Source organism: Geodermatophilus sp. SYSU D00867, assembly GCF_054050315.1.
Genome location: NZ_JBJGZC010000025.1, coordinates 1 through 55,622, shown reverse-complemented (window position 1 = coordinate 55,622; position 55,622 = coordinate 1). Strand labels below are relative to the sequence as shown.

Annotated in this window: 54 protein-coding genes, 1 tRNA gene, 1 other RNA gene, 1 pseudogene and 1 riboswitch (1 of these 58 running past the window's edge); of the genes and pseudogenes, 33 read left to right on the top strand and 24 right to left on the bottom strand. The window is 75.7% G+C overall.

Translation table 11 applies throughout. The features are described 5' to 3' along the window. A protein-coding gene (locus ACI8AK_RS20105) for a pirin family protein (RefSeq protein WP_456902681.1) crosses the window boundary here: on the top strand, positions 1-54 show its final stretch. Its footprint begins 432 nt before the window's first position; the window shows 54 of its 486 coding nt (coding positions 433-486); the start codon falls outside the window, past its left edge; the stop codon is at positions 52-54. Between the two features lie 539 nt (positions 55-593). Beyond that, a complete protein-coding gene (locus ACI8AK_RS20100; protein ID WP_456957702.1) occupies positions 594-1,994 on the top strand; it encodes a GH1 family beta-glucosidase in 1,401 nt (466 codons plus the stop codon). 188 nt (positions 1,995-2,182) lie between these two features. Here the strand turns inward: ACI8AK_RS20100 and ACI8AK_RS20095 are convergent, their stop codons facing one another. Both ACI8AK_RS20095 and aceE read right to left on the bottom strand, forming a co-directional pair. After that, positions 2,183-3,103, bottom strand: coding sequence for an FAD-dependent oxidoreductase (locus ACI8AK_RS20095; RefSeq protein WP_456957700.1), 921 nt, complete (start codon positions 3,101-3,103; stop codon positions 2,183-2,185). 93 nt (positions 3,104-3,196) lie between these two features. Further along, positions 3,197-5,995 (bottom strand): pyruvate dehydrogenase (acetyl-transferring), homodimeric type, encoded by a 2,799-nt coding sequence (gene aceE, locus ACI8AK_RS20090; protein ID WP_387984825.1) that lies wholly within the window; start codon positions 5,993-5,995, stop codon positions 3,197-3,199. Positions 5,996-6,311: 316 nt separating this feature from the next. Here aceE and ACI8AK_RS20085 point away from each other — a divergent pair, with 316 nt between their 5' ends. The 3 genes from ACI8AK_RS20085 (at position 6,312) to ACI8AK_RS20075 (ending at position 7,369) form a co-directional block, all read left to right on the top strand. Continuing rightward, complete coding sequence (locus ACI8AK_RS20085; protein ID WP_387984824.1) at positions 6,312-6,737, top strand: DUF3052 domain-containing protein; 426 nt, start codon at positions 6,312-6,314, stop codon at positions 6,735-6,737. Between the two features lie 49 nt (positions 6,738-6,786). Next, positions 6,787-7,248 carry a peroxiredoxin gene (locus ACI8AK_RS20080; protein ID WP_456902684.1) on the top strand — a complete coding sequence of 154 codons (462 nt, stop codon included), beginning with the start codon at positions 6,787-6,789 and terminating at the stop codon, positions 7,246-7,248. A gap of 49 nt (positions 7,249-7,297) precedes the next feature. After that, a tRNA-Val gene (locus ACI8AK_RS20075) sits at positions 7,298-7,369 on the top strand. A 193-nt stretch (positions 7,370-7,562) separates the two neighbouring features. On the opposite strand, the gene ACI8AK_RS20070 is transcribed toward ACI8AK_RS20075, so the two are convergent. Beyond that, the gene (locus ACI8AK_RS20070) at positions 7,563-8,363 is read right to left on the bottom strand and encodes an esterase/lipase family protein (RefSeq protein WP_387984819.1); all 801 of its coding nucleotides are present in this window, start codon (positions 8,361-8,363) and stop codon (positions 7,563-7,565) included. A 224-nt stretch (positions 8,364-8,587) separates the two neighbouring features. Between ACI8AK_RS20070 and ACI8AK_RS20065 the strand changes: the two genes are divergently transcribed. Next, positions 8,588-9,496, top strand: a complete 909-nt coding sequence (locus ACI8AK_RS20065) for an alpha/beta fold hydrolase (protein ID WP_456957698.1) — start codon at positions 8,588-8,590, stop codon at positions 9,494-9,496. On the opposite strand, the gene ACI8AK_RS20060 is transcribed toward ACI8AK_RS20065, so the two are convergent. From ACI8AK_RS20060 to ACI8AK_RS20030, 7 genes are all read right to left on the bottom strand, one after another. After that, positions 9,471-11,003 (bottom strand): long-chain-fatty-acid--CoA ligase, encoded by a 1,533-nt coding sequence (locus tag ACI8AK_RS20060; RefSeq protein WP_387984814.1) that lies wholly within the window; start codon positions 11,001-11,003, stop codon positions 9,471-9,473. The genes ACI8AK_RS20065 and ACI8AK_RS20060 overlap by 26 nt on opposite strands. 60 nt (positions 11,004-11,063) lie before the next feature. Then, on the bottom strand, positions 11,064-14,018 hold the full coding sequence (locus ACI8AK_RS20055; protein ID WP_387984812.1) for a wax ester/triacylglycerol synthase family O-acyltransferase: 2,955 nt from the start codon (positions 14,016-14,018) through the stop codon (positions 11,064-11,066). Next, positions 14,015-16,255, bottom strand: a complete 2,241-nt coding sequence (locus ACI8AK_RS20050; RefSeq protein WP_456957696.1) for a glycerol-3-phosphate 1-O-acyltransferase — start codon at positions 16,253-16,255, stop codon at positions 14,015-14,017. The genes ACI8AK_RS20055 and ACI8AK_RS20050 overlap by 4 nt, the downstream gene beginning before the upstream one ends. Before the next feature lie 131 nt (positions 16,256-16,386). Next, positions 16,387-17,394, bottom strand: a complete 1,008-nt coding sequence (locus tag ACI8AK_RS20045) for an NAD-dependent epimerase/dehydratase family protein (RefSeq protein ID WP_387984808.1) — start codon at positions 17,392-17,394, stop codon at positions 16,387-16,389. Between the two features lie 59 nt (positions 17,395-17,453). Further along, a complete protein-coding gene (locus ACI8AK_RS20040; RefSeq protein ID WP_456957694.1) occupies positions 17,454-18,860 on the bottom strand; it encodes a WS/DGAT/MGAT family O-acyltransferase in 1,407 nt (468 codons plus the stop codon). Between the two features lie 105 nt (positions 18,861-18,965). Beyond that, entirely contained in the window at positions 18,966-19,859 is an 894-nt protein-coding gene (locus tag ACI8AK_RS20035; RefSeq protein ID WP_387984804.1) for an alpha/beta fold hydrolase, read from the bottom strand. Between the two features lie 188 nt (positions 19,860-20,047). After that, positions 20,048-22,000 carry an FUSC family protein gene (locus ACI8AK_RS20030; protein WP_456957692.1) on the bottom strand — a complete coding sequence of 651 codons (1,953 nt, stop codon included), beginning with the start codon at positions 21,998-22,000 and terminating at the stop codon, positions 20,048-20,050. Positions 22,001-22,063: 63 nt separating this feature from the next. Between ACI8AK_RS20030 and ACI8AK_RS20025 the strand changes: the two genes are divergently transcribed. The 7 genes from ACI8AK_RS20025 (at position 22,064) to nadA (ending at position 28,544) form a co-directional block, all read left to right on the top strand. Then, positions 22,064-22,912 carry a Nif3-like dinuclear metal center hexameric protein gene (locus ACI8AK_RS20025; RefSeq protein ID WP_387984800.1) on the top strand — a complete coding sequence of 283 codons (849 nt, stop codon included), beginning with the start codon at positions 22,064-22,066 and terminating at the stop codon, positions 22,910-22,912. Between the two features lie 15 nt (positions 22,913-22,927). Further along, complete coding sequence (locus ACI8AK_RS20020) at positions 22,928-23,212, top strand: DUF3311 domain-containing protein (protein WP_387984799.1); 285 nt, start codon at positions 22,928-22,930, stop codon at positions 23,210-23,212. Between the two features lie 3 nt (positions 23,213-23,215). Next, on the top strand, positions 23,216-24,871 hold the full coding sequence (mctP, locus tag ACI8AK_RS20015; RefSeq protein WP_456902695.1) for a monocarboxylate uptake permease MctP: 1,656 nt from the start codon (positions 23,216-23,218) through the stop codon (positions 24,869-24,871). A gap of 9 nt (positions 24,872-24,880) precedes the next feature. After that, positions 24,881-25,621: a zinc ribbon domain-containing protein gene (locus ACI8AK_RS20010; RefSeq protein WP_387984795.1), complete on the top strand. Its 741-nt coding sequence runs from the start codon at positions 24,881-24,883 to the stop codon at positions 25,619-25,621. Continuing rightward, positions 25,618-26,724 (top strand): bifunctional RNase H/acid phosphatase, encoded by a 1,107-nt coding sequence (locus ACI8AK_RS20005; RefSeq protein ID WP_456957690.1) that lies wholly within the window; start codon positions 25,618-25,620, stop codon positions 26,722-26,724. Before ACI8AK_RS20010 ends, ACI8AK_RS20005 begins: the two co-directional genes overlap by 4 nt. Positions 26,725-26,810: 86 nt before the next feature. Then, positions 26,811-27,401: a dihydrofolate reductase family protein gene (locus ACI8AK_RS20000; protein ID WP_456902697.1), complete on the top strand. Its 591-nt coding sequence runs from the start codon at positions 26,811-26,813 to the stop codon at positions 27,399-27,401. 111 nt (positions 27,402-27,512) lie between these two features. Further along, complete coding sequence (gene nadA, locus ACI8AK_RS19995; protein ID WP_387984788.1) at positions 27,513-28,544, top strand: quinolinate synthase NadA; 1,032 nt, start codon at positions 27,513-27,515, stop codon at positions 28,542-28,544. Between the two features lie 69 nt (positions 28,545-28,613). On the opposite strand, the gene ACI8AK_RS19990 is transcribed toward nadA, so the two are convergent. Then, positions 28,614-29,363 carry a sulfite exporter TauE/SafE family protein gene (locus ACI8AK_RS19990; RefSeq protein ID WP_456957689.1) on the bottom strand — a complete coding sequence of 250 codons (750 nt, stop codon included), beginning with the start codon at positions 29,361-29,363 and terminating at the stop codon, positions 28,614-28,616. Positions 29,364-29,387: 24 nt separating this feature from the next. Here ACI8AK_RS19990 and ACI8AK_RS19985 point away from each other — a divergent pair, with 24 nt between their 5' ends. Then, positions 29,388-29,747, top strand: a complete 360-nt coding sequence (locus ACI8AK_RS19985) for a DoxX family protein (protein ID WP_387984783.1) — start codon at positions 29,388-29,390, stop codon at positions 29,745-29,747. A 29-nt stretch (positions 29,748-29,776) separates the two neighbouring features. After that, entirely contained in the window at positions 29,777-30,496 is a 720-nt protein-coding gene (locus ACI8AK_RS19980; RefSeq protein ID WP_456957687.1) for a PIG-L deacetylase family protein, read from the top strand. Positions 30,497-30,542: 46 nt separating this feature from the next. On the opposite strand, the gene ACI8AK_RS19975 is transcribed toward ACI8AK_RS19980, so the two are convergent. Then, complete coding sequence (locus ACI8AK_RS19975) at positions 30,543-31,133, bottom strand: hypothetical protein (RefSeq protein WP_456957686.1); 591 nt, start codon at positions 31,131-31,133, stop codon at positions 30,543-30,545. Positions 31,134-31,391: 258 nt separating this feature from the next. Then, positions 31,392-31,549, bottom strand: a riboswitch (cyclic di-AMP (ydaO/yuaA leader). Between the two features lie 125 nt (positions 31,550-31,674). Here ACI8AK_RS19975 and rnpB point away from each other — a divergent pair. From rnpB to ACI8AK_RS19950, 5 genes are all read left to right on the top strand, one after another. Further along, positions 31,675-32,086, top strand: an RNA gene (rnpB, locus tag ACI8AK_RS19970) — RNase P RNA component class A. Positions 32,087-32,527: 441 nt separating this feature from the next. Beyond that, positions 32,528-33,091 (top strand): dihydrofolate reductase family protein, encoded by a 564-nt coding sequence (locus ACI8AK_RS19965; protein ID WP_456957685.1) that lies wholly within the window; start codon positions 32,528-32,530, stop codon positions 33,089-33,091. A gap of 227 nt (positions 33,092-33,318) precedes the next feature. Continuing rightward, a complete protein-coding gene (locus ACI8AK_RS19960; RefSeq protein ID WP_387984761.1) occupies positions 33,319-33,699 on the top strand; it encodes a YciI family protein in 381 nt (126 codons plus the stop codon). Between the two features lie 108 nt (positions 33,700-33,807). Continuing rightward, positions 33,808-34,407, top strand: a complete 600-nt coding sequence (locus ACI8AK_RS19955) for a dihydrofolate reductase family protein (protein WP_456957684.1) — start codon at positions 33,808-33,810, stop codon at positions 34,405-34,407. After that, complete coding sequence (locus tag ACI8AK_RS19950) at positions 34,404-34,988, top strand: dihydrofolate reductase family protein (protein ID WP_456957682.1); 585 nt, start codon at positions 34,404-34,406, stop codon at positions 34,986-34,988. The genes ACI8AK_RS19955 and ACI8AK_RS19950 overlap by 4 nt, the downstream gene beginning before the upstream one ends. Here ACI8AK_RS19950 and ACI8AK_RS19945 read toward each other — a convergent pair. Continuing rightward, positions 34,985-35,512: a dihydrofolate reductase family protein gene (locus tag ACI8AK_RS19945; RefSeq protein WP_387984753.1), complete on the bottom strand. Its 528-nt coding sequence runs from the start codon at positions 35,510-35,512 to the stop codon at positions 34,985-34,987. The two genes, ACI8AK_RS19950 and ACI8AK_RS19945, sit on opposite strands and share 4 nt — an antisense overlap. 61 nt (positions 35,513-35,573) lie before the next feature. Continuing rightward, positions 35,574-35,960 (bottom strand): YybH family protein, encoded by a 387-nt coding sequence (locus ACI8AK_RS19940; RefSeq protein ID WP_387984751.1) that lies wholly within the window; start codon positions 35,958-35,960, stop codon positions 35,574-35,576. 97 nt (positions 35,961-36,057) lie between these two features. Here ACI8AK_RS19940 and ACI8AK_RS19935 point away from each other — a divergent pair, with 97 nt between their 5' ends. Then, positions 36,058-36,900 (top strand): alpha/beta fold hydrolase, encoded by an 843-nt coding sequence (locus ACI8AK_RS19935; protein ID WP_456902706.1) that lies wholly within the window; start codon positions 36,058-36,060, stop codon positions 36,898-36,900. A gap of 14 nt (positions 36,901-36,914) precedes the next feature. On the opposite strand, the gene ACI8AK_RS19930 is transcribed toward ACI8AK_RS19935, so the two are convergent. The 3 genes from ACI8AK_RS19930 to ACI8AK_RS19920 form a co-directional block, all read right to left on the bottom strand. Continuing rightward, positions 36,915-37,871, bottom strand: a complete 957-nt coding sequence (locus ACI8AK_RS19930; RefSeq protein ID WP_387984746.1) for an SMP-30/gluconolactonase/LRE family protein — start codon at positions 37,869-37,871, stop codon at positions 36,915-36,917. Between the two features lie 166 nt (positions 37,872-38,037). Further along, positions 38,038-38,259, bottom strand: a complete 222-nt coding sequence (locus ACI8AK_RS19925) for an MmcQ/YjbR family DNA-binding protein (RefSeq protein WP_456957680.1) — start codon at positions 38,257-38,259, stop codon at positions 38,038-38,040. Between the two features lie 190 nt (positions 38,260-38,449). Beyond that, the gene (locus ACI8AK_RS19920; RefSeq protein WP_456902708.1) at positions 38,450-38,776 is read right to left on the bottom strand and encodes a hypothetical protein; all 327 of its coding nucleotides are present in this window, start codon (positions 38,774-38,776) and stop codon (positions 38,450-38,452) included. An 85-nt stretch (positions 38,777-38,861) separates the two neighbouring features. On the opposite strand from ACI8AK_RS19920, the gene ACI8AK_RS19915 reads away from it, so the two are divergent. Then, the gene (locus tag ACI8AK_RS19915; RefSeq protein WP_456957678.1) at positions 38,862-39,488 is read left to right on the top strand and encodes a hypothetical protein; all 627 of its coding nucleotides are present in this window, start codon (positions 38,862-38,864) and stop codon (positions 39,486-39,488) included. 15 nt (positions 39,489-39,503) lie between these two features. Here the strand turns inward: ACI8AK_RS19915 and ACI8AK_RS19910 are convergent, their stop codons facing one another. Then, a complete protein-coding gene (locus ACI8AK_RS19910; protein WP_387984739.1) occupies positions 39,504-40,952 on the bottom strand; it encodes an amino acid permease in 1,449 nt (482 codons plus the stop codon). Positions 40,953-41,158: 206 nt separating this feature from the next. Between ACI8AK_RS19910 and ACI8AK_RS19905 the strand changes: the two genes are divergently transcribed. Next, positions 41,159-42,388 carry a DUF2235 domain-containing protein gene (locus tag ACI8AK_RS19905; protein WP_456957676.1) on the top strand — a complete coding sequence of 410 codons (1,230 nt, stop codon included), beginning with the start codon at positions 41,159-41,161 and terminating at the stop codon, positions 42,386-42,388. Here ACI8AK_RS19905 and ACI8AK_RS19900 read toward each other — a convergent pair. Beyond that, a pseudogene (locus ACI8AK_RS19900) lies at positions 42,317-43,138 on the bottom strand (AraC-like ligand-binding domain-containing protein); the annotation flags it as partial. The gene ACI8AK_RS19905 and the pseudogene ACI8AK_RS19900 sit on opposite strands and share 72 nt — an antisense overlap. Positions 43,139-43,385: 247 nt before the next feature. Between ACI8AK_RS19900 and ACI8AK_RS19895 the strand changes: the two are divergent. From ACI8AK_RS19895 to ACI8AK_RS19885, 3 genes are read left to right on the top strand one after another with little or no spacing between them, the layout of a single operon-like run. Beyond that, positions 43,386-44,237, top strand: coding sequence for an alpha/beta hydrolase (locus ACI8AK_RS19895; protein WP_387984734.1), 852 nt, complete (start codon positions 43,386-43,388; stop codon positions 44,235-44,237). A gap of 1 nt (position 44,238) precedes the next feature. Continuing rightward, positions 44,239-45,015, top strand: a complete 777-nt coding sequence (locus ACI8AK_RS19890; protein WP_456957674.1) for an MBL fold metallo-hydrolase — start codon at positions 44,239-44,241, stop codon at positions 45,013-45,015. A gap of 46 nt (positions 45,016-45,061) precedes the next feature. Continuing rightward, a complete protein-coding gene (locus ACI8AK_RS19885) occupies positions 45,062-45,418 on the top strand; it encodes a hypothetical protein (RefSeq protein WP_387984728.1) in 357 nt (118 codons plus the stop codon). A gap of 5 nt (positions 45,419-45,423) precedes the next feature. On the opposite strand, the gene ACI8AK_RS19880 is transcribed toward ACI8AK_RS19885, so the two are convergent. Beyond that, positions 45,424-45,948 (bottom strand): putative immunity protein, encoded by a 525-nt coding sequence (locus ACI8AK_RS19880; protein ID WP_456957672.1) that lies wholly within the window; start codon positions 45,946-45,948, stop codon positions 45,424-45,426. Positions 45,949-46,004: 56 nt separating this feature from the next. Here ACI8AK_RS19880 and ACI8AK_RS19875 point away from each other — a divergent pair, with 56 nt between their 5' ends. Both ACI8AK_RS19875 and ppk2 read left to right on the top strand, forming a co-directional pair. After that, positions 46,005-47,462: a protein adenylyltransferase SelO gene (locus tag ACI8AK_RS19875; RefSeq protein ID WP_456957671.1), complete on the top strand. Its 1,458-nt coding sequence runs from the start codon at positions 46,005-46,007 to the stop codon at positions 47,460-47,462. 71 nt (positions 47,463-47,533) lie between these two features. Next, positions 47,534-48,370, top strand: coding sequence for a polyphosphate kinase 2 (ppk2, locus tag ACI8AK_RS19870; protein WP_387984722.1), 837 nt, complete (start codon positions 47,534-47,536; stop codon positions 48,368-48,370). 331 nt (positions 48,371-48,701) lie between these two features. On the opposite strand, the gene ACI8AK_RS19865 is transcribed toward ppk2, so the two are convergent. Continuing rightward, entirely contained in the window at positions 48,702-49,136 is a 435-nt protein-coding gene (locus ACI8AK_RS19865; RefSeq protein ID WP_387984721.1) for an SRPBCC family protein, read from the bottom strand. Positions 49,137-49,334: 198 nt separating this feature from the next. On the opposite strand from ACI8AK_RS19865, the gene ACI8AK_RS19860 reads away from it, so the two are divergent. From ACI8AK_RS19860 to ACI8AK_RS19850, 3 genes are all read left to right on the top strand, one after another. Continuing rightward, positions 49,335-49,835, top strand: a complete 501-nt coding sequence (locus ACI8AK_RS19860; protein ID WP_387984719.1) for a hypothetical protein — start codon at positions 49,335-49,337, stop codon at positions 49,833-49,835. Between the two features lie 8 nt (positions 49,836-49,843). After that, positions 49,844-50,476, top strand: coding sequence for an SIMPL domain-containing protein (locus ACI8AK_RS19855; RefSeq protein WP_387984716.1), 633 nt, complete (start codon positions 49,844-49,846; stop codon positions 50,474-50,476). Between the two features lie 153 nt (positions 50,477-50,629). Next, positions 50,630-51,370, top strand: coding sequence for a hypothetical protein (locus ACI8AK_RS19850; protein WP_456957669.1), 741 nt, complete (start codon positions 50,630-50,632; stop codon positions 51,368-51,370). A gap of 121 nt (positions 51,371-51,491) precedes the next feature. Here ACI8AK_RS19850 and ACI8AK_RS19845 read toward each other — a convergent pair whose 3' ends face one another. The 3 genes from ACI8AK_RS19845 to ACI8AK_RS19835 form a co-directional block, all read right to left on the bottom strand. Next, a complete protein-coding gene (locus tag ACI8AK_RS19845; RefSeq protein ID WP_456957667.1) occupies positions 51,492-52,991 on the bottom strand; it encodes a DUF222 domain-containing protein in 1,500 nt (499 codons plus the stop codon). Between the two features lie 54 nt (positions 52,992-53,045). Next, the gene (locus ACI8AK_RS19840; protein WP_387989018.1) at positions 53,046-53,312 is read right to left on the bottom strand and encodes a DUF1905 domain-containing protein; all 267 of its coding nucleotides are present in this window, start codon (positions 53,310-53,312) and stop codon (positions 53,046-53,048) included. Between the two features lie 145 nt (positions 53,313-53,457). Continuing rightward, a complete protein-coding gene (locus ACI8AK_RS19835) occupies positions 53,458-54,303 on the bottom strand; it encodes an alpha/beta fold hydrolase (protein ID WP_456957665.1) in 846 nt (281 codons plus the stop codon). Between the two features lie 140 nt (positions 54,304-54,443). On the opposite strand from ACI8AK_RS19835, the gene ACI8AK_RS19830 reads away from it, so the two are divergent. Further along, complete coding sequence (locus tag ACI8AK_RS19830) at positions 54,444-55,166, top strand: prepilin peptidase (protein WP_456957664.1); 723 nt, start codon at positions 54,444-54,446, stop codon at positions 55,164-55,166. A 181-nt stretch (positions 55,167-55,347) separates the two neighbouring features. After that, the gene (locus ACI8AK_RS19825) at positions 55,348-55,572 is read left to right on the top strand and encodes a Flp family type IVb pilin (protein ID WP_387989024.1); all 225 of its coding nucleotides are present in this window, start codon (positions 55,348-55,350) and stop codon (positions 55,570-55,572) included. The last annotated feature ends 50 nt before the right edge of the window (positions 55,573-55,622 follow it).

The following is a 55,622-nucleotide window of genomic DNA, read 5'->3' as shown; positions in this document are numbered from 1 at the left end:
GGGGTCGCCGTCGTGTGGCGCGTCGATGCCGCCCGCCCCGTCTGGGCGACCTGAGCGAGGACCCTCGCGACCTCGGGCGGAGGCGCGCCGCACGAGCCGGGTCGGGCAGACCCGCGCCTCCACCTCCGCGGAGCCCTCGACCTGGCGCAGCAGCAGGTCGGTCATGTGGCGGGTCATCTCGCCCAGCGGCTGGGCGACCGTGGTCACCACCGTCCACGTCACCCACGGCCAGGTCGGGGCGATGACGACGGGCGACCGCGTGGCGGTGCTGCGCGACGGCGCCCTGCAGCAGTGCGGCACCCCGGCGCCCTGCGCGACCGCCCGGCCACCACCTTCGCCGCCGGGTCCATCGGCTCGCCGGCGCGCTGCTGCCGGCGTCGCGGGACCTGCTCGACCGGGCCGCCGCCGGCACCGGGGGGTCACCGTCGGCTTCCGCCCCTGCGGGTCCGCGAGGGCGGCCTGCACGTCCTCGACCCCGTGACGCAGGCGCGCGTCGACCAGCCCCTACCGTCCTCCCGTCGGCGGCGACCGCTGCCGCCGCGCCTCCCCCTGGCCCCGCCCCGCTCACCCCTGCCCTGAGGAGCACCCCTGCCGTGACCACCACCGACACCCACGAGGACGCCCTCGCCGGGCTGACCTTCCCGCCCGACTTCGTGTTCGGCGCCGCGACCGCCTCGTACCAGATCGAGGGCGCCGTGACCGAGGACGGGCGGGGACCGTCGATCTGGGACACCTACAGCCACACGCCCGGCCGCACGTTCGGGGGCCACACCGGCGACGTCGCCGTCGACCACTACCACCGCTACCGCGACGACGTCGCGCTGATGGCGGACCTGGGGCTGTCTGCGTACCGGTTCTCGGTGGCCTGGCCGCGGGTCCTGCCCGAGGGCGGCGGCCGGGTCGAGCAGCGCGGGCTGGACTTCTACCGGCGGCTGGTCGACGAGCTGCTCGCCGTCGGGGTGCAGCCCTGGCTGACCCTGTACCACTGGGACCTGCCGCAGGCGCTGCAGGACCGCGGGGGCTGGGCCGATCGGGACACCGCGGAGCGCTTCGCCGACTACGCCGCGGTCGTCGTCGACGCCCTGGGCGACCGGGTGCGGCACTGGTCGACGCTCAACGAGCCGATGTGCAGCGCGCTGCTCGGCCACGTGTCCGGCGCGCACGCCCCCGGCCTGCAGGACCCGGTCGCCGGCGCCCGCGCCACCCACCACCTGCTGCTCGGGCACGGCCTGGCCGCCGCCCGGCTGCGGGCGGCCGGGGTGACCTCCCTCGGCGTCACGCTGAACTTCACGCCGATGCACCCGGCGACCCAGGACCCCGCCGACGTCGACGCCGCCCGCCGGCTCGACGGCCAGCAGAACCGGATGTTCCTCGAGCCGGTGGTCCACGGCGCCTACCCGGCCGACGTCGTCGCCGACCTCGAGGCCGCCGGCGCCCCGCTGCCGGTGCGCGACGGCGACCTGGAGACCATCGCGGCGCCGCTGGACTGGCTGGGCGTCAACTACTACTTCGAGCAGACCGTGCGGGCCGGCACCCGCCCCGCGGAGGCGCCGCCGACGTCGTTCATCGGCGGCGAGGACGTCGTCGAGCTCGACCCCGAGGGCCCGACGACGACGATGGGGTGGGGGATCAGCCCGCAGGCGTTCACCGACCTGCTGCTGTGGCTCACCGAGCGCGCGCCCGGCCTGCCTCTGGTGGTCACCGAGAACGGCTCGGCCTGGGACGACGAGGTCGACGCCGAGGGCGCGGTGTACGACCCCGAGCGGGTCGACTTCCTGGTCCGCCACCTCGGCGCGATGGCGGCGGCGATGGAGCGCGGGGCCGACGTCCGGGGCTACTTCGCCTGGTCGCTGCTGGACAACTTCGAGTGGGCCCGCGGCTACGCGCAGCGGTTCGGGCTGGTGCACGTCGACTACGCCACCCAGCGGCGCACGGTGAAGGACAGCGGCCGGGCCTACGCCGAGCTGCTGCGCCGGCACCGCGCCGGGGCCTGAGGACCGGGGGCCTGTGCGGGGGTCGCGCACGGGCCCCCGGTCCTACGCCGCGGCCGGGCGGTCGCTGCTCGCCACGGCCGTCGCGCGGGTGGACGGGCTCGGGCGGGTCACGGGCGCCGCGGCCGCCCCTCGGTCCACCGTCCCGGGCACTCGCCCGAGGCGCAGGCCCGGCTGCTCCCGGCCGACGCTCAGACCAGGGAGGCGACGTCGGCCGCGCAGCCCCAGGAGAGGGTGACCCCGGCGCCGCCGTGCCCGTAGCAGGCGACGACCGGCCGCCCGCCGACCTCGAGCCGCTCCAGCCGGACGGTGGGCCGCCCCGGCCGCAGCCCGACCGCCCGCGACAGCACCGGCTGTCCCCGCAGCGCCGGGACGAGCGCGCACGCCCGCTCCAGGATCGCGGCCTCCACCTGCGGGTCGGGGTCGCGGCCCGTGGCCCCCTCCACCGCCGTCCCGCCGACGACGACGTCCCGCCCTCGGGGGACGACGTAGGTCAGCCCGGCCGGGCCGTCCTCGTCCAGCACCCACCCGGGCAGGCCCGGGTCGGCGAGGCGGACCACCTGGCCCTGCACGGGCACGCAGGTGTCGTCGTCGAGGAGGTGCCCGGACCCCAGCCCCGCGGCCACCACGACGACGTCCCCGGCCACCTCGTCGAGCGACCCGACCCGGCCCGGCACGGTCGTCACCCCGGCCGCGGCGCACGCGGCGGCCAGCCAGGGCAGGTACCGGCCGGTGTCGACCACCGGCAGCGTGCAGCGGGTGCCGGCGGGCGCGCCGGGCGGCAGCTCGTCCGGGGACGCGGGACGGACCCCGGGCACCCCCGGCGCCCACCACGGGTCGGGGTCGGGGGTGCGGTGCACGTACGTGCCCGGGCGCAGCGCCACCCCGGTCGCCGGGTCGGCGGCGAGCCGGGTGAGGACCTCCAGCGAGGTGGCGCCCCACCGCAGCACGGCGTCGGCGGGCGCCACCCGGTAGGGGGACCAGATGGCGGCGGCCACCGCGGAGGTGGTCGCCTCCCACGGGTCGGCGGTGAGCAGCCGGACGCGGTGCCCGGCACGGGCGAGCTCCAGCGCGCAGGTCAGCCCGACGACGCCGCCGCCGACGACCGCCACGGTGCGGCGGTCGTCGGCGGCGGTCCTGGACCCGGCCCCCTTGCAGGGTCCCGCCGCGAGCTGGCGAGTGGCGGGGGGCAAGGGGGTCCTCGCTCAGGTCGCCGGGCTCGGGTCGGTCCGCTCCTCGGCCGGCGCGGCCTGCACGTCGCGGATCCGGTACCTCTCCACCGCCTCGCGGACCTTCGACCGGTCCACCTGGCCCCGGTCGGCCAGCGACGCCAGCGTCCGGACGACGATCGACTCGGCGTCGACGTGGAAGTGCCGGCGCAGCGCCGGGCGGGTGTCGGACAGGCCGAACCCGTCGGTGCCCAGGGTGGCCATGCCCCCGGGGACGAACGGCGCGATGAGGTCGGGGACCGACTTCATCCAGTCCGACACCGCCACGACCGGGCCCTCGGCGTCCTGCAGCCGCTGGGTCACGTAGGGCACCTGCGGCTCGTCCTCCGGGTGCAGCAGGTTGTGCTCGCTGACCTCGTCGGCCTGCCGGCGCAGCTCGGTCCACGAGGTCACCGACCACACGTCGGCCGACACGCCCCAGTCCTCGCGCAGCAGCTCCTGCGCCCGCAGCGCCCACGGCACCGCGACGCCGGACGCCAGCACCTGGGCCCGCGGGCCCTCACCGGAGCCCGGCGCGTACAGGTACATGCCGGCGAGCAGGCCCTGGACGTCGAGGCCCTCGGGCTCGGCCGGCTGGTTGTAGGGCTCGTTGTAGACGGTCAGGTAGTACATGACGTCGGGGCTGCGGTGCCCGCCCAGCGGCGCGCCCGGGTCCTCGCCGTACATGCGCAGCAGCGCGTCCCGGGTGATGTGCCCGACCTCGTAGGAGAACGCCGGGTCGTAGGACACGACGGCCGGGTTGGTGTGCGCCAGCAGCAGCGAGTGCCCGTCCTCGTGCTGCAGGCCCTCGCCGTTGAGCGTCGTGCGGCCGGCGGTGGCCCCGAGGACGAAGCCGCGGGTCATCTGGTCGGCGGCGGCCCAGAACGAGTCGCCGGTCCGCTGGAACCCGAACATCGAGTAGAAGATGTAGATCGGGATCATCGGCTCGCCGTGCGTGGCGTACGAGGTGCCGACGGCGGTGAACGACGCCGTGGAGCCGGCCTCGTTGATGCCCTCGTGCAGGATCTGGCCCTGCTCGGACTCCTTGTAGGCCAGCATCAGCTCGCGGTCGACCGAGGTGTAGCGCTGCCCGCCCGGGTTGTAGATCTTCTGCGACGGGAAGAGGCTGTCCATCCCGAAGGTGCGGGCCTCGTCCGGGATGATCGGCACGAACCGCGGGCCGAGCTCCTTGTCCTTGAGCAGCTCCTTGAGCAGGCGGACGAACGCCATCGTCGTCGCCACCTCCTGCTTGCCCGAGCCGCGGCGCAGGACGTCGAGCGCCTTGTCGTCGGGCGCCTTGAGCGGCTTGAACTCCGAGCGCCGCCGCGGGACCGCCCCGCCCAGGGCCCGGCGCCGCTCGAGCATGTACTGCATCTCGTCGGAGTCCGGGTCGGGCTTGTAGTAGGGCGGCAGCGTCTTGTCGAGCGCCTCGTCGGGGATGGGCAGGTAGAGCCGGTCGCGGAAGGCGGCGAGGTCCTCGGCGGTCAGCTTCTTCATCTGGTGCGTGGAGTTGCGGCCCTCGAAGTGGCTGCCCAGCGTCCAGCCCTTGATGGTCTTGGCGAGGATGACCGTCGGCTGGCCCTTGTGCTCCACCGCCGCCTTGAACGCCGCGTAGACCTTGCGGTAGTCGTGCCCGCCCCGGGAGAGGTCCCAGACCTCCTTGTCGCTCATGTGCTCGACGAGCTTGCGGGTGCGCGGGTCGCGGCCGAAGAAGTGCTCGCGCACGAAGGCGCCGTCCTCGGCCTTGTAGGTCTGGTAGTCGCCGTCGGGCGTCTGGTTCATGAGGTTGACCAGCGCGCCGTCGCGGTCGGCGGCCAGCAGCGGGTCCCACTCGCGGCCCCAGATCACCTTGATGACGTTCCAGCCGGCGCCGCGGAAGAAGGACTCCAGCTCCTGGATGACCTTGCCGTTGCCGCGCACCGGGCCGTCGAGCCGCTGGAGGTTGCAGTTGACGACGAAGGTGAGGTTGTCCAGCTCCTCGCGGGCGGCCAGGCCGATCAGGCCCAGTGACTCCGGCTCGTCCATCTCGCCGTCGCCGAGGAACGCCCACACGTGCTGGTCGGAGGTGTCCTTGACGCCGCGGGCGTGCAGGTACCGGTTGAACCGGGCCTGGTAGATCGCGTTCATGGGGCCCAGGCCCATGGAGACGCTGGGGAACTCCCAGAAGTCCGGCATCAGCCGCGGGTGCGGGTAGCTGGACAGGCCGCCGCCGGGGTGGCTGACCTCCTGCCGGAACCCGTCGAGCTGCTGCTCGGTGAGCCGGCCCTCGAGGAACGCGCGGGCGTAGATGCCGGGGGAGGCGTGGCCCTGGAACCAGATCTGGTCGCCGCCGCCGGGGTGGTCCTTGCCGCGGAAGAAGTGGTTGAAGCCCACCTCGTACAGCGACGCGGAGGAGGCGTAGGAGGAGATGTGCCCGCCGACGCCGATGCCCGGCCGCTGCGCGCGGTGCACCATGATCGCGGCGTTCCACCGGATGTAGGCGCGGATGCGCCGCTCGACGTGCTCGTCGCCGGGGAAGTAGGGCTCCCGCTCGGGCGGGATCGTGTTGATGTAGTCGGTGCTGCGGAGGGACGGGACGCCCACCTGCTGCTCACGGCTGCGCTGCAACAACTTGAGCATGAGGTAGCGGGCTCGCCCGCGGCCTGCGTGCTCGACGACGCTGTCGAGCGACTCCACCCACTCCTGGGTCTCGTCGGGGTCGGTGTCGACCAGCTGGCTCGGGAGCCCGTCGGTGATGACCGCGCGGGGCTGTCCGGCGTCGCGGGTGGGGTCTCCACCCTGCTGCGGTGCGCTCATGCCCCCATCGTCGCGCGCCGGGATGGTCCGCGTCACGCAGGACCTCCCGCCCAGCGGTGTGCGCGGCGCCCCGGGCGCGTCGTCGACGACGGCTTGCGCGTGACCAGGCATGCCCTACGCTCCTGCCCACGCGGACCGACGCCGTCGGCACCCGCGCGTCCGGGCACGAGAGGGGTGACATGACCAGGCAGCGGGTGTCCTCCCCGCCGGTCGTGTCCGCCGTCGGCCCCCGTCCACCCCACGCGCCCGTCAGCCGGCGCTCCGTGCCCGCCGGTGCCCCACCGGCGGTTCGTGATCTCTCGGAGGAACAGCAGGGATGAGCGTCGACTCGGGCAGCGCCGGCATGGCGGCCCGGCTGGGCATCAAGCCGGGCATGGTCGTGCAGGAGCTCGGCTGGGACGAGGACGCCGACGAGGACCTGCGCGACTCCATCGTCGAGGTCTCCGGCAGCGAGATGGTCGACGAGGACACCGACGAGGTCGCCGACGTCGTCGTCCTGTGGTGGCGCGAGGACGACGGCGACCTGTTCGACGCCCTCACCGACGCGCTCACCTCGCTCGCCGACGAGGGCGTCGTGTGGCTGCTGGTGCCCAAGTCCGGGCGGCCGGGCCACGTCGAGCCGGGCGACGTCACCGAGGTGGCGCCCACCGCCGGGCTCGCGCAGACCAGCAGCATCTCGGCCGCCAAGGACTGGTCGGGCATCCGCCTGGTCACCCCGAAGGCCGCCCGCAGCAGACGGTGACGCCGTCCCGCCGCGGGGGCGCTCGCGCCCGTGCGGCACGATCGGGCGCATGAGCCTCTCCGTCGGTGACGTCGCGCCCGAGTTCAGCCTCCCCGACCAGGACCGCCAGGTCGTCTCGCTCGCCGAGCTGCGCGGGACGCCGGTCCTCGTCGTCTTCTACCCGTTCGCCTTCTCCGGCATCTGCACCGGCGAGCTGTGCCAGCTCCGTGACGAGCTGACCACCTACACCGACGCCGGCGTGAAGGTCCTGGCGATCAGCACCGACCCGGTGTTCAGCCTCAAGGCGTTCAAGGCGCAGGAGGGCCTGGACTTCCCGCTGCTGTCGGACTTCTGGCCGCACGGCGCCACGGCGAAGGCCTACGGCGTGTTCAACGAGAAGGCGGGCATGGCCCTGCGCGGCACCTTCCTCGTCGACGCCGAGGGGAAGATCGCCTTCGCCGAGGTCAACCAGCCCGGCGACGCGCGCGAGCAGTCCGGCTGGAAGGACGCCGTCGCGGACATCGCGGCCTGAGGCCCGGGTCCGGGACCCACCGCCCGGGGGCACCTACCCTGGGCGGGCGGGGCGCGTAGCTCAGCGGGAGAGCTCTCGCCTTACAAGCGAGCGGTCGCCGGTTCGATCCCGGCCGCGCCCACCTCCGCGCCGTCCGCCGTCCGGCGCATCCCGTCGCCGAGTGGTCGGCTGCCGGGGGCACGGGCGCCGGGAGACCCCGGCACCTGACCGGTCGCGGTCGGCGAAGACGCCCGTCGTCGACCTGCGGCCGTCCCAGGCGTGTGGGGACAGCCGCAGGCCGACGAGCGGCGGTGTCGGGGTGCGGCGCAGCCGCGTCAGGCCGCGGCGGCCGGGCGCAGCGGGACCTCGGGGACGTCGGGGCGCGGGAAGGCCGGGCGCAGGGCCAGCGGCGGGCGGAACGGCCGCCAGGTGCCCTCCCGCTGCGCGAGCCGGTCGGCGACGGCGTAGAGGACCGCCGGGTTGTGGCCCATGCCGAGGTGGCTCGCGTACACGGCGACGTTCTCGGCGTGCGGCGAGAGCCGGTCCAGGCACGCCTTCCAGGCGACGATGCCGTCCTGGTGCGAGTAGATCGACGTCGACGGCACCGCCAGCGGCGTCGCCTCGCTCTCCAGCGGCAGCGTCCGCTTCTCCACGTGCAGGTGCGAGTAGCGCTCGAACACCTTGTGCGCGCGGGTCTGGCTGTCGCGCTGCAGACCGAACGGGCTGCCCAGGGTGATCACCTGGCGTACCGCGTCCGGGGTCTTGCGGGCGAGGTCGCGGGCGAAGATGCCGCCCAGGCTCTGGCCGATGAGGCTGACCGGCCGGCCGTAGCGGTCGCTGAGGTCCTCGATGCGGCGGCTCATGCCCTCCACGCACTCCTGCGTCGGGCCGATGTTGCGACCGAGCCGCCAGCCGTGGACGCGGTAGCCCAGCCGCCGCAGGGTGCGGCGCAGCGTCGCCGTCGACATGTCGTCGGCCATGAGGCCGGGCAGCACCAGGACGGGGTGGCCGTCGCCGGTCGGTAGGCGCGGCATCAGCGGACGGGCCGCCAGGTAGAGGCCGTAGTCGGCCATCGCGCGGCTCACCTCGGTCAGGTACAGCGGCAGACCGGGCCCGTCGTTGGGCTGTCGCGACACGTCGTCCTCCTTGCCGGCGGTCCACACCGCCTCGCCCGGGCCGGTACCCACCATGGAGGACCGGTCACACCTGACTGCGACGACTCGCTGTGTCCAGTGTGGCCCTGATCACACGCGTCGCAGGGGTCCCAGGCGTCCGGCCAGGGCACTTTCCCGTGTCGGAATCACTGGCGGAGGGTGCCCCGGGGCGCCGTCGGCTCGCGCACCAGAGGGGGACCGTCGGGGTGGACGAGGCACCGGGGACGAGCAGGACCGTCGACCTGGGCGGCCCGGTGCACGTCGTGGACTACGGCGGTACCGACGACGGCCCGGCGGTCGTGCTGGTGCACGGGCTGGGCGGGTCGCACGGCAACTGGGACCTGCTCGCGCCGCTGCTGACGCCGTCGGCCCGGGTGTGGGCGCTGGACCTGCCCGGCTTCGGCCGCAGCGAGCCGGGGGAGCGCCGCGCCACCGTGCCGGCCAACGTCGCGGTCCTGCAGCGCTTCCTGCGCGAGGTCGTGGTCGAGCCGGCGGTGCTGGTCGGCAACTCGATGGGCGGGATGGTCTCGCTGTTCACCGCCGCGGCCGCTCCGGACGCGGTGCGGGGCCTGGTGCTGCTCGACCCCGCGCTGCCCGGCGGCCGGCGGCGGCTGGACCCGCTCGTGGCGGGCACCTTCGCCCTGTACGCCCTGCCCGGCCTGGGGGAGCGGTTCCTCGCGCTGCGGCGGGCCCGCTCGACGCCGCTGACCCGGGTGCGGTCGATGCTGCAGCTGGTCGGCGTCGACCCCGACGAGCTGCCCGCCCCCGTCATCGACCGCGCCGTCACGCTGCTCGAGCAGCGCGAGGACGCCGCCGGGATGGACCGCGCCTTCCTCACCGCGGCCCGCTCGCTGCTGGGGATCCTGGCCGACCCGCGCCGCTACCGGTCGGCCATGGCCCGGGTGGCCGCTCCGGTGCTGCTGGTGCACGGCGACCGCGACCGGCTGGTGCCCGTCGACGCCGCGCGCGAGGTGGCGCGGGCGCACCCCGGCTGGCGGTACGAGGAGCTGGCCGGGGTCGGGCACGTGCCGCAGCTGCAGGTGCCCGACCGCCTGGCCGGCCTGGTGCTCTCCTGGATCGGCGAGACCGTCAGCGGCCCCGCAGTTCGGTCTTGAGGACCTTGCCGCTCGGTCCCTTGGGCAGCTCGTCGATGACGACCACCTCCCGCGGGTACTTGTAGGCGGCCAGCCGCTCCTTGCAGAACGCGATCACCTCGTCCGGCTCGGCCGAGGCGCCCGGGCGCAGGCTCACGAAGGCCACGACCTCCTCGCCGAGCCGCTCGTCGGGCCGGCCGACGACGGCGGCCTCCATGACCGCCGGGTGGGCGTGCAGGACCTCCTCGATCTCGCGTGGGTAGACGTTGAACCCGCCGCGGATGACCAGGTCCTTCTTGCGGTCGACGATGAAGAAGAACCCGTCCTCGTCCGCGTAGCCGAGGTCGCCGGTGTGGAACCAGCCACCACGCATGGCCTCGGCGGTGGCCTCCGGGCGCCCGAGGTAGCCCTTCATGACGTTGTGCCCGCGCAGCACGATCTCGCCGACGTTGTCCGGCCCGGGCGGCAGCGGCCGGTCCTCGCCGTCGACGACGCGGACCTCGCAGCCCCACAGCCGCTTGCCGATCGAGGTGACCCGCCGCTCCTCGGCGCTGCGGTTGAACGTCGCCAGCGCGCAGGTCTCCGACAGCCCGTAGCCCTCGAGGATGGTCGCCCCGCCGTAGGCCGCCTCGAAGCCCTTGATGACCTCGCCGGGGATCGACGCGCCACCGGAGACGCACACCCGCAGCCGGGACACGTCGCGGCCGGTGAGGTCGGCGTGCATGAGCGCCACGAACATCGTGGGGACGCCGCAGAACACCGTGACCCGGTGCTCCTCCATCGCGTCGAGCACGGCGCCGACGTCGAAGCGGGGGACAAGGGACAGCGTCGCGCCGGCGCGGATCGCGCAGTTCATGACGCTGGACAGGCCGAAGACGTGGAACAGCGGCAGCACCGCCATGCCGACGTCGTCGTCCCGGTACTGGAAGGTCTCCGCGGCCACCGACGCCGCCATGTACATCTGGAAGTGGGTGAGCTCGGCGCCCTTGGGGCGGCCGGTGGTCCCGCTGGTGTAGATGATCGTGGCGGTGTCGTCCGGGGACATCTGCTCGACGTCGGCCGGGTCGGCGCCGGCACCGGCGGCGACCACCGCGTCGAACGGGGTGGTGTCCGGCGGCGCCTCCGGGCCGCCCGGCGCGGAGACCACGTACACCCGGACGCCGCCGGCCTCGGCCGCGCCCTTGACCGCCTCCTCGGCGAACGCGTCGAAGGTGACGAGCACCTTCGCGCCGCTGTCGGAGAGGTGGTAGCTCACCTCGGGTGCCTTGAGCAGCGGGTTGAGCGGCACGACCGTCATCCCGGCCCGCAGCGCGCCGAAGTAGGCGATCACGAACTGCGGCACGTTGGGCAGCTGCAGCGCGACGCTGTCGCCGCGCTGCAGCCCGGCCTCCCGGAGCCCTGCCGCCACCTGGGCCGACAGCTGGTCGACCTGGCCGTACGTGAGCGTGAGCGGGCCCAGCTGCAGCATCGGCTTGTCGGGGTGGGCGGAGGTGGACTCCCGCAGGATCGTCGCGAGGTTGAAGGTCATGGCCGCTCCCTGGGCTGTGACGCGGGTTACAACCCGGTGCAGTACCGCGGGAGCCCCCGCTCACACCTGCCCGAGCGCCACCACCTCGTCCAGCCCGGCCTGGAGGTCGGCCACCAGGCCCGCCGGGTCGGTGACCGCGGCGCTGTCCAGGTTGACGCCGATGCAGCAGGTGTCCTCGTGCGAGAGCAGCGTGACCATCGCCGCGGTGCCCGGCAGCGGCCCGAACGGGTACATCCGCAGGATCCGCGAGCCGGCGATGTACACCGGGTGCGCCACGCCGGGCATGTTGCTCACCTGGACGTCGTTGGCGCTGGTCAGCCGCCCGGAGACCGCGCCCACGACCGGCGCGGGGAGCCAGTGCAGCGCCGGGCCGAGCAGGTCGTCGGTGACGCCGCCGGCGCTGGTCTCCCGCGCCGAGAGGACGAACTGGCGGATGGTGGCGATCCGCGCGGCCGGGTCGGCCTCGGCCAGCGACGCGGTGAACCGGGCGCCGGTGAACCGGTTGCCGCCCTGGGCGTCGTCGCGGGCGCGCAGGCTGATCGGGATCCCGACGGTCATCGTGGCCAGCGGGGCGCCGGTGCGCTGGTGGTAGCGGCGGAAGCCGCCGACCACCGCGGCGAGGAAGCCGTCGTTGAGGCTCCCGCCGGCCGCCTTCGCGCCCCGCTTGAGGTCGGCGAGCGGCACCTCGAGCACCTCGAACCGCCAGTCGCCGCCGCGGGCGGCGAGCGCGGGGGAGCTGCCGCGCGGCGGCGCGAGGGTCTTCGTCGCCGCGCGGGCGGCGTCGAGCGCCTGCGCCGCCACCTCCCGCGGGTGGCGCAGGGTGCCCAGCGCCTCCACGCCGCGGCGCAGCGCGGCCAGCGGCACCGACCGCGCCGTCCCGACCAGCTGCTCGGTCAGCGCACCGACGCGGGAGACCTCGCCGGGCACCGGGGCCGGCGGCTCGGGGCGGGCGGGGTCGCGGTCGGGGCTGCGGCGGTGCAGCAGGCCCATGAGCTGGACGGCGCCCAGCCCGTCGGTGGTGCTGTGGTGGGTCTTCACGACGTAGGCGGCGCGGCCCTCGGCCAGGCCCTCGACCAGCAGCACCTCCCACAGCGGCCGGTCGCGGTCCAGCGGCGCGGAGGCGAACTCCCCGACGACGTCGAGCAGCTGCCGCGTCGAGCCCGGCTCCTCCAGCCGCACCCGGCGCACGTGCCGGCCGAGGTCGAGGTCGTCCACGGTCGCCCAGCGGGGCGCGCCGACGCCCAGCGCGGGCTCGACCACCTTCTGGCGCATCCGCGGCACCATGCGCGAGGCCCACTCGTGCGCGCCGAGGAAGCGGTCCCAGTCCGGCGCGGTCTCGAGCACCTCGAGCAGCGTGACGTTGGCGCGCAGCCGCGGGTCGGCCGCCTCGGCGCGCCACATCGCCGTCTCGATGGGGTTCATCTCCGGCGAGGTGCCCCAGTCCAGCGGCGCGGCCGGGACCGCGGGAGCGGGCGCGCCGTCCTCGGCGGTGGGCGACTCGGCCACCACCGGCCGCCGGGTGCGCCCGGACCAGTTGGCCAGCGTGGCCAGGAAGGAGTCGCGCACCTCGGTCACGTGCCGGTCGAGGTCCTCGACCGTCCAGTCGCTCGTGTCGACCGGGGGCAGCACCCGCACCTGCACGGTGCCGGGGGAGACCGTCGTCGCGCCGCGCCACATGAGCTCGCCGGCGTTGCGGATGACCACCGGGACGATCGGCACGCCGGCCTGCATCGCGACGTGGAAGGCACCCTTCTTGAACGGGCCCAGCGTCGGGGTGGCCGAGCGGGTGCCCTCGGGGGCGACGACCAGCGAGATGCCCTCCTTGAGCCGCTGCACGGCCGGCTCCAGCGCGCGGCGGGCCTGGGCGGGGTCGCCGCGGTCGACGAAGGCGACGTCGGCCAGCCGGAACGCCAGCCCGAAGCCCGGCGTCCGCGCCAGCTCCTTCTTGGCCACGCCGGTGAAGCCACCGCGCAGCAGCTTCGCGAGGATGAGGACGTCGAGCTGGCTCTGGTGGTTGAACAGGAAGACCGCGGGCCGGGTGGCCAGGTGCTCGGCGCCCTGGACGTCGAGCCGGACGCCGGCCAGCGCGCTGCCGAGTTCACCCGCGAGGGTGAGGCCGAGGTCGACCGCCTCCCGCCGCGAGCCGCCCAGCGCGCCGACCGCCAGGCCCGTGGCGAAGCCGCCGAACATGCCCCCGACGCCGGCCAGCGTCCGGGCGACGTCGGCCGGGGAGGTGCTCCCGCGGCGCTTGAAGCGGGCGACCGGCCACGAGTAGTGCCGGGCCGCGGCGGTCAGCCCCTTGCCCGGGTTGAGCGCGCGGGCGCGGCCGACGGTGCGCAGGAAGGGGACGTCCTCGTCGCCGTTGGAGTAGGCGTAGCTCTGCAGCAGGTCGATGCCGTGCTCCTCGGCGAACGCGCGCACGGCCGCGGCCTTGCCCGCCCGCCACAGCAGCGGGCCGCCCGGGCGGCCGGTGCAGACGCCGTCGACGATCTCGACGGGGGAGACCAGCACGTGCTCCACGCCCATCGCGCGGGCGGCCGGCTCCACCTGGAACCGGGTCGCCGACGAGGCCAGGACCACCGTGTGCCCTGCCTGCAGGTGGGCGGTGACCAGGCGCCAGGCCTCGGGGTACAGCGAGCCCGCGATGCCCTGGACGAACAGCCGCTCGCCGAGCTCGGCCAGCTCGTCCTCGCTGCGGCCGGCCCAGGCGCGCATGCCGGCGACGGTGAACCGCTCGAAGTCCTCCTCGGTGGTGACCCCGCGCAGACCGGTGAGCAGCAGCTGGCCGAGGTCGGTCGGGGTGACGTGCAGCGAGCGCAGGTGGTGGCGGGCGAAGGCGGCCAGCGAGTAGCCGTCGATCACCGTCCCGTCGAAGTCGAAGAACGCCCCGACCCGCGGACCGGGCGGCGCCGCCTCGACGTCGGCGATCAGCTGGTCCTCGGTCCAGACGTTGCTCCGGGCCATGGCGGCCGCCTGCTCGCGCAGCCCGCCCCCCGTCGACGTCTCGGCCGTCACGGTTCCACCCCCACGCTCTCCCGCCGCGCCGCGGCGTCCAACTCGTCGATCACCACTACTCGGCCGACGACGTCCCGGACTTGAGCGGCCCACTCCTGCCGCCGGCGGGCCAGGTCGTCCCGGCCGGGGTCGACCAGGTCCAGGTTGGCGGCCAGCCGCAGCGCCCCGGCGAACAGCTCGCGGGACAGCGACTCGGGCCCGTGCAGCCGGCCCTGCAGCAGCATCTGCTGGCCCACGCCGGAGCACTCGGCGAGGAACTCCGGCTCGGTGACCGGCGTCCGCGGGTCGCGGGCGGCCAGCCGCTCGGCGACGACGAGCTGCGCGTCGACGAAGGACCGCAGCACCCGGTGGGCCACCAGCAGGTCGGCGCGGCAGAGGACGTCGCGGCCGTCGGCGGTCTCCCACCCCGGGTCCAGCCGCTCGAGCTCGCCGGCCAGCCGGTCGCGGTAGGCGTCGCGCTCGGGGAAGAAGAACTCGAACTTGAGCTGGTCGCGCAGCCGGTAGGCCTCGTCCCAGCGGTCGGCCGGGTCGCGCAGCATCACCAGCTCGGCGATCGCCCGGTCCACGAAGTGGTGGATCGCGTTGTTGCGGTAGAAGGCGGCGACCAGGTGCTGCCCGCGTCCGATCGCGTAGACCGGCTCCTCGCCGCCCTCGTAGGCGGTCACCACGCCCTGCCCGGCCAGCGCGCCGAGCACCCGCCGCACGCCGCGCGGCGTCTGCAGGGCGGCGCCGGAGTGCGGCAGGTCCCGCTCGGTGAGGTAGCGCAGCAGCGGCTCGAGCACCCGCTGCACCTGCGCCAGCGTCAGCGCCCGGTCCCGCACGCCGAGCAGGGCGAGGGTGACCAGCGCCGTCGCCGTCGCCGGGGTGACGTCGTTGATGCCGACGGCGACCTGGAAGGCCACCTTCTGCAGGCTCAGCCGGCGGGAGCCGGGGTCGGCCGGGTCGGCGCCGCGCAGCGCCGCGGCCAGCGACAGCGGCTCCGCGAAGCCGACGTGCACCGTGCCCAGCGGCGTGCGCACCTGCTCGCGGATGTAGGACGCCATCCACGACAGGCCCTCGCCGCGCTTGGCGGCGCCGCCCTGCTCGGCGGCCATCCCCGACACCTCGCGGAGCTGGTCGTAGGTGATGGACACCGGGACGAGGTAGACGTCCTCCACCCGCTTGCGCTCCACGGCGTCGGCGACGAAGCCGAGCAGCCCGTGCCGCGGGGGACGCAGCTTGCCGGTGCGGGAGCGGCCGCCCTCCATGTACCACTCGAGGTTGAACCGCTTGGCCAGCAGGAACGCCAGGTACTCGCGGACGGCGGTCTTGTAGACCTGGTCGTCGCCGAAGCTGCGCCGGATGAAGATCAGCCCGGCCCGCTTGGCGATCGACCCGACCGGCCAGAACCGCAGGTTCTCCCCGCCGAGCACGTGGTTGCGCGGGAAGTCGTGCTGCGCCAGCACGTCGGCGAGGACCAGCGGGTCGACGTAGGAGCGGTGGCTGGGCAGGAACACCAGCGGGTGCGTCCGGTTGAGCTCGCGCAGGTCGGTGAGCCGCGCGGTGTCGGCCTGCACGTCCCAGGCGCGGGCGTGCACCGGCCGCAGCAGCCCGGTGAACACCTCGACGGCGGCCGGGTCCATCGCCGCGACGAGCTCGTCGAGGTCGGCGGCGGCCTCGGCGGCCACCTCCTCCTCGGGCCGCTCCAGCCGCTCGGCCAGCGCGGCGACCTCCGCGCGCCACTCGGGGCTGTGCCGGATCGCCTCGGCGACGTGCCGGGGCACCTTGGCCCGGTCGCCGACCACCTGCCGCTCGGCCCGGTCCAGCGCCAGCGCCGCCTGGTGCGCGACGAACGCGGCGAGGCTGCCGGTGCCGTCCCACCGCCCGGTCAGCTCGCCCACGGTGGCGGGCTCGGCGACGACGACCCGCGCCCGGTCCGGGTCGCGGCGCACCGCGGCCGCCTGCAGCGGGGCCGGCGGGCGGCGCAGCAGCGAGGGGCGGGCCGCCGACCACCGCCCGCGCCGGCCGGGCCCGCGGCGGGTCACCTCGGCGCCGCCGAGCGGCGTCCACGCCACCCGGGTCGCGGTCACCACGGTGGCGGGGTCGGCGTCGGCCAGCGGTCCGACCAGCGCCGCGCCGCTCAGCGGCAGGACCGTCCCGCCCGGGGGCAGCGCCTCGGTCACCATCCGCCGCTCGACCTCGCTCGCGGCGTCGACCAGCACGATGCGGGGGACGTCGTCGTCCGCTCCGGGGGTCATGCGCACTCCTTCCTCGGGGCTCGTCGCGGCGCGCCGGCGCCGGGTCCAACGGGCGGGCGCCCCGCCGGTGACGGGGCCGGCGCCGGCGGAGGCGCCGATCCTGCTCCCGCGCGGCGCGACGCGGGCCGGTCTCAGCCCCGGTCGAGGGTGGCGCGCAACGCCTCCAGGCCCGTGTACCGCGGCTGCCAGCCCAGCTCCCGCTTCGCCTTGGTGGTGTCCATGATCGCCGGGTGGCTGGCCGCCTCCACCCACTCGGCGGCCGGCGGCAGGAACGGCAGCCGGGACACCGCGCGGGCCGCGAACTGCGCCGGCGCGGCCGGCAGCGGCAGCGGCAGGGCGCCGTACTCGCGGGCGACGTCGGCGGCGGTCACGACGCCGTCGCCGGCGATGTTGTAGGCCCCGGGCGGGCCGGCGGCGACGACGCACTGCAGCAGCGCCGAGCCGACGTCGTCCTCGTGGACGAACTGCAGCGGCAGCGCCGGCACCGCGACCGGGACCGGGACCGGCAGCCGCCGGGTGCTCTGCTCGGCCAGCCACCGTCCCAGCGGGGCGAGCGGGCCGGGCAGCAGGTCCTTGGCGCCGACGGTGTGCGGACCGAGCACCACCGGCGGGCGCAGCAGGTACAGGCCGAGCTCCGGGTGGTCCTGCGCCTCCTGCTGCAGCAGCTGCTCGAGCTCGGCCTTCTCCTGCGCGTAGAACAGCCGGGACGCCGGGCGCACCGGCCAGTCCTCGGTCATGCCCACCGGGTTGTCCCGGTGGAAACCGTACGCGGCGAGCGAGGAGGCGTAGACGAACCGGCGCGCACCGGCGGCGGCCGCGGCCCGGAACGCGTTGAGCGTGCCGTCGACGTTGATCGCCCGCGTGGTCTGCCGCGAGGCGTTGCCGGTGATGAGGAACGCCAGGTGCACGACGACGTCGGCGCCGGCGAACGCCTCCTTCAGGGCGTCGGCGTCGCGCACGTCGCCCCGGCGGTACTCCATCTTCGTCCAGCCGCGGGCCGCCGGGTCGAAGGGGCGGCGGGCGATGCCGACCACCCGGCGGACCCGGTCGTCGGCCTGCAGCAGCGGGACCAGGCCCTCCCCGAAGGTGCCGGTGGGGCCCGTGACGGCGACGGTCAGATCGGTCTCGGAAACGGTCACGACGGCGCGCTACCCGGCGTCGCCGGGCGTGAACCGGGTCACGCCCGGCGACCGCCGGGTCACGGCATGGCCGCGGCCGGCTGCCGCTCCGCGGCGAGCCCGACCAGCTCGGCGATGCCGCGGCAGATGCCCTCGGAGAGCACGTCGACGTCGGGGAAGGCGTCGAAGTCGGCGTTGATGCCGAAGGTCATCGAGTTGAGGTAGCTGAAGATCCCGATGGAGATCCGGGTGCCGCCGGCGATCGGCACGTAGGGGTGCGCGGACACCATGCGCTTGCCGAGCACGTACAGCGGCACCCGCGGGCCGGGCACGTTCGTCGTCACCGCCTGGCACCACACCTGGCCGGTCTGCATGGCCGCCCGGACCCCGAGGGCCAGCAGCGTCGGCGCGACGTAGTCGCCCATCCCGATGATCGAGCGGGCGTCGACGGCCTGCATCGTCCGCTTGTACTCGTCCATCTGCTGCTTGATCGCGGCCAGCCGGGCCCGCGGGTCGGCCTCACCGACCGGCAGGTCGACGAAGACGGCGGTCACCCGGTTGTCCAGCGAGCCGCGCTCGCCCTCCTTGCGCACCGAGATCGGCACCATCGTGCGGACGACCGTGTCGCCGCCGAGCGCCCCGCGGCCCTTGAGCAGGTCGCGGAAGCCGCGGGTGATGGCGGTGAGGACGACGTCGTTGACCGTGCCGCCCAGCGCGCTGCGGGCGGTGCGCAGGTCCTCGAACTCGGCGTCGGCCCACGCCCAGCGCCGGTGCGGGCCGATCGGGCCGGTGAGCGTGCGGGCCATGGGGGTCAGCGCCTGGCGGGCCAGCTGCGGGACCGACGACACCGCCACCTTCGCGCTGTTGAACAGCCCCCTCGCGCCGTTGCTGACGGCCTCGGGGCCGTGGACGAGCTGGCGCAGGGGAGCGGTGACGGTCTCGGTCAGCGCGCCGGCGACCATCTCGACGCCCGAGGGGCTGCGCTGCGGCGACCAGTCGCGCGGCGCCTTGTGCTCCGCGTTCGGGTCGAGGTCGAACATGACCTGCATCAGGTCGGTGCCGGCGATGCCGTCGACCATGCAGTGGTGGACCTTGGAGATGATCGCCCAGCGGTCGTCCTCCAGGCCCTCGACCAGCCACACCTCCCACAGCGGCTTGGCCATGTCCAGGCGCTGGCCGAGCACCCGGCCGGCGAGGTTGCGCAGCTGCTCCTCACCGCCGGGCTTGGGCACCGCGGTGTGCCGCACGTGGTACAGGATCTGGAAGTGCGGGTCGTCGACCCACAGCGGGCGGCCCAGGTTGAAGGGCACCTCCCGCACCCGCTGCCGGTAGCGCGGCACCAGCGGCAGCTTGCTCAGCAGCAGGCGCACCAGGTCGCCGTAGGACGGCGCCGGTCCCTCGAAGACCGCCACCGAGCCCACGTGCAGCGGTGCGTTCTCGGTCTCCGCGTAGTAGAAGCCGGCATCGGTCGCGCTCAGGCGGTCCACGGTCGCTCCCCAACTCGTCGAGACGGTGTCGGCCGGTCCCGTATCCAGCGACCCGGCCGTCGGAACACGGTCGTGTGGTGCCGGACACGGTAGGCAGGTCCTCGATCAGCCTGCCTGCCGGACGGCGCCGGGACCAGCCGCCCCCACCCGGTCGAGCAGGTCGGTGAGCGCCCGGTCGACGACGGCGGTGCGGGTGAGGTTGACGCTGTGCCCGGCGCCCGGGACGACGACCAGCTCGGCCCGCTCGCCGATCCCCGCGGCCAGCTGCCGGCCGTGGTCGGCGGGGGTCAGCCGGTCGTACTCGGCCGCGACGACGGTGCACGGGACCCGCCCGAGCACCGGCAGCGACGCCGTCTCGTCGTGGTCGAGGAAGGTGCCGTAGAAGGCCATGGTCACGGTCAGCGGCGTCTCCTCGAGCATCGCCTGCACGACGCGGACCGCCTCGCGGGTGGCGTCGTCGCGGCCGAACAGGTAGCGGCGGGTGAACCGGTGGCCCAGCCACGTGCCGCGCCGCCGCAGCCGCTCCAGCCCGGGGGCCAGCAGCCGCAGCCACCACAGGTAGAGGCCCAGCAGGTGCAGCGTGCGCATCGCCTTCACCGCGAACCCCAGGGGCCCACGGGCGACCAGGCCGCCGGCCGAGGTGGCCAGCAGGAACGCGCCGACGACGCGGGTGCCGAACAGCTCGGGCCGCTGCCGGGCGAACGCCATGATCGTCATGCCGCCCATCGAGTGCCCGGCGAGCACCACCGGCCGGCCCGCGGGGACGACGGCGTCGAGCACCTGGCCGAGGTCGCGGGCGGTGCGGTCGATGGTCGCCGTCCGCGGGTCGACCCAGCGGGACCGGCCGTGGCCGCGCTGGTCCCACAGCACGACGCGGGCGCGGTCGCGGATCGCCTCGACCTGCAGCTGGAACTCGCCGAGGCGGGCGGTGAAGCCGTGGCAGAAGACCACGGTGACCGGGGCGTCCTCGGGTCCGTCGAACTCCACGTGCAGGTCCACGCCGTCGTCGGTGCGGACGGTGCGCGAGCCCGGCGGGGGCGGTCCGTCGATCCCCGGGACGACCGGGATGCGGGGCGGGACGGGCGCGGGGCGATGACGGCGGAGCGGCACCCGTCCATGACAGCGCAGCTCGCGGGCAGCGGCGACTCAGCCGCCGGGCGCCGCGGTCCCGTGGGGGCGACCGGGGCTCAGCTCCCGGGCGCCGCGGTCTCGGGGCGGCGGCCGGGGGCGGCGTCGCGGACCAGCCGGCGGGCGGCGTCGACCTCGCGGGCGACCGGGGCCAGGACGCCGTCGGCGTGGATCTCGGCGTCGTCGGGCACCCGGTGCGCGCGGACGTCGTCCTCCAGCTCGCGCAGCGCCCGCCGCAGCACCGCCACCTGGGACGGGTCGGGCCCGGGCTCCCCGCCGTGGACGGCGATGACCGCCTCGGTGACGGCGTCGGCGGTCCGCTCCAGCTGCACGATGACCGGCCACCAGGCACCGGCGCGGGTGCTGATCGGCGGCGGCTCGGCCAGCCGGCGCTGCAGCTGGGTGTGCAGCTCGGTGAGCGCCCGGTAGGTCGCGCGGCGGGCGCGCCGGCGCGCGACCGGGTCCGCGCCGAACGCGGCGCCGACGAAGGCGTCCAGCGCCAGCGCGGCCGCGCGCAGGGCGTCCTCCAGCGGCGCCCGCCAGGTCTGCGGCCACAGCAGGTAGCCCGCGACCAGCACGATCGCGCAGCCGATGAGGGTGTCCACCAGCCGGGCGCCGACCAGCTCCGGCCCGCCGGGGACGGCGAGGTCGAGCAGCAGGATGATCACCGGCGTCTGGAAGACCGAGAACAGGCCGAAGTTGGCGCCGCGCGCCCACGGCAGCAGCCCGGCCGCGACGGCCATGGCGACCACCACCCACCCGTCGCGGGGCAGCACCGACAGCAGCAGCGAGCCGATGAGGACGCCGAGCAGGGTGCCCGCACCGCGCTGCACCGCCCGGGTGAACACCGATCCGTAGTCGGGCTTGAGCACGATCGCGACGGTGAGCAGCACCCAGTAGGGCCGCTCGATGGGCAGCAGCTGGCGGGCGACCTCCGCGATGGTCATGCACAGCGTCAGCCGGAGGGCGAACTCGCGGGTGTCGGTGCTGCCGAGCGTGCGGTCGGCGAGGTCGCGCAGCCGGTCCCGCCAGGGCGGCCGGGGCGGGGTGACGGCGGCTCCCGCGCGCTCCTCGGGGTCGCCGACGACGGCCCAGGCCAGCCGCACCCCGTGGCGCACCGCGCGGCGGACGGCCGGCCCGTCGTCGAGGGCGGGCGGGCGCTCGTCGGGCAGCTCGCGGCTGCCGGAGACGGCGGCGGCGAGGGCGTGCACCGCCGTCACGTCGTGCGGGTCGGCGTGCACCCCGGTGCGGGCGGCGGCGACCGCGGCCTCCACCAGCGGGGCGGCGGCGTTGAGGACGCCGGCCAGCTCCGACAGCTGCCGGTTGCGCCCGGCGGCGAGGCTGCGGGTGCGGATGACCCGGTCGTAGGCGGCGTTGAGCGCGGTGGTGAGCTCGCGGCGGGCGTCGTCGGTGCCCTCGGTGCCCACGGCGGTGAGCAGCCCGGCGATCCGGGTGAACACCGCGGCGACGGCGGTGCGGTCGGGGTCGCTGGGCTCGGTCGCGGCCTGCACCAGGGTGGCCAGCGTCGCCCAGGCCGCCCCGGCGGCGAAGAACGCCACCTCGGCCGCCGCGGGCAGCGGCGTCACCAGCCCCGACGCCAGCGCGGTGTAGACCAGCAGCTGCAGCGCGCCCAGCGACATCGCCGAGTTGACGGCGCTGATCACCGCCGCGGCCACCGACAGCACCGCCACGACCACCACCGGCAGCACGCCGCCGCCGCTCGCGAACTGCCCGGCGACCAGGCCGACCGCGCCGAGGCCGACCGCGGCGGCGGTGCGGCGCAGCCGGTCGCGCAGCGGGCCGCCCTGCGGGGCGAGGGTGGCCGCGAGCGCCCCGGTGGTGGCGAAGACGCCGGCGCCGAGCGCCGTCCGCCCGCCGACGGCGAGGGCCACGGCCAGCGGCGCGGGCACGACGACGGCGAACCGGACGACGTCGCGCCACGGCACGGGTGGGGGAGTGGTGCGGAGCAGCTCCTCGAGCCACGCGGGTGCGCGCAGCGACCTGTCCGCCACGGTCTGGAGCCTGCCACCCGCGGCCGCCGGAGGCGGGACGGCGCTCGGCTAGCGTCGGCGCCCGTGACCGCCACCCTGGGCGAGGTCGTCGCCACGCTGGAGGCCCGCTACGACCCGGCGCTCGCGGAGGGCTGGGACGCCGTCGGCCTGGTCTGCGGGGACCCCGCCGAGCCGGTGGAGCGCGTGCTGGTCGCCGTCGACCCGGTGGCCGCCGTCGTCGACGAGGCGCTCGAGCTCGGCGCCGGGCTGCTGGTCACCCACCACCCGCTGTTCCTGACCCCGGTGCACGGCGTCCCCGCCGACGACCCCAAGGGGCGGCTGGTGCACCGGCTGGTCCGCGCCGGCTGCGGGCTGTTCGTCGCGCACACCAACGCCGACCGCGCCCCCGACGCCGGCGTCAACGACGCGCTGGCCGCCGTCCTCGGGCTGACCGGCACCCGCCCGCTGCAGCCGGTGGCGCCCGGCTCCCGCGCCGGGCTCGGCCGGGTGGGGGAGCTGCCGCGGCCGACCACGCTGGCCGGCTTCGCCGCGCTCGCCGCGGAGGTCCTGCCGGAGACCGCCGGCGGGGTCCGCGCGGCCGGGGACCCGGACCGGCCGGTGCGCACCGTCGCCGTCTGCGGGGGCAGCGGCGGCTCGCTGCTGCCCGAGGCGACGGCGGCCGGCGCCGACGTCCTCCTCACCAGCGACCTGCGGCACCACCCCGTGTCCGAGGCGCGGGAGGACGGGGGTCCCGCCTTGTGTGACGTGGCACACTTCGCCTCCGAGTGGCCCTGGGTCCCCGTGGTCGCCGACGTGCTGGCCACGGACCTGTCCGGCAGGGTCGAGGCGGTCGCCTCCCGGCGCCGCACCGACCCGTGGACGGTGCACCGGGGCCGGTCGGCAGGAGGGGACCCGGCCCGCACGGCCGGCTGAGACGGGGAGGGCGCCGTGGCCACCGCCGAACGACCGCCGACGGGAGGCGCGGTCCCCCGGAGGAGCGACCGCAGCCCCTGGAACTGGCTGCTGCTGGTGCCGATCGTGGTGCCGCTGGTCGTGCCGTTCTACAACCGCGTCGAGCCGACCCTCTTCGGCTGGCCGTTCTTCTACTGGGTGCAGCTGCTGTTCGTCGGGCTGGGCGTGCTGACCACCGTGGTCGTCTACCGGGCCACCCGGCGCAGCCCGGAGGAGCGGGCCGCCGCCCGCGCCGCCATCGAGCGGGACAGGGAGCGCTGAGCCGTGGACGGGGTCAACGTCGTCGAGCTGACGATCGTCATCGTCCTGTTCCTGGTCGTCACGGTCATGGGGTTCGTCGCCTCGCGCTGGCGGCGGGCCGAGACCCTCATGCACCTGGACGAGTGGGGGCTGGGCGGGCGCAGCTTCGGCACCTGGATCACCTGGTTCCTGCTGGGCGGCGACCTCTACACCGCCTACACGTTCGTCGCCGTCCCCGCGCTGATGTTCGGCGCCGGCGCGGCCGGGTTCTTCGCCGTCCCGTACACGGTCGTCATCTACCCGCTGGTGTTCCTGGTCGTCATCCGGCTGTGGTCGGTCAGCCACGTGCGCGGGTTCGTGACGCCGGCGGACTTCGTGCGCGCCCGGTTCGACTCCCCGACGATGGCGCTGCTCGTGGCCCTCACCGGGATCGTCGCGACGATGCCCTACATCGCCCTCCAGCTCGTGGGCATCGAGGCGATCCTCAAGGCGATGGGCGTGGAGGGCGAGCTCCCGCTGATCGTCGCGTTCGTGATCCTGGCGCTCTACACCTACAACTCGGGGCTGCGGGCGCCGGCGCTCATCGCGTTCGTCAAGGACACCCTCATCTACCTGACGATCATCGTCGCGGTGATCGTCATCCCGGTGAAGCTCGGCGGCTGGGACGTGATCTTCGGCGCGGCCGAGGAGAAGTTCTCCGCCGGCACCGGCGCGGGCGTGCTGCTGCCGGGCACCGGGCAGTGGCAGTACGCGACGCTGGCCCTGGGGTCGGCGCTCGCGCTGTTCCTCTACCCGCACTCGATCACCGGCGTCCTCGCGGCCAGCAACCGCGACGTGCTCAAGCGCAACATGAGCGCGCTGCCGGTCTACAGCCTGGCGCTGGGCTTCATCGCGCTGCTGGGCTTCATGGCGATCGCGGCCGGGGTGACGCCGATCGGCGAGGACGGCAACACCGTCGTCCCGGTGCTGTTCCAGGAGATGTTCCCGAGCTGGTTCGCCGGCATCGCCTTCGCCGCCATCGGCATCGGCGCGCTGGTCCCGGCGGCGATCATGTCGATCGCCGCGGCGAACCTGTTCACCCGCAACATCTACAAGGAGTTCCTCAGGAAGGACGCCACGCCGAGGCAGGAGGCGCAGGTCGCCAAGGTGACCTCGCTGGTGGTGAAGGTCGGCGCGGTCGCGGCGATCCTGTTCATCGACCCGCAGTTCTCCATCGACCTGCAGCTCATCGGCGGCGTGATCATCCTGCAGACGCTGCCCGCGGTCGCCCTCGGCCTCTACACCCGCTGGCTGCACCGCGGCGCGCTCATCGCCGGGTGGGTCGCGGGCATGGCCGCGGGCCTGCTGATGCTCTACAACATCCCGCGGCTGGCGCCGGACGGCACGGTCCTCCGCGAGCACTTCGGCGGGTCGGCGTTCGCCCTGTCCAAGCTGGGCCTGGACGCGCAGTCCAGCGTCTACGCGGGCTTCCTCGCGCTGCTGGTCAACCTGGTCGTCACGGTGCTGGCGACGATGGCGCTGCGCGCGGCCAAGGTGGACGACGGCGTCGACGGGACGGCGGAGAGCGACTACACCGCCGAGCGGGAGGACCCGACCTTCCGCGACCTCCCCGACCCGCTGGAGTCCGCGCCGCCCGGCACGGCCCGCGGCACGACGGGGGAGGCGACCGGCCGCAGGTAGGTTGAGCGGGTGAAGGCCGACCACTTCGAGCAGCAGAAGCTGCTGGCCCTGGCCGACGAGGACGTCGCGCTCACCCAGCTCGCCCACCGGAAGCGCACGCTGCCGGAGGTCGCCGCGGTCGAGGCCGCCGCGGAGTCCGAACGCACCTTCGCCGAGGCCGAGGTCCGCGCGGAGACCGAGGTGCGCGACCTCGACCGCGAGCAGCGGCGGCTCGAGGCCGACGTCGACACCGTCCGGCAGCGGGCCGACCGCGACCGGTCGCGGATCGACTCCGGGGCGGCGACGCCGAAGGAGATCACCTCGCTGCAGTCGGAGCTGCAGTCGCTCGCCCGGCGGCAGTCCGACCTCGAGGACCAGGTGCTCGAGCTCATGGAGCGCCGGGAGACCGCCGACGCCGCGCTGGCCGACGCCCAGACCGGGCGTGCCGCCGCCGTCGCCGACCGGGAGCGGGCCGAGCAGCTGCGCGACGACGCCCTCGCCGACATCGCCGACTCCACCGCCCGGCACGAGGCGAAGCGCGCGGAGGTCGCCGGCGGCATCTCCGCCCCGCTGCTGGCGCTCTACGACCGCATCCGCACCCAGACCGGCACCACCGGCGCGGCGGTGCTCAAGGCCCGGCAGTGCCAGGGCTGCCGGATCGAGCTGAACGGCCGGGAACTCGCCGCCGTCCGCAACGCCGACCCGCACGAGGTGGTCCGCTGCGAGAACTGCGGCCGGATCCTCGTGCGCACCGCCGAGTCGGGCCTGTGACCCGCCGTCTCGTCGTCGAGGCCGACGGCGGCTCGCGGGGCAACCCGGGCCCGGCCGGCTACGGCGCGCTGGTGCGCGACGCCGCCACCGGGCGGGTGCTCGCCGAGCGCGCGGCGTCGGTCGGCCGGGCGACGAACAACGTCGCCGAGTACGGCGGGCTGGTGGCCGGGCTGCAGGCGGCGCTGGACCTCTGTGGCGGCGGAGGCGCGAGCGCCGACGTCGAGGTGCGGATGGACTCCAAGCTCGTCGTCGAGCAGATGTCGGGGCGCTGGAAGATCAAGCACCCGGACATGCAGAAGCTCGCCGTCCAGGCCCGCGATCTCGCCCGGCAGCTGGGCAGCGTCCGCTACACCTGGGTGCCGCGCGCGCAGAACGGCGCCGCCGACGCGCTCGCCAACAGCGCGATGGACGGCCGGCCGGTGCACCGCGACCTCGCCGCCGAGCCGACCGTGGTGGAGGACGACGTCCAGCCGGCCGCCGAACCCGCGCCGCCGGTGACCACGGTGACGCACCTGCTGCGGCACGGGCGCACCGAGCACACCCCCGAGCGGCGGTACAGCGGCCGCAACGACCTGCCGCTGTCGGCCACCGGGCGCGCGGAGGCCGAGGCGGCCGCGGTGCGGGCGAAGGAGCTGGGCATCGAGGTCGTCGTCGCCTCGCCGCTGCGCCGCACGCGGGAGACCGCGGAGGTCGTGGCCGGCGCGCTGGGCCTGCCGGTGGAGCTCGACGACGACCTGGTCGAGCTCGACTTCGGCGACCTCGAGGGGCTCACCGCCACCGAGGCGCAGCAGCGGCACCCGCTGGCCGCCCGCCGCTTCGCGAGCGACGTGACGGTGGCCGCGCCGGGCGGCGAGTCGGTGGCCGACGTGTCGCGCCGCGTCGCCCGCGCCCGGGAGCGGCTGCTCGAGCGGCACGCCGGGAGGACGGTGCTCGTGGTCAGCCACGTGACCCCGATCAAGCTGCTGCTCGCCGCGGGCCTCGGCGCCGGCGACGAGGTGGTGCACCGGGTGTTCCTCGAGGCGGCGTCGCTGTCGACGGTGGCGTGGAGCTCCGACGGCCGCACCTCGGTCCGGCTGGTGAACGACACCGCCCACCTGCGCTGAGGACACTCAACCGATGAGTTGACGAACGCCCGCCGGTCTCCCCTGCAGGCGGCTCCGCCCCGGAGCCGGGAGCGAGGAGGTGCGCCATGGGCCGGGTGGTGCTGTTCGCGGCGGTGTCGCTGGACGGGTACGTCGGGCGGGACGACGACATGCCCGGGCCGCTGTTCGACTGGTACGCCAACGGCGACGTCGAGATGACCTTCAGCGATCCGGACCGGCCCTTCCGCGTGACCGCGGAGACGGCGGAGTTCCTCACCGACATGGCGACGCGGGTGGGCGTCATGGTCTGCGGGCGCCGGCTGTTCGACATCACCGACGGCTGGGGCGGCGTGCCCCCCAACGGCGAGCACGTCGTCGTGGTCACCCACCGGCCGGCCGACGACTGGCCGCACCGCGCCACCGCGCCGTTCACCTTCGCGCCCGACGTGCCGGCCGCGATCGGGCGGGCGAGGGAGCTCGCCGGCGACCGGGACGTCACGGTGAGCGCCGGGGACGTCGGCGGGCAGGCGCTGCGCGCGGGCCTGGTCGACCGGGTGGTGCTGGCGCTGGTCCCGGTGGTCCTGGGCTCGGGGCGGCCGTACTTCGGCGCCGGCGGCCCGCCGGAGATCCAGTTCGAGGACCCGGTGGTGGTGCAGGGCAGGCGGGTGACCCACCTGGTCTACGACGTGCGTCGCTGACGCCCCGGAGCGGGAAGCGGGCCGGGCGGCCCGGTGTTGCACCGGACACCCCCGCCGCCGCCCGCCGCGGCGCTCCGGGGACGATGAGCCCCCCGCACTCCGAGGAGCCCCGTGACCGCGACCATCGCGCCCGCCACCCCCACCGTCGCCGGCGACGAGCGCACCCTGTCGGCCGCCGAGTACGAGAACTGGGCGGCGGAGGTCCGCCGGCTCGCCGACGAGCGCGGTGCGGTGGTGCTCGCGCACAACTACCAGGTGCCCGAGATCCAGGACGTCGCCCACTTCACCGGCGACTCCCTCCACCTGTCGCGGGTCGCGGCGCAGACCGACGCCCGCGAGATCGTGTTCTGCGGCGTCCACTTCATGGCCGAGACGGCGAAGATCCTCTCGCCGGACAAGACGGTGCTGCTGCCCGACCACGCCGCCGGCTGCTCCCTGGCCGACTCGATCACCGCCGAGCAGCTGCGCGAGTGGAAGGCCCAGCACCCGGGCGCCGTCGTCGTCAGCTACGTCAACACCACCGCGGCGGTGAAGGCGGAGACCGACGTCTGCTGCACCTCGTCGAACGCCGCCGACGTCATCCGGTCCATCCCCGAGGACCGCGAGGTCCTGTTCTGCCCCGACCAGTTCCTCGGCGCGCACGTCAAGCGCGTGACCGGGCGGTCGAACATCCACGTGTGGGCGGGCGAGTGCCACGTGCACGCGGGCATCAGCCCGGCCGACGTCCGCGCGCAGGTGGCCGCGCACCCGGACGCCGAGATCCTCGTGCACCCCGAGTGCGGCTGCACCACCTCGGTGCTCGACCTGGTCAGCCACGGCGACCTGCCCGCCGACCGCACCCGCGTGCTGTCCACCGGCGGCATGGTCGAGGCCGCGGCGCGGACCTCGTCGGGCCAGGTGCTCGTCGCCACCGAGGTCGGCATCCTGCACCAGCTGCGGGCGCTCAACAGCGGGACGTCGTTCATCCCGATGAACAGCCGCGCGGCCTGCCGCTACATGAAGATGATCACCCCGGCCAAGCTGCTGCACACGCTGCGCACCGGCGAGGGCGCCGTCGACGTCGACCCGGAGACCGCCGCCCGCGCCCGCCGCGCCGTCGAGGCGATGATCGCCATCGGAGAGCCCGGCCGCGGCGGTGAGTAGAAGGACCCCGCTGCCCCCCGCCGCTCGCGAGCTCGCGGCGGGACCCTGCAGCGGGGCCGTTCCAGCACGTCACCGCGTGAAGAGGTAGACGGACACCGCGACGCCGAAGACCACGATCAGCACCCGCAGCGGCGTCGCGGGGATGCGGCCGGCCACCCGGGCGCCGAGGAACCCGCCGACCAGACTGGCCGGCGCCGCGACGGCGACCACCTGCCAGGCCACCGGCCCGAAGACGCCGAACACGACCAGCGTGACCGTCGCCGTCACCGCGGAGAACGCCGACTTCAGCGCGTTGGCCAGCGGCAGCCGGTGCAGTGCCGTCCCGAGCACCCCGACGAGGATGACGCCGAGCGCGCCGCCGAAGTAGCCGCCGTAGACGGTGGCGAGGAACAGCGCGAGGTACAGCCACCACGGGTCGCGGACGGCGCCGTCGTCGCGGTCGCGCAGCCGGCGGGTGAGCAGCGGCTGCACCGCGAGCAGCAGGCTGGCCAGCAGCACGAGCACCGGCACGACGACGTCGAAGGCCTGGCTCGGCGTGGTCAGCAGCAGCACGCTGCCGGCGACGCCACCCAGCGCCGAGACCGCACCGAGCCGCACCAGCCGGTCGCGCTGACCGGCGTACTCGCGGCGGAACCCGGCCATCCCGCCGAGGTAGCCCGGCCACTGCGCCACCGAGTTGGTGACGTTGGCCGCCACGGTGCCCAGGCCCAGCCCGACCAGGGTGGGGAAGAGGATCAGCGACCCGCCGCCGGCGATCGAGTTGACCGCCCCCGCGCCCAGGGCCACCGCGGCCGCGATCAGGAGGTCGGCGGCCGTCACGGGGCGCCAGCCTACGGTCGGTGCGTGCGACTCCCCGCCCCGGCGACCTGGCTGGCCGCCGCCCTCGGCGGCTCCGGCGTGCTGCACCTGGTGCGGCCGCGGACGTTCGAGTGGCTGGTGCCGCCCGAGCTCGGCGACGCCCGCGCCTGGGTGCTCGTCAGCGGGGTCGCCGAGGTCGGCACCGCCGCGCTGCTGGCCGCGCCGGCGAGCCGCCGGGCCGGGGGACGGGCCGCGGCCGCGCTCCTGGCGTCGTTCGTGCCGGCCCACCTGCACCACCTCCGCGTGGCGCGCGGGCGGCCGGCGATGCTGGCCGCGGCGGTGGTCCGGCTGCCGCTGCAGGCGCCGATGATCGCCGCGGCGCTGCGGGTGGCCCGAGGGCGCTGAGCGTCAGCGGCCGCGGGCAGACTGCCCGCATGACGGAGGCGTTCCCCGAGGACTGGCAGCGCGCCCTGGTCGTCGTCGCCCACCCCGACGACGTGGAGTACGGCTGCGCGGCCGCCGTCGCGGCGTGGACGGCGGCCGGGCGCGACGTCCGGTACGTGATGGCCACCAGCGGCGAGGCCGGCATCGCCGGGCTGCCGCCGGAGGCCGCCGGGCCGCTGCGCGAGCGCGAGCAGCGGGCCGCGGCCGCGGTGGTCGGCGTGTCGATGGTCGAGTTCCTCGGCCACCCCGACGGGCGGCTGACCGAGGGGCTGGACCTGCGGCGGGCGGTCGCGGCGGCGATCCGGCGGCACCGCCCCGACCTCGTGGTCACGCTGCACTTCGGCGACACGTGGACGCCGCCGGGCGCCCCGCTCGGCTACTGGAACAGCGCCGACCACCGGGTGCTGGGCCGGGCGGTGGTCGACGCCGTCGGCGACGCGGCCAACGAGTGGATCTTCGCCGAGCTCGCCGACCCGGAGCCCTGGCGCGGGGTGCGCTGGACCGCCGTCTCCACGCCGGTGGGGGTCACGCACACCGTCGACGTGACCGACGTCGTCGACCGGGCGGTGGCCTCGCTGGCCGAGCACCGCCGCTACCTGCAGGCGCTGTCGGCCGACCCGGTCGAGGAGCAGGCCCGGCGACAGGTCGACACGGCGACCCCGGTCGTCGACGGCCGGCGGGTGGCCGGCTTCGCGCTGTACGCCGGCTGAGGCCGGACGCGGCCCCGGGGTGCGCCCGGGGCCGCGTCCGGGCCGGTCAGGGGTTGAAGCTCACGTGGACGTGGTCCATGTGGTTGGCGGTGGGGGACCCGCGGTCCTCCATCGCCCGCCAGCCGGAGCTCCCGATCACGAAGATCCGCTGCTTCCAGATGACGTAGTCGACGCCCATGCGCGCGGCGTTGTCGATGACGTACTGGGCCACGGCGTTCCCCTTGGCGGAGTCGGCGTAGACCATGAAGTCCGCGGCGAGCTGCTGGGTGGGGGAGTGCCCGGGGCGGGTGAGCACGGTGGACACCCCGCACTGCTGCACGACCTCGGCGACGACGGGGCGGACGTGCGCCGCCCAGGCGCTGTAGGAGGTCGAGGAGGCGGTCGGCGCGCCGGTGAGGTTCGTGGACACCGCCGCGGGGGCGGCGGGGGCGGCTGCCGGTGCGGCCGCGGGGGCGGCGGGGGCCGCGGGCGCGGGCGCCGCGGCTCCTCCCCGGTCCTGGGACCAGCCGTTCGACCCGTCCCGGCGGGGGCCGTCCCAGTCGGCCTGGGCCACCGACTGGCCGCTGAGGCCGAAGGCGACGGCGAGGGCGCCGGCCGTGAGGGTCCGGCGGATCGTGCGCTTGCTGTTCGAGGGCATGACGAGGAGAGCTCCTGACGTCGGTTCCGCGTGGCGCCGTCCGTGGCTCGGCGGTCACCCGTCGCGTGGGGGGACCTGCGGGACGGGCCGGGACGCGGCCGGGCGGCGGGCGGCTGCTGGAGGGCAGGCCGACGCGAGGCCGGTCGTTTCCGGTCCGTGGAGGCGCGGCGACCGGCGGAGGTGGGCGGGTCGCGGCGCTCGTCGCAGAGTGCGGGGCACGCCGGGGCAGGCGCCGTCGGCGCACCCCGTGGTGGTTCTCCGTTCTCCCGTGGCCGCCTACCGGGTCAGCTGACGGGTTCGGGCGGGGAACTGCGCCCTACCCCCTCCCGGGTCCGGGAGGTGGGACTCACCCCGGTGGTGCGGTGGGTCCCCGGCTCACGGCCACCGCGGTGGCCGCGACTCGGCGGCACCCGGCTCGGTTCCCCCGGTGGAGGACGTGACGACCGGCCGGACGGAGCCACCGTAGGAGCGTCCGCGGGAGCCCGCAGCGCGGACTGAGCAGTTCCGCTGAGGGGGTCCGTAGACTGGTCGGCACGACGGACGAGTCGGCCGGGCGGTCGCGTCGGCGGGGGAGACCCCGTCGCCGAGGAACGTCCGGGCTCCACAGGGCAGGGTGGTCGCTAACGGCGACCCGGGGTGACCCGCGGGACAGTGCCACAGAGAACAGACCGCCAGCAGTCCGCTGCTGGTGAGGGTGAAACGGTGGTGTAAGAGACCACCAGCGCACCGGGTGACCGGTGCGGCTCGGTAAACCCCACCCGGAGCAAGGTCGAGAAGGGGCGGTGGCCGGGCGACCGGACACCGTCCTGCGCAGGCGTTCGAGGGCTGCCCGCCCGAGCCTGCGGGTGGACCGCTCGAGCCCGCCGGCAACGGCGGGCCTAGATGGATGACCGCCCATCGGGAGGCCGCGAGGCGCCCGAGGACAGAACCCGGCGTACAGGCCGACTCGTCCGTCGCCCGCCGTGACCTGCGGGTCTGCGGTCAGGGCGCGGCGCCGGTCCGCGCGGGGTCCGCCGCTCGGCCGGGAACGGGGTCGGCGGCGGCCCTCGGCCGGTCGCCGGAGCCGGGCCAGAGGTGGCTGACGTCGGTCGGTCACGGCGATCGTCGGCCGAGGTCGGCTCGCCCTCTTCCCGGCTGCGGGTGCTGACCACGATCGGCTCCGGGATGATCCGGCTCGCGTCACGCGGCCCCTGCGACCCGGCGGCGTGGACGTCGAGCGGCCGGACGACGAGGCGGCGACCCGTCCCACGGGGCGCTGTGCCGGTCGTCGTCCCTCCTCGTACGCGGCATCCGCTCGGCGCGGTGGTCGACCGGCCCTCGGTGTGGTCCGACCGGTCAGTTCTCCGCGCCGTGTCGGTCCGTACGCCGAACACCGACCCACGGGAGGCCACGCGATGCGGAGACTGACCTTCGCCATGAACCTGAGCCTGGACGGCTACGTCGCCGCGCCCGGCGACGACCTCGGCTGGAGCGTGCCGAGCGACGAGCTGTTCCAGTGGTGGTCCGACCGGGTGGGGGCCACGGGCCTGGCGCTGTACGGGCGCAGACTGTGGGAGACGATGAGCTCCCACTGGCCGACCGCCGACCAGCAGCCCGGCGCCACACCGGCGCAGATCGAGTACGCCCGCCGCTGGCGGGACATGCCGAAGGTGGTGTTCTCCTCGACGGCCAGCGCGGTCGACGGGAACGCCCGCCTGGTCACCGGCGACGCCGTCACCGAGATCACCCGGCTCAAGGCCGGGGACGGCGGTCCCATGGACGTCGGCGGCGCCACCCTCGCCGCGGCGGCCATGCGGGCCGGGCTGATCGACGAGTACGCGCTCGTCACCCACCCGGTCCTGGTGGGCGGCGGCACGCCGTTCTTCCCGGCCCTGGACGACCGGGTGGACCTGGACCTGGTGGAGACCCGGACGTTCCCCGGCGGCGTGCTCCTGACCAGGTACGAGACCAGGCGCTGAACAGCCGGCCCCGGATCGGCAGGCCGACTCGTCCGTCGTCCCCCTCCGCCGATCCGCGCACGACCGGGTCGACGGCGTCCGGTCGTCCGGGCCCGGTCGCGGGTGGCTGCCGGTGTGTCGCCGCCAGGCGACCCCACCGACGGGACCCGACCGATGAGTCGATGCGGCGACCGGGGTCCCTCTCGTGGAGCGGCCGGACGGGCCGCGGCGACCACCCGGGAGGACCCGTGACGCAGTACCTGCTGTCCATGCCGCACGACTCGGCCGAGGAACCGACGATGGCCACGATGGACCCCGCCGAGCTGGAGGCCGCCCTGGCGGCGGCCGGCGCCTTCCTGGAGGAGCTGGCGGCGTCCGGCGCGCTGGTCTTCGCCGGTGGGCTGCACCCGCCGTCGACCGCGGTCACCGTCGACCACACCGGGGACGACCTCGCCCTCACCGACGGGCCGTACACGCAGGCGCCGGAGTACCTCGGCGGCTTCTGGGTCGTCGAGGCGCCGGACCGGGCGGCGGCCGTCTCCTGGGCGGCGAAGGCGTCCCGGGCGCTCGGCGCGCGGATCGAGGTCCGCGCCTTCCAGGAGGTACCGGCACAGCGCCCGGCGGTGTGAGGTCGCGCCGCCGTGTCCCCCGGGGCGGCTCCCGGGAGGCGGGACCGATGACTTCGTCCCCGTCCGCCGGTCCGAGCTCCCGGACCGGGCCGGAGACCAGGAGGACGGATGCGGAAGATCGTCGTGCACATGATGCTGTCGCTGGACGGCTACTTCGAGGGGCCGGACCACGACCTGGGCTGGCACCGCGTCGACGAGGAGCTGCACGGGCACTTCAACGAGGAGCTCGCGACCAAGAGCGCCTTCCTCGAGGGCCGGGTCACCTACGAGCTCATGGAGGCGTACTGGCCGACCGCCGACCAGGACCCGGACGCCCCGCCGACGATGCGCGAGTTCGCCGGTATCTGGCGGGCGGTGCCGAAGATCGTGTTCTCCCGCACGCTGCGGGAGGTCGGCCCCAACGCCTCGCTGCGGGCAGAGGTGGACCCCGACGAGATCCGCGCACTGAAGCAGCAGCCCGGCGGCGACATGACGCTCGGCGGGGTCGACCTGGCCGAGACCTTCCGCCGGCTGGACCTGGTCGACGAGTACCGGCTCTACGTCAACCCCGTCGTCGTCGGCCGCGGTCGACGGCTGTTCGAGACCGCCGACGAGCCGATCGACCTGGAGCTGGTGGAGAACCGGCGGTTCGGCAACGGTGTCGTCCTGCTGCGCTACGCCGTCCGGCGGCCGGCAGCCGGCCGGCCGCACCCGGGGAGGGCATCGTGACCGCCACCTACACCTTCGACGTCTTCTGCACCCTCGACGGCTTCGGCTCCTACGGCGAGGACGGCGACTGGGGCGGCTACTGGAGCAAGCAGGGCCCGGAGTTCCTCGACCACCGCCTCGCGCAGTACCGCGCGGAGCAGCGGCTGGTCCTCGGGGCCACCACCTTCCGGGAGTTCGTGCGGTTCCTGGACCCGGCCCAGGTCACCGACCCGCTGAACACCCGGATGCGGACCATGCCGACGACGGTCGTGTCGACGACGCTGCAGGGTCCCCTCGACTGGCCCGACGCGACCCTCGAGCACGGGGACGCCGTCGACGTCGTCGCCCGGCTCAAGGAGGAGTCCGACGTGCCGCTGCGCTCGCACGGCAGCCTGTCGGTGAACCGGGCGCTGATGGCCGCCGGCCTGGTCGACCGCGTCCAGGTGACGGTCTTCCCGGTGATCACCGGCCGGACCGGGACGGCGCCGGTCTTCGCGGGCGCGGCCGACTTCGACCTCGAGCTGCTCGGGAGCCGGACGTTCGACGGCCGCATCCAGGAGCTCGTCTACCGGCCCACCCTGCACGGCGGGGACACCGGTTAGGGCCGCACCACCCGGTAGTTGAGCAGCACGATCCCCGAGGGGAAGGGGCGGCACTCGATCAGCCGGAGCCTGGTGCTCGCCGTCATCGTGCCGAAGAAGGGCACGCCGTCCCCGAGGACGACGGGGACGACGGAGACGCCCAGCTCGTCGACGAGCCCGAGCTGCAGGAGCTGGGTGACCAGCCGCCCGCCGCCGAAGACGCAGATGTCCCTGCCGGGGTCGATCCGGGACCGCACGGTGTCGATCAGCCGGGTCAGGTCGCCGGCGTACGCGTGCGTGTTCCGGCCGGTCGGCAGGTCGGCGTCGTGGGTGACCACCCAGGTCGGCACGCCACCGACACCGGCGGTGCCCATCTCCCGGTACGTGTTCGCGCCGACGACGTAGGCCCCGGTGCGGGCCTCGGTCTCCGCGAAGCCGTAGTCCTCACCCGGGGCCATGGCGTCGTTGAGCCACGCGAGGTCCCCGGACCTCGACTGGATGAAGCCGTCCAGGCTGGCCGCCATCCCGGCGAAGACCGTCGCCATGCCGGACGAGCGTAGGGCGCGACCGCTCGCGGTCCCAGGCGCGGATCCGCCGCGCGGCCCCTCAGCCGGCCGTGTCGGCCTCTGCGGTGTAGGACCTGCCGGGCCAGTACGCCCACTCCTCGAAGTCCTCGACCCGGCCGTCGTCGGCGAAGCGCAGCACCCACAGGTCCCGGTACTCCTGCGGCGCCGGGGCGCCGTACCGCACCTCCAGCCGCACCACCGCGTCGCGCCCCTCGACGGCGACCGGCTCCGCGGCCACCGTGAACGTCCGGCCCTCGTCCTCCCGCCAGAACGCCCGGATCGCCGCGTGGCCGACCTCCGACGGCTCGTAGGGGGAGCGCCGGTACCGCGCGTCGTCGGTGAACAGCCGGGCGACCGCGGCCACGTCCCCCTCCCGCCACGCGCGCTCGTACCCGGCCACCCACTGCATCACGCCGGCGCGGTCCACCCGGCCACGCTGTCACGTCCGCCGGGCCCGCGGGGGTTCCCGCCGCCGTGCCGGTCGCGCGACGATCGCCTGGCCCCGGACCGCCGAGGAGGGCCCCGTGACCGACACCGCCACCGCGACGAGGACCGGGTACGCGCCGGTCGGCAGGCTGCGCATGTACTACGAGGTCCACGGGCCCACGGGGGAGCCGGCGGGCGGCCCGGTCCTCCTCCTGCACGGCGCGTACATGTCGGCCGGTGACCTCGGACCGCTGGTGGGCGCCCTGGCCACCACCCGGGAGGTCGTCGTCCCGGACCTGCAGGCCCACGGCCGGACGGCGGACGTGGACCGGCCGATCACCTACGAGGGCCTGGCCGACGACGCCGCGGGCCTCCTCGCGCACCTCGGCATCGAGCGGGCTGACGTCCTGGGCTACAGCATGGGCGGCGCCGCGGCGCTGCAGGTGGCCGTCCGTCACCCGGAGGTGGTCCGCACGCTGGTGGTCGTCTCGGCGTCGCACTCGAGCAGGGGGACGCAGCCGGAACTGCTCGAGATGATCCCGACCATCACCCCGGAGGTGTTCGCCGGGTCGCCGCTGGAGGAGGCCTACCGGGCCACCGCCCCGGACCCCGGCCACTTCCCGGTCCTCGTCCAGAAGCTGAAGACGCTCGACGAGACCCCCTTCGACTGGCCGGCCGAGGACATCCGGGGGATCACCGCGCCGACCCTGGTCGTCGCCGGGGACGCCGATGCCGTCCTGGCCGAGTCCGCGGTCGAGCTCTTCCGCCTCCTCGGCGGCGGCGCGATGGGCGACCTGGCCGGTCTCTCGCGGGCGCGCCTGGCGATCCTGCCGGGGACCACCCACTTCATGCCGCCGGGCAGCGGCGTGCTCGACCGCCTGGACTGGCTGCTGCCGATGGTGCTCGCCCGGTTCGACGACCCTCCCGCTGGGACGCCCTGACCCTCCCGGAGGGGTCAGTCGTGGACGAGCACCACCTCGTACTGCGACGCGGTCGGCGGGATGCCGGTGTCGAACTTGGCGTTGACGACGGCGAGCCGTCCCTCGTGCCGGATGGCGGTCGCCGGGGTCTGGAAGAGGTCGCTGGTGACGACCTCCACGACGGACCCGGACGCCAGGTCCGGGCTCAGCCGGACCTCGCTCACCCGGTTCGTGTTCTGCACCGCCCACAGCGAGTCGCGGTGCAGCTCGATGCCGTCCACGGACGGCACGCTCACCCCGGCGACGACCGCGCTGTCGCCCGTGGCGGGGTCCACCGTGTACAGCTCGCCGTTGGTCGAGTGCGCGACGACCAGCGTGCCGCCGTGGCGCGCGGCGTCGATGCCGTTGAGGTTGATCTCGCCGGCGGTGTCGGCCGCCGGCCCGTGCAGCGGGAGCGTGCGGAACGGCCCCGGCCGCCCGGAGGCGTCGATCGGCACGTGGTACAGCACGGCACGCCGGCTGTCGGTGAACCACGCGCCCGCCGGGGTGACGACGACGTCGTTGACCAGCGTGGTGAAGGCCGCCGGGGGCGCCGGCGACGGCGGCGCGAACTGGTACTCCGCGACCGTCTCCCCGGAGTGCAGGTCGTACACGTACGCCTGGCCGGTGCCGCCGCCGGCGACGTAGAGCAGGCCGTGCCGCAGGTCGGCGTCCATGCCGACCGCCCACCGGCCCTCCGGTGCGTCGATGAACAGCTCGGCGGTGCCCGCCTCGAGGTCGCCGCGGAAGACGTCGCCGGCGAACAGGTCGCCCGCGTAGAACGTGTCCCCTGCACCCGCCGCGATGCCCTCGGCCGAGGTGGCGCCCGGCAGGACGATCACCTCCGGCCAGGACGCCGCCGCGGGCGGGACGGTGGTGACGGTCAGGGCGACCACGCCGGTCACCAGCACCGCCGCTCGCAGGGAGCCGGTCGTCCTCCGCGTCGTCGGCACGGCAGCCTCCGGTGGGCGTCGTCGGTCGCACGGTCGTCCCCCGCCCGGTCAACGGTGCCCCGCCCGCGGCGGGCGGGACAGGGCCCAACGCCTCCGTACGGAGGCCGCGCTCAGGCGACGGTGGGTACGGCGGACGAGGGACCCGTCCCGTCCTGGTCCCGGCGTCTCACGGCTCGCCGTGTGACGGGCCCGGGCGCCTGGCCCTGGGCAGTCCCTCCACGACCAGTTCGTACGAGTTGCGCACCAGCTCCTCGACGAGGTCCCGCGTCACCGCGTCACCGGCACGGATGGTCAGCCGGTGCCGCTCGTCCACGGGGTGGCCGGGGACGAGCTCCTCGTACCGCTGCTGCAGCGCCCGGCTGGGCTCGGGCTCGCACGTCAGCGTCACGAGTGGTTCGCCGGGAGCCGAGCGGCGGACTCCATCGCGACCTCGAGCAGCCGCACGCCGTCCATGCCGTCCGGCTCCTCCTCGACCGCCGGGTCGGACCCGGGCGGGCGTCGTCGTCCCGGGACGGCCGTCGAGGACAGCCGTGCCCGAGCGTCGCACGGACCCGTGTCCTCGGCCTCGTCCGCCGTGCTCAGGCGACGGTGAGCAGCACGGCGCCGGCGGCGAACAGCGGCAGGGACACGAACAGGAAGACGCCCACGCCGGTCAGGACCCCACCGGGGGAGCCGTGGTCGTCGACGTCGGGCCGCCGGCCGTGCTCGTACTCGTGGGCCCGGGTGAACACCGCGCCGCTGGTCAGCCCGATGAGGCCGGCCAGCACGAGCAGGACCAGCGCGAACCGCGACAGGAAGCTGCCGTCCCCGAGCAGGCTCCACAGCCCCGCGACGGCCAGAGCCACGGCCGCCGCGAGCAGCACCGCGGCCAGCGCCTGGCGCAGGCCCCGGAGGACGACGCCCACGGGGTGACGGTAGCCCCGCCGGGCGTGACCGGGGTCCTCCCGCGACGCGGGCGTCCACCCGGGGCACGCGGGGTAGCCGGGCGGCGTGGACCTGCTCGCCCTGCCCCGCACCGTCACCGCGTCCGCGCTCGCCCTCGGGACGGCGGTGCGCGGCGCGCGCGTGTTCCACCCCCGGGGACGGGCGTCCGCCGGGACCGTGGTGACCGACGGCGGCGGCACCTGGGGTGCCCGGGTCCTCGACGAGGCGGGCACGTACGACGTCGTCGTCCGCGTCTCCCGCGGGGTCGGGCTGCCGGAGCCGCTGCCCGACGTCGTCGGCCTGGCGGTCCGCCTCCCGCTGCTCGGCCGGGGCGGGGCACCGCTGGACGTCCTGGTCAACACCTCCGGGGGCCTGCCCGGCCTGCGCCACCTGTTCCTGCCGGAGCCCCTCGGCCGGACGTGCTCCTCGGTCCTGCCGTACCGGACCGGCAGCGGCCGCCTGGTGGTGCTCGGGGCGCGCGACACGGGCGCCGGCTGGGACCTGCTGGCGGCACCGCTCGCCGGCGGCTGGAGGCGGTGGGGACGGCTGAACCTCGGCGCCGCCCTGCCGGACGCGGAGTCCGAGGCGCTGCGCTTCCGGCCGACGCTCGGGGCCGACGACCTCCAGCCGGTCGCGCTGTTCCGCGCCGTCCGCGACCTCTCCTACCGCGGGAGCCAGGCCCTCCGCCCCTGACGGCCGCGGCGCCGCTCAGCCGTCGACCGGCCGGCGGTGGCTCGGGCTGTCCGGGTTCAGGAGCGAGTGCTTGCGCCCGTAGGCGAAGTAGATGACCAGCCCGATGAGCAGCCAGACCCCGAAGCGGGCCCACGTCTCCCACGGCAGCTGCCAGATGAGGAACAGCGACGCGAGCACCCCGAAGGCCGGGACGACGGGCATGAGCGGCAACCGGAACGGCCGCGGGGTGTCCGGCCGGGTGTAGCGGAACAGGATGACCGCGACGCAGACCACGATGAACGCCGACAGGATGCCGATGTTCGTCAGGTCGGCGACGGCGCGAATCGGGAAGACGCCGGCGAGCACGGCAGACCCGACGCCGGCGATCCAGGTCACCCGCTGCGGCGTGCCGGTCCGGTCCACCTTCGCGAACCACGGGGGCAGCAGCCCGTCGCGGCTCATGGAGAACCAGACGCGGGTGACGCCGAGCAGGAAGGTCAGCATCACGGTCAGGATCGACAGCACGGCGAAGACGGAGATGACGCCGGCGACCACCGGCAGGCCCACGCTCTCGAAGGCCGAGGCGAAGCCGGCGGTCGGGTCGATGTCCCGGTAGTCCTGCATCCCGGTGAGCACCAGCGTCGCGGCGACGTAGAGCAGCATCGCGACGACCAGCGACAGGATGATCGCCTTCGGCATGTGCTCCTTGCCGTCGCGGGCCTCCTCGGCGGCGGTGCTCATGGCGTCGTAGCCGAAGACCGCGAAGAAGACGGTGGCCGCGCCGGTGAGCACCGGGCCGAAGCCGGACGGCAGGAAGGGGTCGTAGTTCCCCGCCTGGACGTAGAAGACGCCCAGCCCGATGATGCCGAGGATCAGCAGGATCTTGATCCCCACGGCGATCAACTCGAACCGGCCGAAGGTCTTCGTGCCGCGGCTGAGGATGAACGTGACGAGCAGGCAGATCACGACGGCGGGGACGTTGACGACGCCGCCCTCCTCGGCGGACGCGGTGAGCGACGTCGGCAGGGTGAGCCCGAGGTTGTCGAGCAGCTCGCCGAGGTAGCCGGAGATGCCGATGGCCACGACGGCGACGATGGCGATGTACTCCAGGAGCAGGTCCCAGCCGATGAACCAGCCGATGAGCTCGCCGAGGGCCACGTAGCCGTAGGTGTAGGCGGAGCCGGCCCGCGGGATCATGCCGGCGAACTCGGCGTAGGACAGCGCCGCCGCCGCCGACGCCAGGCCCGCGATCAGGAAGGCGATGAGCACGGCCGGCCCGACGGGCTCGTTGTCCGCGTCGCCGGCGGCCACGAGCCCCGCGAGGGAGAAGATCCCGACGCCGATGATGCCGCCGACCCCGATCGCGGTCAGCTGCCACAGCCCCAGGCTCTTGGCGAGCGCGCCGCCGGCGTTCCGTTCCTCGACGTCGTCCATCTGCTCGACCGGCAGGCGCCGCCAGACGGAGCGCTGGTCCCGAGTGCTCATGGGCGTCCCCTCGTCGCGGGCCCCGTGTGCGGCGAGCCTGCCCGCGTCCCGGCGGGTCGGCAAAGCGAGGGCCCGGCGCGGCGGCGCGGCGGCGCGGCGGCGCGGCGGGGCGGCGGCACGGCGGGGCGGCGGCACGGCGGCACGGCGGGGCCTTGTCGGCCGGGCGGCGGGGGAGCACCGTGGCGGGGAGCGACGCGGGAGGCACGATGCCGAAGCGACTGGTCGTGTGCTGCGACGGCACCTGGAACACCCCCGACCAGGTGGCCGAGGGCCGGCCGTGCCCGACGAACGTCACCAAGCTCGCCCTGGAGGTCGCCCCGGCCGGCGCCGACGGGCTGCGGCAGTGCGTCTTCTACCTGCGCGGGGTCGGCACCGCACGCGGTGAGCGGTACCGCGGCGGCGCGTTCGGCGTCGGCCTGTCCCGCGCCGTCAAGGACGCCTACCGGACGATCGTCGACAACTACGAGCCCGGTGACGAGCTGTGGTTCTTCGGGTTCAGCCGCGGCGCGTTCACCGCCCGCAGCACCGCCGGCTTCGTCCGCACCGCCGGCGTGCTGGAGCGCCGCCACGCCGGCCGGCTCGACGAGGCCTACGAGCTCTACCGGTGCCGGGAGGCCCATCCCCGCGGCACCGAGGCCGAGCTGTTCCGGCGGTCCTACTCCTACGAGCCCGACGTCCACTTCATCGGCGTCTGGGACACCGTGGGCGCGCTCGGGCTGCCGGTGCGCGGCCTGGGCTTCGTCAACCGGCGGTGGGCGTTCCACGACACGACGCTGAGCTCGAAGGTGCGCAACGCCTTCCAGGCGCTGGCCGTGGACGAGACCCGTCGCGCCTTCCGGCCCACGCTGTGGGAGCCGCACCGCGGCGACGCCCGCCCGGAGGGCCAGCGGCTGGAGCAGGTCTGGTTCTCCGGCGTGCACTGCGGCGTCGGCGGCGGCTACCGCGACACCTCGCTGTCCGACGTCGCGCTGCTGTGGATGGTCGACCGGGCCCGCGAGTGCGGCCTGGCGTTCCACCGCGACGCCTTCGCGCCGCCCCCGCCCGGCGGGGCCCCGGACGACAACCGCCCGCGCCCGGTGCCCGACCCGCTTGGCGAGCTGCGGGACTCCCGCACCGGCCTCTACCGGCTGCTGCCGCGGTACCACCGGCCGATCGGCGTCGGCCACCCGCGCACCGAGAGCCTGGCCTCGACCACCGTCCGCCGGTACCTGCAGGACGAGCGCTACCGCCCGCCCGGCGTCGCGTCGTTCCTCGCCCGTGGCGGCCCGCGCACCGAGGTCGACGCCGGCCGGCGGTCAGCCGGCAGCGGACGCCCGCTGCCACTCCCGCGGACTCGTCCCGAAGGCCTCGCGGAACCGGCGGGCGAAGTGGCTGGGGTCGGCGAAGCCGCAGGCGCGGGCGGTCGCGGCGATCGACCGCTGCCGACCGGCGGGTGAGGCCAGCCGGGCCCGCGCGGCCTCCAGCCGCCGCGCGATGACCTCCTGCTCGAGGCTGGCGCCCGCCGCGGCGAAGGCCTTGTAGAGCTGCCGGACCGAGACGCCGTGCGCCCGGGCCACGGCGGCCGGGGTGAGGCCGGGGTCGGTGAGGTGCCGGGCGACGTACGCCCGCACCCGGGTCACCAGCGTGTCCTCCCGCACCGGCGGCCCGAGCCGGTCGTCGCCGGCCGCGGACACGACCAGCGCGCGGACCAGCTCGACCGTGGCCGCCCCCAGCGCGGCCGCCCCCGGGTCGGCCGACAGCGCCGCGGCGTCGTCGGCGATCCGCTGCAGGTGCGCGCGCACCAGCCCGTGCAGCGCGCTGGCCCGCAGCCGCGGCGCCGCCCGGCGGACGACGTCGACCGGCAGGCCGAGCCGGTCGAGGGGGACCAGCAGCGCGCGGGACCCGCCGCCGGTCACGCAGGCGAACCCGTAGGGCGCGCTCATGTCCACCAGCATCAGGTCCCCGTCCTCGACCACCTGCTCGTGGCCCAGCTGGTCGAACTCGCCGCGGCCGCGGTGCTGGAAGGCCAGCGCGACCAGCGGGGCGTCGTCCCGGGCGACGTGCCGCCGGGTGCGGACCATGCGGAAGCGGGTCGCGTCGGTGGCCAGCAGCACCGCCGTCCCGTACGGGAACGCCTGCACCCGCGCCTGCACCGCCGCGGGGTCCTCACGGTGCTCCACGCGGCAGGCCGCCGACGCCTCCTGCATCGCGACGTGGAAGGCCTCGGCGCGGTCGGCGCGGGGGAGCAGGGTGGTGTCGAAGAGCAGCATCGCGCCGTCCCTGGGCCTCGGGCAGCAGACGTTCCCGTGGACGCCGAGCCTGGCAGAGCCGGGCTCCTCCCGGAACCCGCACGGATGCAGGCAGGGACCGCAGCCGTGCACGCAGGGACCGTTCGCCCGCCGGGTCCGCTGCCAGGCTCGCGCCGACCGGGCACCACCTCCGAGGGGAGCGACCGTGACCACGCCACCGGCACCCGGCACCACCGCACCGGACACCATCGTCCTGATCCACGGCTTCTGGGTGACCCCGCGCAGCTGGGAGGACTGGAAGGCACACTACGAGCAGCGCGGCTTCCGCGTGCTCACCCCGACCTACCCCGGCTTCGAGGGCGAGGTCGAGGCGCTCAACGCCGACCCGACGCCGATCGCCGAGGTCACGCTGCCCGCGATCGTCGAGCACCTGTCCGCGCTCGTCCGCGGGCTGGACCGGCCGCCGGTCCTGATCGGCCACTCCGCCGGCGGCACGCTCGTGCAGCTGCTGCTCGACCGCGGTCTCGGCGCGGTCGGCGTGGTGCTCAACTCCGCGCCGACCGAGGGCGTGCGGGTGGTGCCGCTGTCGCAGCTGCGCTCCACCTGGACGGTGCTCAGGAACCCGGCCAACCGGCACCGCGCCGTCGGGCTGACCGAGGAGCAGTGGCACTACGCCTTCACCAACACGTTCCCCGAGGACGAGTCGCGGGCGCTGTACCGGCGGTACCACGTCCCGGCGTCGGGCCGGATCCTGTGGAACTCCGTGCTGGCCAACCTCATGCCCGGCCCGCAGGACGCGCACGTCGACTACGGCAACGAGGCCCGGCCGCCGCTGCTGTTCGTCTCCGGCGGCGAGGACCACATCATGCCGCCGGCCGTCCAGCGGTCGAACGCGGCGCACTACCGCGGCGACACCGTGACCGAGGTGCGCGAGTACCCCGGCTACCCCCACCTGCTGCCCGCCTCGCCGGGCTGGGAGGCGATCGCCGACGAGGTCCTCGACTGGGCGCTGGCGCACGCGACGGGACCGCGTCCGCAGGTCGCCGGCGCGCAGTGACGTGCGGCTGACGCACGTCGGCGGCCCGACGCTGCTGGTCGAGGTCGCCGGGCGCCGGCTGCTCACCGACCCCACCTTCGACCCGCCGGGACGCGCCTACGCCTTCGGCTGGGGCACCGGGTCGACCAAGACGACGGGACCGGCGCTGGCACCGGCCGACGTGCTGCCGGTCGACGCCGTCCTGCTCAGCCACGACCACCACGCCGACAACCTCGACGACGCCGGCCGCGCCCTGCTCGCCGAGGTGCCGGTGGTGGTCACCACCGCGTCCGGCGCCCGCCGGCTGGGGGACGGCGCCCGCGGGCTGCGGGACTGGCAGACGACGGTCCTCGAGGCGCCGGGGCTCCCGCCGCTGGAGGTCACCGCCACGCCGGCGCGGCACGGGCCGCCGCTGAGCCGCCGGCTGGTCGGCGACGTCGTCGGGTTCGCCGTGCGGGAGGCCGGCGCGGACGGCGGGGTGCTGTGGATCTCCGGGGACACCGTGGCCTTCCCCGGGCTGCGGCGGGTCGCCGAGCGGCTGCGGGTCGACGTCGCGGTGCTGCACCTGGGCGGCGTGCGCTTCCCCGTCACCGGGCCGGTCCGGTACTCGATGACCGGCCGGGAGGCCGCCGCCGTGTGCCGGGCGACCGGGGCGCGGGTCGTCGTCCCCGTGCACCACGAGGGGTGGAGCCACTTCCGGCAGGGGCGGGAGGCGGCCGAGCGCGACCTGGCCGCCGCGCCGGAGGACGTCCGCCGGCGGTTCCGGTGGCTCGACCGGGGGGTGCCCACCGACGTCTGACCCGTTCCTGCTGGCCGACGGGGGCTCCGGTGGCGATCATGGCGGGATGACGGTCACCGCGATGCCGGCACGGGCCCGCTGGGTGTGGGACGCACGCGACCGGACCCGCGCGGTCCGCGTCTCCGCCCACCCGGCGCAGGGCCTGGTCAACCTGAGCATCTGGCGCGACGACGCGTGCGTCGGCACCGTCAAGCTCCGGCCCGACGAGGTGGCCGGCCTGGTGTCCGGGCTGACCGAGGGCCTCGCCGAGCTCGCGGTGACGCCGCCGGCCGCCCCGGCCACGGTCACCGACCTGGAGACGCGGCTGGCCGCCGTCGAGTCGCGGCTCGAGGCCCCGCGCCCGCCCGCCGGCCGGCTGGCGCGGACCGTGCTGCGGCGCGTGCAGGACCGCCTGCTGCGCTGACCGGCTCACGCCCGCAGCGCGGCGTCCAGCGCGGCCACGAGCCGGCTCGTCCGGTTCCCGCCCGTCGGAGCGGCCGGGTAGCGCCGGAGCACCGCGACCAGGCCGGGCGTCGCCCGCTGCCGCGCCCGCTCGATCCACGCGGCTCCCACCGCCTCGTCGCCGCCGCCGGCCAGCTCCGCCGCCCGTGCCGCGGACGCCGCCGCCCCCAGGACGTGCCGCACCTGCGTCGCCCGCGCCAGCGGGTGCAGGTACGCCGCGGCCGCCGCGGAACCGGCCGCGCGCGCCGCCTCCCGCGCGGCCCCGGGCGGAGCCTCGGCCGCGGCCCGGTGCGCCGCCAGGGCGGTCGTCCGCTGCAGCACCGTCCGGGCGGCCCCATCGGCGAAGGCGTCCGCGGCCTCGACCGCCGCCCGCGGTCGCCCGTCGCCGGGGCGCTCGGCCTCGAACAGCGCCAGGACCTCCCGCGCGCACCCGGCCGCGTAGCGGGCCACCACGCGGAGGTCCTGCAGGCTCAGCTCGACCTCCCCGGACACCCGGGCAGGGTCGCAGACGACGACCCGGGTCCGGCGTCGTCCGTACATTCGAGGGGGTGACCGTCACCCCCGGCGTCTCCGTCGTCCTCGGCACCCGCTTCGCCACCGCGCTGCCGGAGATGGCCGTGCCCTGGCAGGCCGTCGAGACGCCCGCCCCTCGGCTGCTGGTGCTCAACGAGCCGCTGGCCGCGGAGCTCGGCCTGGACCCGGAGGAGCTGCGCGGGCCCGCCGGCGTCGGGCTGCTCACCGGCACCGTCGTGCCCGAGGGCGCGCGGCCGGTGGCGCAGGCCTACGCCGGCCACCAGTTCGGCTACTACAACCCGCGGCTGGGGGACGGGCGGGCGCTGCTGCTCGGCGAGCTCCCCGGCGCCGACGGCCGGCCGGTCGACCTGCACCTCAAGGGCTCGGGCGCCACGCCGTTCTCCCGCGGCGGCGACGGGCTGGCCGCCGTCGGGCCGATGCTGCGCGAGTACGTCGTCAGCGAGGCGATGCACGCCCTCGGCATCCCCACCACCCGCTCGCTCGCCGTCGTCGCCACCGGGCGTCCGGTGCGCCGGGAGACCCTGCTGCCCGGCGCCGTCCTCGCCCGGGTGGCCGCCAGCCACCTGCGGGTCGGCAGCACGCAGTACGCCCGCGCCACCGGCGACGACGACCTGCTGCGCCGGCTCGCCGACGAGGCGATCGACCGGCACCACCCGGCCTCGGCGGACGCCGGCAACCGGTACCTCGCGCTCTACGAGGCGGTCGTCGCCGCGCAGGCGGACCTGGTGGCGCGCTGGATGCTCGTCGGCTTCGTGCACGGCGTGATGAACACCGACAACGTGACGCTGTCCGGCGAGACCATCGACTACGGGCCGTGCGCCTTCATGGAGGGCTACGACCCCGACACGTGGTTCAGCTCGGTCGACGAGGGCGGGCGCTACCGCTACGGCAACCAGCCGCTCGCCGCCGAGTGGGACCTCGCCCGGCTGGCCGAGGCGCTGCTGCCGCTGTTCGCCGACGAGCAGGAGCAGGCGGTCGCGCTCGCCGTCGAGGCGCTCGGCCGGTTCCGCCCGCGCTACGAGGCGGCGCTGCTGGCCGGCTGGCGGGCCAAGCTCGGCCTGCCCGCCGGGCTCGACGACGAGGTCGCCCGGGTCCTGGTCGACGACTGGCTCGCGCTCCTGCAGGCGAACCGGGTCGACCTGACCTCCTCGGCGCGGGCGCTGTCGGCGGCCGCGCGCGGTGACGCCGAGCCGGTCCGTGAGCTGGTCCTCGACCTCGCCGGGATCGACGCCTGGCTGGAGCGCTGGCGCGCGCTGGTTCCGGACGCGGACGCCATGGACCGGGTCAACCCCGTCTACGTGCCGCGCAACCACCTCGTCGAGGAGGCGCTGGCCGCGGCCACCGCCGGCGACACGGGCCCGGTCGAGCGACTGGTCGAGGTGGTCCGCCGGCCGTTCGACGAGCGGCCCGGGCTGGAGCGCTACGCCGCCCCCGGCCCCGGGGGACCGTTCGTCACGTTCTGCGGCACCTGACCGCGCCGGTCGGGCACCCCGGCGTCCTCCCGTCCCTTGCCCCGCCCGGCGGGGCGGGTGGATGGTGCGGCATGGCGTCCAAGAAGCGGTCCGGCCCCTCCGTCGAGGAGGCACCCAGGTCCACCGGCAAGGTCCCCACCGCGTACTACGAGGAGGAGATGGCCCGCCTCCAGGTGGAGCTGGTCAAGCAGCAGGAGTTCGTCCGCGCGCGGGGGCTGCGCGTCGTCGTCCTGTTCGAGGGCCGTGACGCGGCCGGCAAGGGCGGCGCGATCCAGCGGATCACCGAGTCGGTCAACCCGCGGGCCACCCGGGTGGTGGCGCTGCCGGCACCGACCGAGCGCGAGCGCGGGCAGTGGTACTTCCAGCGCTACGTGGAGCACCTGCCCACCCGCGGCGAGATGGTCCTGTTCGACCGGTCCTGGTACAACCGCGCCGGCGTCGAGCGGGTCATGGGCTTCTGCACCGACGAGGAGTACGAGGAGTTCCTCCGCTCCTGCCCCGAGTTCGAGCGGATGCTCGTCCGCAGCGGGATCACCGTGCTCAAGTACTGGTTCTCCGTCAGCGACACCGAGCAGGAGAAGCGCTTCCAGGCGCGGCTGCACGACCCGACCAAGCGCTGGAAGCTCAGCCCGATGGACCTCGAGGCGCGCAACCGCTGGGTCGAGTTCTCCAAGGCCAAGGACGCGATGTTCGCCGCGACCGACATCCCCGAGGCGCCGTGGTGGGTGGTCGAGGCCGACGTCAAGAAGCGCGCCCGCCTCAACGTGATCTCGCACCTGCTCACCCAGGTGCCCTACGAGGACCTCACCCCCGAGCCGCCGGAGCTGCCGCCGCGGCCGCCGGTCGACGAGGACTACGTGCGCCCGCCGCTGGACAGCCAGCGGTTCGTGCCCGACGTCGTCCCCTGACGGTCAGGGCAGGACCGGTGACCTGCACCCGCACCCGGTGCCCGCCCCGGAACCGGCAGGCGGTGGGGACAGCGCGACGTCGACGGCGAGGGTGCCGTCGTCGGCGACCGCGACCGCGACGTCGTCGGCCGGGACGGTGCGCGGGTCGAGCCGGGGATCCCGTCGACGACGTCGCGCCCGTCGGGCATCGACACGGGCAGGTCCCGCTCGACGGTGTACGTGCCGGCGGTGGGGCGCAGCCCGGGCGCGAGGTCCGCGGCCAGGGCACCCAGCCTGCCCAGGACGGTCATCGCCGGACGCCGCCGACCGCTCCCGTGCCCCGGAGGGCGGATCACAGGGTCCGCTCCGCGCGCTCCTTGAGCGCCCGGTTCATGGCCTCGAAGGCGGGCAGCGTGCCCCGCCGCAGCGACCGCGCCAGCAGCGGGACGAGCACACCGCGGAAGGTCTCCTCCTGGACCAGCCGGGTGCCCGGCCCCACGGGCTCGAGGCGGAAGACGTGCTCGCCGTCGAACAGGCCCGGCACGCCGAGCCTGCCGAGCCACCGCAGCTCGCGGGCCGGGTCGACCTCGAGCAGGCGCGGGCGGAAGCCCATCGCCCGTCCGCCCACCGGCTGCATCCGCAGCGACAGCCGGGCGCCGGGGACGACGTCGCCCTCGGCCCGGACGATGAACGGGTTCCACTCGGGATAGGCGCCCAGGTCGGTGAGCTCGGCCCACACCCGCTCGGGCGGAGCGTCGATCTCGATCGCGGTGGACAGCTGGGTCATCGCGCTGGGCTCCTCGGGTCGGCGTCGGCCCACCGTGGCCGACGTCGGCCGGCGCCGTCGAGGGCTCCCGCCGCGGGCTCGTCGTGGCCGGGTGGTCGCGGCGTGGTCTCGCCGTGGCCGCGGGACTGCGCGGACCCGCCCCGCCGACCTACGCTCGTCGCGCCGAGGGCCGGAGGCGGCCCGGAGGGGGCGGTGACCATGACGCGGAGCCCTGACTTCCTGCCCGTGCTGAGCCGGGGACGGCACCGCACGCCCGCGCGCGGCGCGTGCTTCCTCGAGTACACGGCCCTGCTGGCCGGTGAGCCGTTCAGCGACGCCCCGGCGTGCGTCGACGCCGAGCTCGCCGCCGTCCTGCGGCACGCCAACGACGTGCTCTCCGACGCCGACCGGCCGCGCCTGGTCCCGCTGCTGGGCCGGGCGATCGGTCTGGCCGTCCCCGCGGCGGCGGCGCGGCTGCGGAGGGAGGCGGCCCGGCGGTTCGCCGCGGCCGTCGGGTCGACGTTGTCGGTGGACGAGCGGCGGTTCGTGCGCACCGCGCACGTGGACCGGCTGTTCTGGTCGCTGATGTTCGAGCCGGTGCCGGTGAGCACGTCCGCGGCCTGGGTCGACCGCCTCGTCGAGCGGCTGGACCTGCTCCACGGCTGCTACGAGTCGGTGGTCGCGGAGCTCACCGCGCGACCCGCGCCCGCGGTGGGCTGACGGCGCGCGTGACGCTGCCGCCGGCCGTCGTCCGGGTGCGCGGGGAGGCCTCCGCCGACCACGCGCCCGACTGCGCGACGCTCGCCGTGCACGTCCGCGAGGTCTCCCCGGACGGCCGGGCCGCGGCGCTGGCGCTGGCGTCGGAGGTCGCCGCCGGCCTGCGCGCGGCGCTCGCCGGGGTCGCCGGGGTGCGGGCCGTGGTCCTGTCACGCGTGTCGGTGCACGAGCGGTTCGTCTGGGACACCGGCACCGCCGAGCCGGCCGGCTGGGAGGCGACCGTGGCCGGTACCGTGCAGGCCGACGCCGGGGCCGTCCCGGAGCTGGCCGAGGTCGTGGCCGCGGCGGGTGCCGGGATCGGCGGCGTCTCCTGGGACCTCGACGACCCGGCCACCGCGCGCCGCGCCGTCCGCAGGGCCGCCGTCGCCGCCGCCCGCGAGGCCGCCACCGACCTCGCCGACGCGGTCGGCCGCCCGCTCGGGCCGCTTCTGGAGCTGGCCGACCCCGGGCTGTCCTCCGCGGTGCCCGGCGCTCCCGAGACCATGGCGGTCACGGCCCGCGGCGGCGGTCCCGCGCTGGAGCTGGACCCGCAGGACGTCGTCGTCCGCGCCGTCGTCGAGGCGACCTTCGCCCTGGGGGAGTGACCGTGGTCGTGCCATGATCGGCCGGTCGGCGCCGGACCCCGCCCGGGGACACCCGCCGGCCCCGACCCGCGAGACGGTCCGTCCCCGTGGCGCCGGCCCGGCGGTCCCCGCCGGCTCCCCGCTGCGGGTCGTCCCGTCCGCGCGAGGACCGACATGACCACGCAGCTCTCCCGCCCGGCGTCGCCCTGGCCGGGCTCGCGCCACGAGACCGAGCACCGCTGGGACCTCGACGACGTCGTCTCCCTGGCCGACGCCGCCGCCCGGGTCCGCGCACTGGCCGCCGAGCTCCGCGCCGCGCACGTCGCCGGCTGGACGCTGACCGAGCCCATGCGCGACGGCCACCTGCTCGCGAGCCGCCCGTCCCGGCGGCAGCGCGCCCACTCGTCCCCGGCGCCGGTGCCGCCGCCGGCGCCCGGCGTCGCCCCCGCCCTGCGCTGGCGGGTCCGGGTGGTCGACGAGCCGCCCGTCCCCGGCGACGAGGTGCTGTCCCTCGCCGCCGTCCCCGGCAGCCCCGTCGTGGCCCACAGCGGGGCAGGAGCGGTGCAGGTGGGCGGGCCGGACCTGCCGTCCGAGGTGCTCGCCGAGCTCACCCGCCAGGTGCCGGCGGCGGAGTTCGGCTCCCGGAGGTGGGCGGTCGTCGCGGCCCGGGTCGGTCCCGGCCGTGACCTGGTCGCCGAGGGCAGCGCCCTGCGGGTGCACGCCGTGGCCGGCGGTGTCCTCGTCCGGACGGTCGAGTCGCTGACCTTCCGGCACGCGGCCGACCGCGCTGCGACGCTGCCCGATGCGGCGGCCGCCTACGAGCGGCTGGCGAAGGCGGCGGAGGCGATGGCCGCGGCGGGTGGGCGGCTGACCGAGACCGACGACGGCCTGCTGCACGTCCGGTACGGCCGCTGACGTGGGCACGCGACAGGGCAGCCGGGCACCTCGGCAGGCAGTCGGCGGCTGCGGCGCCGCGGTGCGGTGGGGACGGGCGTCGGCTCGGCGTAGGTGCACGAGCCGACGCCCGCCGGCTCGGTCAGAACGGTGGTGGCTCGTCGTCCGGGTCGGCCGGTGACGGTGGGCCGGTGTCGGGCGGTGATCCGGGTCCGGGCGGTGGCGGGTGCAGGCCCGGTGGCCGGGTCGTCCGCGTGACTCCTGACGGTGTCGTCACCGTCAGCACCCCGTCGGCGGTCATCTCGAACCGCCAGCCCTGCGCGAAGGTCTTCAGGCGGTGGTGGCTGCGGCACAGGCAGCACAGGTTGGCGCAGTCGGTGGCGCCGCCGGTGGCGTGGGGGACGACGTGGTCGGTGTCGGCCCAGCCGACGCGCTGGCCGCAGGTGGGGAAGCGGCAGGTGCGGTCGCGGGTGTGCACGAACGCCTGCTGCTGGGCCGACGGCGCGTAGGCGTCCGTCGCGTCCGGGCGGTCCAGCAGCGCACAGTCGCAGTCGGTGTCCGGGTGGTCGGGGCAGCCGGTGCGGGCCAGCCGGCGCAACCGGTGCAGCGTGGTCGTCGCCCGCAGCGTGCCGTCGTCGTCGACCAGCGCCAGGGTCACCGAGCCGCCCTCCGGTGCCCGGACGCCGAGCGCCTCCAGTTGCTGCAGGAGCTCACGCAGGTGGGCGGCGGTGATCGGCAGCCCGTTCACCGCCCCGGCCTCGCTGCTGCGGCCGGTCAGCGCGGCGAGGGTGGCGATGACCTGCAGGTGGGCGCTCACCGGCGGGCGGTCGGTCTCCCAGGGGCGTTGCAGCAGGTCGGCGAGGACCAGGGTGCGCAGCTGCCCGATCGGCCGCTGGTCCCCGTCGGCCTTCAGCATCCGCGCCAGCTCATCCACCAGCGCATGACTGGCGGCGGCGACATCTGCCGGGAGGTCGGCGGCGAGGGTGGCCATGCCGTCGAACGGGCAGTCGTACAGCCGCACGTCGGCGTGCCGCTCGGCCTGCCTCCGGCGGCCGTCGATGGCCTCGGCGTCGGCCGCGAGCAGCAGCGCCAGCGCGCGGTCCTTGAGCGTGCGCACCGTCAGGGACATGGCCTCCGGCAGCAGCCGGGCCTCGAGCGTCCGCGCGGTCGCCGCGCTCGTGTGCTCCAGCACGTCGACCAGCGCCTTGGCACGGGCCTCGTCCAGCGCGCCGGCGGCCAGCGCCGCCCAGGTGCCGGGCAGGTGGGAGCGGTACGTCCACGCCCGGTGGGCCAGGTGGGAGGCGGTGCCCCGGCCGACGTTGAGCACCAGTGCCAGCTCGGCGGTGAAGAACTCCGACACCCCGGGCAGCTCGGCATCCGGCGCCCACGACCCCCGGCGGGCACCCGGGGTGCCCGGCGCGGGATCGGGATCGGCCGGGGAGTCGTCGGCCAGGCCCAGGACCAGCTCCGCCTCGTAGGCGGCGGTCATCGCCTTGAGCGCGGCCACCCGCTGCAGCTCGGCGGCCTTCTGCTCCCGCGACAGCAGCGCCACCGGCAGCCGAGCGATCGACACCGGCCGCTCCAGCAGCCAGCCGGCGAGCGCGCGCTCCACCGGCGAGACGTACTCGGCGACCTCCTCCACATCCCGCAGGCTACGGCCGGGGTACGACAGTTCCCGCAGGTCAGCGACAGGTTCTCACAACCGGACGGGATCCACCTCGACGTCGACCGTGACGACGTCGCCGTCGTCCTTGCCCCGCCGGATCCGCGCGGGCACGGGGAGCAGCCAGCCCGCCGCGCGGTCGCGCCAGACGCTGGTCGACCACGTGCGCCCGTCGACGGTCGCGGTCACCGGAACCCGGCCGAAGGGACCAGCGGTCTCCGGCGCGTGCTCCGGCGGCACGGGCGCGAACACCCAGCCGCCGGCACCGGGCCACCGCACGAGCGTCGCGTCGAAGGTCACGCGCGCAGCCTGCCCGACGGTGACGACGATCCGGTCGCCTCGGTCCGTGAGGAACAGTCCCGGTGGCGGCGAGCGGCACGCAGACGAGCACGGAGCGCCTGCGACAGTCCCGGGACGACGTGCACGGACCGGACCGTGCCGGTGGTCAGGCAGCCAGCGCGCTGAGCACGTCCCGCGCGCGGGTCCACAGCAGCGCGCCGCCCTCGTCGTCGAGCACGGTGTGCCGGGCGCGGGGGATCCGGGCGGCCAGGCCGCGGCCGAGGTCGGGGGAGTGGACGGTGCTGGTGTCGTGCGCGCCGTACCAGAGGTGCAGCGGCACGGTCAGGTCCTCGGGGCGGACCGGCCAGTGCCCCAGTGCGGTCACCAGGTCGCGCGCGTAACCGGCGGCGCCCTGGCGGAACCCGTCGTCGAGCGCGGCACGGACGGCGCCGCCCAGGTCGGTGCCCTCGTAGCGGGCGCGGTCGACCGGTGCGGCGGTGGTGAGGACGACGTCCCACAGCCAGTCCGCCGTCGCGACCCGGGCGATCTCCCGCTCGAAGCCGGCCGGGTCGGCGTCGGCGGCGTCGAGCATGCCCGCCACCTCGGGCACCAGCAGGCGTCGCTGCGCGCGCAGGTCGTCCTGCCCGGCCACGAGCGCGAGCGCGTCCAGCAGGCCGGCGCCTGCCAGCGCGACGGCGAACGGGGCGCCCTGCGAGAAGCCGACCCCGAGGACGCGCTCCAGGCCCAGCGCGGCGACCAGGTGCCCGACGTCGTCCGCCCAGGACGCGTACGTCTTCGCGGGGTCCGGGGAGGACCGCCCCAGGCCGGGGCGGTCGAGCGCGAGCAGCCGCAGGCCCAGGCCGGACAGTTCACCGGTACCGAAGCCGAGGACGCCGCTCATCCCGCCCCCCGGGCAGAACAGCACCGGCCGCCCGTCCGCCGGCCCCCACTCGGACCAGGCGAGCTCGCGCCCGTCGGGCAGGCGGAGGGCGCACGGCGTCCCGGGCTCCATGCGTCCTCCTCGTGCGGTCCCGGGCCGACCCGTTCGCCGGCCGCCGAGATCCTGCCACCGTGACGGGGCCCGGGATCTCACCCGAAGGGGGCGCATTTCGCTCACCGGCCTGCACGTCGCGTCGTGCCATCGTGACCGCCGTGTCCGCCACCGCTGCCGCCACCGGGGTCGTCGCGCTCCTCGGTCTGGCCGCGGGCGTGGCGGTCGACCGGGCTGCGGCGAGCTTCCCGTGGCCGGCCGCCGGGCGGCGGACCCGGAGCCGGAACACCCGGGTGCCCGCGGGCGCACCGGCGATCCCGTCCCGGGACCGGCACGTGGAGGAGCGGCCGGCGGCGCGGCCGGCCCTGGTCCTCCTGACCGCCGCGCTGTGTGCGCTGACCGCGTGGCGGTTCGGCGTCTCCGCCGAGCTGCCCGCCTACCTCCTGCTGGCCGTCGTCGGGGTGCTGCTGGCCGCGATCGACCGGCGGCACTCGCTGCTGCCCAACCGGGTCGTGCTGCCCACCCTGGTCGCGGGCGGCGTCCTGCTCGCCGGCGCCGCGGCGGTCGCGGGGGAGTGGCCGGTGCTGCTGCGCGCGGTGCTCGCGGCCGCGGCGGTGTTCGGCGTGCTGCTGGCCATGGCGCTGGCCTCACCGCGCGGCATGGGGATGGGGGACGTGAAGCTGGGTGCCGTCCTCGGCCTGTACCTCGGCTGGCTGGGCTGGCCGCACGTCGTGCTCGGCCTGTTCGCCGGGTTCGCCGTCCAGGCGGTGCTGGCCCTGGTGCTGATGGCGGTCCGTCGCGTGGGACTGCGCACGGAGCTGCCCTTCGGCCCGGCGCTGCTGCTGGGCACCGGACTGGTGGTCCTGGCCCCGCTCGTTCCCTGACGAAGCCCGAACACTCACAGTGACCGCCCGGCTGCGGAGCGCACCGGGAGGATGAACCCTGTCCGTGGACGGGGTGAAGGACCCTCAAGTCTCCGCACCTCCTGCCCGACGGTGTCCCCAGCGCCGTGGCTGGCCGGGTCGACCGATCCGGACCGGCGGCCCACCCCCACAGGAGAGAACCGTGCTGAACCCGCTCGCCACCCTCGTCACCCTCGTCTCCCTCGCCAAGGACCGCGTCGAGCGGGAGGAGAAGGGGGCCACCGCCGTCGAGTACGGCCTGCTCGTCGGCCTGATCGCCGTCGCGATCATCGCGACCCTGGTCCTGCTCGGCCCCGAGCTCAAGGACCTCTTCGACAAGGTGCTGACCGGCCTCGAGGGCGCCAACGCCGCCGGCGGGGCCAGCTGACCCAGCCAGACCCCACTCCGGGCGTCGTGGCGACGACGAGTCGCCACGAC

What these genes read in the sequence shown, in the direction of transcription:
- ACI8AK_RS19835 (WP_456957665.1), bottom strand. Translation starts at nt 54,303, where the DNA reads ATGGAGCCCGGGACGCCGTGCGCCCTCCGCCTGCCCGACGGGCGCGAG.
- aceE (WP_387984825.1), bottom strand. Translation starts at nt 5,995, where the DNA reads ATGAGCGCACCGCAGCAGGGTGGAGACCCCACCCGCGACGCCGGACAG.
- ACI8AK_RS19955 (WP_456957684.1), top strand. Translation starts at nt 33,808, where the DNA reads ATGCGGAAGATCGTCGTGCACATGATGCTGTCGCTGGACGGCTACTTC.
- ACI8AK_RS19980 (WP_456957687.1), top strand. Translation starts at nt 29,777, where the DNA reads ATGACGGAGGCGTTCCCCGAGGACTGGCAGCGCGCCCTGGTCGTCGTC.
- ACI8AK_RS19865 (WP_387984721.1), bottom strand. Translation starts at nt 49,136, where the DNA reads ATGACCCAGCTGTCCACCGCGATCGAGATCGACGCTCCGCCCGAGCGG.
- ACI8AK_RS19860 (WP_387984719.1), top strand. Translation starts at nt 49,335, where the DNA reads ATGACGCGGAGCCCTGACTTCCTGCCCGTGCTGAGCCGGGGACGGCAC.
- ACI8AK_RS19975 (WP_456957686.1), bottom strand. Translation starts at nt 31,133, where the DNA reads ATGCCCTCGAACAGCAAGCGCACGATCCGCCGGACCCTCACGGCCGGC.
- ACI8AK_RS20060 (WP_387984814.1), bottom strand. Translation starts at nt 11,003, where the DNA reads ATGACCTTCAACCTCGCGACGATCCTGCGGGAGTCCACCTCCGCCCAC.
- ACI8AK_RS20085 (WP_387984824.1), top strand. Translation starts at nt 6,312, where the DNA reads ATGAGCGTCGACTCGGGCAGCGCCGGCATGGCGGCCCGGCTGGGCATC.
- ACI8AK_RS19885 (WP_387984728.1), top strand. Translation starts at nt 45,062, where the DNA reads ATGACGGTCACCGCGATGCCGGCACGGGCCCGCTGGGTGTGGGACGCA.
- ACI8AK_RS19965 (WP_456957685.1), top strand. Translation starts at nt 32,528, where the DNA reads ATGCGGAGACTGACCTTCGCCATGAACCTGAGCCTGGACGGCTACGTC.
- ppk2 (WP_387984722.1), top strand. Translation starts at nt 47,534, where the DNA reads ATGGCGTCCAAGAAGCGGTCCGGCCCCTCCGTCGAGGAGGCACCCAGG.
- ACI8AK_RS19850 (WP_456957669.1), top strand. Translation starts at nt 50,630, where the DNA reads ATGACCACGCAGCTCTCCCGCCCGGCGTCGCCCTGGCCGGGCTCGCGC.
- ACI8AK_RS20080 (WP_456902684.1), top strand. Translation starts at nt 6,787, where the DNA reads ATGAGCCTCTCCGTCGGTGACGTCGCGCCCGAGTTCAGCCTCCCCGAC.
- ACI8AK_RS20000 (WP_456902697.1), top strand. Translation starts at nt 26,811, where the DNA reads ATGGGCCGGGTGGTGCTGTTCGCGGCGGTGTCGCTGGACGGGTACGTC.
- ACI8AK_RS20050 (WP_456957696.1), bottom strand. Translation starts at nt 16,255, where the DNA reads ATGACCCCCGGAGCGGACGACGACGTCCCCCGCATCGTGCTGGTCGAC.
- ACI8AK_RS19945 (WP_387984753.1), bottom strand. Translation starts at nt 35,512, where the DNA reads ATGGCGACGGTCTTCGCCGGGATGGCGGCCAGCCTGGACGGCTTCATC.
- ACI8AK_RS19910 (WP_387984739.1), bottom strand. Translation starts at nt 40,952, where the DNA reads ATGAGCACTCGGGACCAGCGCTCCGTCTGGCGGCGCCTGCCGGTCGAG.
- ACI8AK_RS19905 (WP_456957676.1), top strand. Translation starts at nt 41,159, where the DNA reads ATGCCGAAGCGACTGGTCGTGTGCTGCGACGGCACCTGGAACACCCCC.